This window comes from Buchnera aphidicola (Macrosiphum euphorbiae) (genome assembly GCF_005237295.1).
GTDB lineage: Bacteria > Pseudomonadota > Gammaproteobacteria > Enterobacterales > Enterobacteriaceae > Buchnera > Buchnera aphidicola_AP.
On record NZ_CP033006.1, the window covers coordinates 576,714 to 634,384 of the forward strand.

Here is a 57,671-nt window from a genome sequence, read left to right on the forward strand (position 1 = left end):
TGATATTACTTTTTTATCTCTCATCATATATGGAATATATGAAGCGGCAGACATATTTTTTGGTCCTTTGATAGGCAACCCAGCTCTTTTCAATAAAACAAGTATTCTTTTAAAATCTATTGTTTTTAAGTATCCTAGTAGTTCAGCGGTACGTGCAGCCATAACCATTCCTACTGATATAGCTTCACCATGAAGCCAATTCCCATAACCTGCATGAACTTCGATGGCATGACCGTATGTATGACCGAGATTTAATAATGCTCTAAAATTATTTTCTCTTTCATCCAAAGAAATTAATTGTGATTTTAATTCACAACATTTTTTTATACAATAAGACGTTGCTGCATGATTAAGCGATAAAATATCTTCAATATTTTCTTCCAACCAAGAAAAAAATATTTCATCAAAAATAATAGCATATTTAATTACTTCGGCCATACCAGATACCAATTCAGTATACGGCAGTGTTTTTAAACAATCAATATCAATAATTACTGAAGAGGGTTGCCAAAAAGAACCAATCATATTTTTACCAAGTAAATGATTGACAGCTGTTTTCCCACCAACAGAAGCATCAACTTGAGACAGAAGAGTAGTAGGTATTTGAATAAAACGCACACCTCTCTGATAAACAGAAGCAGCAAAACCAGCTAAATCACCTATTACGCCCCCACCCAATGCAATTAAAGTTGTATCACGGGCGTGCTTTTTTTCTAATAAAGCAGAAATAATTAATTCCATTTCATTTAATGTTTTATACTGTTCTCCATCTGATAAAATAACTTGATCTATTTTAACTCCAGATTTTCTTAAATGATAAAAAACTTTATCTTTCAAAAGATTAGCTAATGTTTTATTAGTCACTAGCATTGCTTGATCACCTGGTTTCAAAGGCCAAAAAATATTATCTTCTTGAATAATACCAGATCCTATACTAATAGGATAACTACGTTCTCCTAGAACAACTTTTAATCGTTCCACAATTTTTCATACCTCATAAATTCTTTATTATCAATCTTTATTATATTTCTTCTAATAAACGAATTATATTAAAAGCTACAGATTTAGCACTTTGCTCATCAGTTTGAACTTTTATATCTGCAATTTCTTCATATAAAGGATTTCTTTCATAAGCTAGATTTTCTAATATAATACGATTTGAAGTAGAAACTTGTAACAATGGTCTTTTTTTATCTCTTTTAGTACGTGCTAATTGTTTTTCGATTGTTGTTTCTAAATAAACAACAATACCACGAGATGATAGAAAATTACGAGTTTCTTTAAACTTAACTGAACCTCCACCTGTAGCAAGTACAATACCTTGTTTAATTGTTAACTCATCAATAATTTTTCGTTCTCTCAAACGAAAACCACTTTCACCCTCTACATCAAAAACCCAACTTATATCGGCACCAGTGCGCTTCTCAATTTCTTGATCAGAATCAAAAAATTCCATATTAAGTTGTTGAGACAATTGACGACCAATAGTACTTTTCCCAGCACCCATAGGTCCAACTAGAAAGATATTTCGTTTTTCTGCCATGTTTTTATTACTAAGATAATTCGTTAATAATACCAATGCTCAGCATATTTTGCTGGCAGGACATAAACACACGTTGAAAATAGAATAAAATTAATTATTTTAAAATAAATTATGAATAATTTTTAATTATAAAAATATTTTATAAATTTTTAAAAAGAATATTTATAAAAATATTAATGAAATTATTCTATATTAACGATTGATACACATTTGAAAGATATTTTATATTATTTTTTCATTAATCTAGTTAATCCTTTTAATTGAATACAGCTAAAGTATAATTTTTTAAAAAAATATAAAATGTATTCTATCAGAACCAGCATAATTTTTTCTATTTTTTTTATTTTAAAAAAGATATTTTTTCTGCTTATATAAAAAAACATTAAATATAATTTAATCTAAATATAATCTACAGAAGTAAAAACTTGACGTAGTTTATTTTTTTATATTAAAATATAAAAATCAATTTTTCAGTATTATTTTAAAAAATGGTGAGATGTCCGAGAGGCTTAAGGAGCACGCCTGGAAAGCGTGTATATGGAAACGTATCAAGGGTTCGAATCCCTTTCTCACCAAAATAATATATTGTGTACTTGAAAAGAACATTTTTTATAAAACAGACTCTAAAGCTAGTTCAATCATATCATTGAAACTTGATTCTCTTTCTGTTGATGAAAGAAACTCTTTTTTTACAATATGATCTGATACTGTACATATTGATAATGCTTGTGCTTTTAATTTAGAGGCAACTCCATATATTCCTGCAGTCTCCATATCAACTCCAATAATGTTGTATTTTTTTAAAATTTTAAGCATTTTATCATCATCATTGTAAAAAGAATCTGTTGTAAAAAAATTACCAATAGAAATCTTAGTTTTCATTTTTTTTGCAACGGAAACTATATTATAAATCATATCAAAATCTGCAATAGCAGAAAAATCATGGTTATTAAATCCTATTCTATTTACTTTTGAATCAGTAGAAGCGCCCATACTAATTACTATGTCACGTAACTTTATATCATCGCGTACAGCACCACAAGTGCCTATTCGAAGAATTTTTTTTACATTGAATTCAACAATCAATTCTCTTGTATAAAGAGAAGCTGATGGTATTCCAATACCATGACTCATTATGGAAATTTTTCTGTTTTTATAAAACCCAGTATAAGCTAACATTAAACGAGTATTATTAATTTGAATATAATCATTCAAATATTTTTCAGCAATATATTTTGCTCGAACTGGATCTCCCGGCATAAGAACTACATCTGAGAAATCATTTTTTTTACTATTAATATGAGGAGTAGACACTAATTTTTTCCTTTTTTTACATATAAAAACTACGATCTAAAATTTTAAAGCATATTTTGACCATATTGCATTTCAGTCAATAGAAAATATTTTGCAATAGTTTGTCCTATATCAGAAAAAGTTTTACGATGACCTAAATAATGTTTCTTTATGTTTGGTGAATAAATTAATATAGGAACATTTTCTCGAGTATGATCTGTACCCTTCCATGTCGGATCACATCCATGATCTGCTGTTAAAATTAATAAATCATTTTTTTGAACTAAATTTATTATTTCAGATAATCTATAATCAAAAAATTCTAAACCTTTAGCATATCCAGCAACATCACGACGATGACCCCAACTTGAATCAAAATCTACTAAATTAGTAAAAATTATGGTATTATTAACAGCTATTCTCATTTCATTAATTGTTGCATTACATAATTCATTAAGACCAGTAGATTTAATTTCTTTACTTATCCCTACTCCACCATAAATATCAGAAACTTTTCCAATAGCAACTACTTGTCCTTCTTTTTCGTCTATTAATTTTTTAATAACTGTTGTAGAAAAAGGCTTAATTGAAAAATCACGTCTATTACCTGTACGCTGAAAATTTAATTTATTATTACCAATAAAAGGTCTTGCAATAACTCTTGCAACTTTGTATTTATATTGATCTAAAATAGCACGAACAGTTTCACATAATTTATAAAGATTTAGTAGGCCAAAAAAATCTTCATGACACGCTATTTGAAAAACAGAATCTGATGAAGTATATACAATAGGTTTTTTTGTTTTAATATGTTCTTCGCCTAAACGATTTATAATATCAGTTCCTGATGCATGACAATTTCCAATAAAACCTGTTACTTCTGATTGATTTATAATTTTTTCTAATAAATGATTAGGGAAGCTACATTTTTTATTTTTAAAATAAAACCAATTATCTAAAACTGGTACTCCTGCGATTTCCCAATGTCCTGAAGTAGTATCTTTTCCAGAAGAAATCTCACTAGCGTAACCATAACTAGCAATAATATTTAAATTATTTTTAAATCCTAAAGGATATTTTCCTGTAGATTCTTTATATGCATTTATTAGACCCAATCTTACTAAATTAGGAATATACAAAGAACCTTTTCTTCCTATATTTGCTTTGCCTAAAAAACATTTTTCTACTATATGTCCAAATGTATCTGAACCAACATCATTAAATTTTTCCGCATCAGAACTAGAACCTATTCCAAAAGAATCTAAAACAATTAAAAAAACGCGTTTCATAATTAAACGTCCAAAAATTTATCAGAAAATAATTATTTTTTGATTTTTTAAAATATTATTGTTCTCGTATTTTATCAAAAAAAATATCAGAATTCTGAGTCATAACTACATCTAAATTAGCACTACTTGGTGCTAAGTATATTAAACTATTAGAAGTATCATATGCTAAATAAGTACTATGATTGTTTTTAAATTTATCAATACTATCACCATTTTTAGACCTAATCCAACGAGCAAGAATAATATTAACTTTTTTGTATATTGCATCTATATTATACTCTGCTCTTAAACGTTCAATAACAACATCAAATTGTAATATTCCAATAGCACCTAAAATTAAATTATTGTTAAGAATAGGGCGAAATACTTGAACAGTTCCTTCTTCAGATAATTGCACTAAACCTTTTTTTAATTGTTTTCGTTTAAGAGGATTTTTCAAGTAAATAAGACGAAAAATTTCTGGTGCAAAACTTGGTATTCCAACAAATTTAATTTCTTCACCTTCTGTAAAAGTATCTCCAATTTTAATCGTCCCATGATTATGAAGACCTATAACATCACCGGGATACGCTTTATTTACTGAAATTCTGTCGCCAGCCAAAAAAGTAAAAGCATCAGAAATAGTTATATTTTTTTTTACTCGTACATGTTTTAATTTCATTCCTTTTGTGTATTGTCCTGAAACAATCCTCATAAATGCTATTCTATCACGGTGTTTTAAATCCATATTAGCTTGAATTTTAAATATAAAACCTGTGAATTTCTTTTCTTGAGGATATACTTTACGTTTACTGCTTTGACGATATAAAGGAGTAGGAGCCCATTTTATGAGACTATCTAATAAATGATCAATTCCAAAATCTCCAAGTGCACTACCAAAAAAAATAGGAGTGATAATACCTCTTAAGAACTTTTCTTTATTAAATTTTGAATATATATTAATAATTAATTCTAATTCTTGATGAATAGATATAGCTATGTCAGTTCCAATGTATTCGCCGACTAAACCATTATAAAAATCAGAAAAACTATCTAAATTTAAAAAGTTTTTTTTAAATCGTTTATTTTTATATAAATAAACCATTTTATCATAAATCTGATAAACCCCTTTAAAATTTTTTCCACAACTTATTGGCCAATTAATAGGGATACAATTTAGTTTTAACTCTTTCTCAATTTCATCTAAAATTTCTATTGGTTCTCGACTATCACGATCTAATTTATTAATAAAAGTAATAATAGGAGTATTATGAATACGTGTAACATCTATAAGTTTTTTAGTTCGCTCTTCTATACCTTTAGCAGCATCAATTACGACCAGACAACAATCTACAGCAGTTAGAATACGATATGTATCTTCTGAAAAATCTTGATGACCAGGAGTATCTAACAAATTCATTAAAATATTTTTATATGTAAACTGCATAACTGAAGTCGTTACAGAAATCCCACGTTCTTTTTCAATATTCATCCAATCTGATTTAGCATATTTTCCATTTCCTCTGCCTTTTATTGTTCCAGAAATACGGATTGCTTTTCCAAGTAGCAACATTTTTTCAGTAATAGTAGTTTTTCCCGCATCAGGATGAGAAATAATCGCAAAAGTTCTTCTTTTGCTTAATTCCTGTTCATGATTTGAATTAAACATATATACACTCATTTAAAATATTCAATATTAAATACTTCTTATATCAAAATATAATACATAAAAAAACATTATCTATCTAATAAAATAACTATCAAAGTCTGTTTTAAAGTTCTTATACGAACTTACCTTGATTTATTTTACAAAAATAGTAAAATTACTTATTTCATTATATTAACATTTTTAATATCTTATATATTATAATTAAAAAATAAATCTAAGCTGCATATTTTTTTTAAAATATAATCTTAAATATAATCATTTTACATAAATGATAAAACGAGTTGCAGAATGAAGAAAAAATTTATATATATTGCATATACAGGTGGAACAATTGGTATGCAAAAATCAAAACGTGGATATATTCCTATCTCTGGATATCTTCAAAAACAACTACTAAAAATGCCTGAATTTTATAGTAAGGAAATACCGAATTTTATTATAAAAGAATATAACCCGTTAATCGATTCTTCTAATATGACACCAATAGAATGGCAAATAATTGCTGATGATATAGAAAAAAATTATCATAAATATGATGGTTTTATTATTCTGCATGGAACTGATACAATGGCGTACACAGCTTCTGCTTTATCGTTTATATTAGAAAACCTAGAAAAACCAGTAATTATAACAGGTTCTCAAATTCCTTTATCAGAAATACGTTCTGATGGCCGTCAAAATTTATTAAACTCACTCCTAATGGCGGCAAATTATCCTATTAATGAAGTGACTTTATTTTTTCATAATAAACTTTATAGAGGGAATAGAACAACTAAATCACAGGCTAATAGTTTTGATGCTTTTTCTTCTCCTAATTTAAAACCATTATTAGAAGTGGGAGTCAATGTTCGTTGTTTTTATAAAAAAAAAATAAAGCAAAACAAAAAAAAACTAAAAGTTTATCAAATAGCACCGCAACCAATTAGTATAATTACTATTTACCCAGGAATCTGCAAAAAAATTATTCAAAATTTCTTATTGTATCCAGTGAAAGCATTAATTTTATGTACGTACGGGGTAGGAAATGCACCTCAAAACAAAGGTTTTTTAAAAGAATTACATCTCGCATATGAAAAACATATTATTATTGTTAACTTAACACAATGTGCATCTGGAAGAGTCGATATGAACGGATATGCAACTGGTAGTTCACTGATAAAAGTTGGAGTTATTAGTGGTTATGATTTGACAATAGAATCAGCTTTAACTAAGTTGCATTTTTTACTAAGTCAAAATATATCAAAAGAAAAAATTCGATTTCAAATGCAAAATAACTTACGTGGCGAATTAACAGAACCTGTTAAATAGTTCAAAAATATTATGCAATTATATTATGAAATATTAATAAAAAGAATGTTTCCCATGTAAATGATCCGTATCATCACATACTTTTTTTATTTCAGGAAAAGAAGATAATAATCTTTTTTCAACTGTTTCTTTTAATGTCAATCCGATCATTGAACATCCATTACAACCTCCGCTAAATTGTATTGTAGCAATTCCATCTTGATTTATTTGAATTAAATTGACTTGTCCTCCATGCATTGATAATTGAGGATTGATTTCTGCATTTAAAAAATATTTTATTTTTTCTTCTAATGAAGAAGATGTTTCTTTAGAAAAATTATTCTTAGCATATGGTGCTTTTAATGTTAATTGCGAACCAAGTTTATCAATTACAAGATCAATTTCCGAGTTTTTTAAATAAGAAAGAATGTCTTTATTAATATAAACGAAAAATTTATCATATTTTAATTCAATATCTAATTCTTCTACCTCATTTTCTGGACAAAATGAAACACCACATTCTGCACTAGGTGTACCTGGATTAACAATAAAAATACGTATTTGGGTTCCATTAGGTTCATTTGATAAAAGCTTTGTAAAATGTTCTTGTGCATTTTGAGAAATATTAATCATAAGAGTTAGTCAAAATAAATTTTTATTTTATAAATAATATCATTAATTTATTAAAAAAAAAATAATATTATTAAGTATTAAAAAAATATTTTTTTAAAAAATACAAAAATAAATATAAAAATAGATAAAATAAAGAAATTTTTATTAGACTATTATAGGAACAGAAAAAATAAATATTGTGGTATTAAGTAGATGGAGAATAAATTCAAAAATATGGTTTCTGATAACTGAAAAAATTAAATTTTCCTTTAAATTCTCTTTAATTAATATTTCTGAATCCAGAAAAAATAGATAAGAAAATTCAAATATTAAAGCGTAATATATCGAAGAATTTTATTTTTCTAGTCTGATCTATGGGTGTAATGATTGCTAGTTATTTTATATTATCTTATCCCAAAAAATTTTATCTATAATTGGTGTAGATTTTTCTTCATATTTTATAGAAAAAGATAATTTTATAGGAATAAAAGAAGATGTAGAATACCGTTTTTATATTAATATATAAACACAATGTTATCAGATAATAAGTGAATTTTTAAATTTACAAAATATGAGTTTTGTAAAACACTCTCAAAATATAAATATATTAAAAAAAAATATTATTTGCTCAATCTATGCCAAGTTTAAAACTATTCGAAAATAGTTTAGAAATAATTTTTTTAATTAATTTATCTTCAGATGTCACTTTTATTAAAGTTCTTATTTTGAGAATATATGGTACACTAGATAATTTAGTTATTATAAAAAAAGCAGCTCATAATCTTTTTATTGTATATTTTGTATATTGTATATAAAAATTTGCACATAAAAATGAATTTTTTTCTATCTTATTAAATTTTTAAAAATCTCTATAAATTTAAAGAAAAAAAATTGCCCCAAAAAAACTGGGGCTTTTGTTTATTTTATGCTTAAAATATTTACACTAAAAAGGAATTTCATCATCAAAATCTATTTCTGAAGAAGAATGAATTAAATCTTTACTAGCTTTATGTGTTTCTATGTTTTTATCAAAATCTACTTTATCTATTTTTTTTGTTTGCACTGTAGCAGTGTTATTATCATGTATTGGGATTGTCTGTAAGTTAGAATTGCGATTACCTAACATTTGCATTGTACCACCAATATTTACAACAATTTCTGTAGTATAACGTTCAAGTCCATTTTGATCTTGCCATTTTCTAGTTTGTAACGATCCTTCGATATATACTTGAGAACCTTTTCGAAGATATTCGCCAGCAATTTCCGCTAATTTTCCAAATAAAACTATTCGATGCCATTCTGTTTTTTCTTTATTTTCGCCAGTATTTTTATCTTTCCAATTTTCTGAAGTGGCTAATGTCATATTTACTACTGCATTACCATTTGGCATATAACGAACTTCAGGATCTTGCCCTAAATGTCCAATAAGAATAACTTTATTTACGCCTCTACTTGCCATAATAAAAACTCCATTTTTTGAAATTTGATTTAAAAAAAATACTCAAATGTATTAATTGAAATTATATATGTTAAATATTTTATTTAGTATAATCAAATCTATAAAAATGCTATATTGTTTTTTAGAACTTTTTAAATGTGTTAAATATTGACTTCTTTTTATTTCTCATTATTAATACAAAAAAATGTTTTTATTTTCATATTATCAATTTAAAATTAGTATTTATTTTACAAAAAATAGTCATATATTCTATCTTTTACAATATGAAAAAATATTTATGAATTTTTCATAAAACTTTTATATTTTTTAAGTTTAAAAAAAACTAATATTATTTTAAATACTAAACGCCTTTCTTAATAATTTAAAAATATAAATGTAATATTTTTAATAAATAATTAATTATAATATATATATAAATATTTCTTATAAAAATATTGTATAGAACAATTTTATTATTTACACATATTAAAATCTAATAATATTAAAATTACACAATCACAATCAAACCAAAAAATATTTAATAAAAACATCAAGAATATATATCAGATATATTTTATAATTTTTTAATTCATAATGATAAATAAAAAAATACTAAAAAATGACTTAAATAGATTAGTCCTTAGATAGTATATTATTGCAATATTACGATATAATTTCATGCAGATTCACTAAATAATGGTATATGCAATAAATATGGCTAAAAATAAATTATATTTAAATCAAATCAATAGATTAAAAATTCCACCACATTCTTTAGAAGCAGAACAATCAGTATTAGGTGGATTAATGTTAGATAATGAACAATGGGACAGTGTTTCAGAACATGTAGTTGCTGATGATTTTTTTAGCAAACCTCATCGCTTAATATTTCAAGAAATGCAAAAACTTCTTGATTTAGGATATCCAATAGATTTAATTACTCTATCTGAATCTTTAGAACAAAAAGGAAAATTAGAAAGCGTTGGTAGATTTTCTTATTTAGCTGAATTATCAAAAAATACTCCTAGCACAGCAAATATCACTGCATATGCCGATATAGTCCGAGAACGTGCAATAGTAAGAGAAATGATATTAGTAGCTAATAAAATAGCTAACGCTGGATATGATACACAAGGTAGAAAAAGTGAAGAATTATTAGATTATGCAGAATCAAGTGTATTTAAAATTGCAGAAAAACGTTTTAAAAAAGATTCAGGACCTAAAAATGTTGAACAAATTCTTGATGAAACTGTCGCTAGTATTGAGAAATTATTTTTATCACCTCACGATGGTGTAACAGGAATTAATACAGGATATCAAGATTTAAATAAAAAAACATCAGGATTACAACGTTCTGAACTTATTATTATTGCAGCTAGGCCTTCAATGGGAAAAACAACGTTTGCAATGAATTTATGTGAAAATGCTGCCATGCTTTATGATAAACCTGTTTTGATATTTAGTCTAGAAATGCCTGGCGAACAAATTATGATGCGCATGTTAGCATCTTTATCTAGAGTTAACCAAGCACGAATTCGAACTGGACAATTAAATGATGAAGATTGGGCACGTATATCTGGCACCATTAACATACTTCTGAAAAAAAAGAACATCTACATTGATGATTCTTCAGCACTAACTCCTAGTGAAGTTCGTTCAAGAGCACGTCGAATTTATCGTGAAAATAATGGATTAACTTTAATTATGGTAGATTATTTGCAATTAATGAGAGTGCCTTCTTTATCGGAAAATCGCACACTTGAAATTGCAGAAATATCTAGGACATTAAAAGCATTAGCAAAAGAACTGCAAGTTCCAGTAATAGCACTATCACAACTTAATCGGTCTTTGGAACAGAGATCTGATAAAAGACCAGTAAATTCAGACTTACGTGAATCAGGATCTTTAGAACAAGATGCAGATTTAATAATGTTTATATACCGCGATGAAATTTATAATGAAAATAGTGATTTTAAAGGAATAGCAGAAATTATAATAGGAAAACAAAGAAACGGACCTATTGGGACAGTCTGTTTAACTTTTAATGGACACTGGTCTAGATTTGATAACTATTCTGGTCACAAATACGATTAAATGTTAATATTCTTTTAAAACTTCTAAATGATTTAAAAATAAAATATAAATTATAATTATCAAAAAATATTTTTTTAATTATTTAATAATAAAAAATTAATTCTTTTTTTAAAGAAATTATTTAAATATTAAAAACTATTAAATTTTATAAAATTAAAATTTTTATAAAAATAAGTTTATCAATATATTTTAAAAAAATAATTAAAATAATATTATTTTAGATGTAAATATATAAATGTTTTACTAATTTTACTTAACTAAAAAAAATATTATCTACTCATAAAAATTATTCAATTACTAAGACAAAATACATGTGCAAAAAAACAAATTTAAAAATTGGAATATTAATGGATTCTATTGAATCGATTAATGTTAAAAAAGATTCAAGTTTTGCTATTTTACTAGAGTCTCAAAAAAGAAATCATATCATTTACTATATGGAAATGAATGATATTTTTTTAAGAAAAGGCCATCCATATGCAAGAACTCGTTTAATAAAATTAAAAAAAGATACAAAACAATGGTATCAATTCATTAAAGAAGAAAATATTTCTTTAAGCGAATTAGATGTTATTTTTATGCGGAAAGATCCTCCATTTAATACTGAATTTATTTATGCAACATATATTTTAGAACGTGCAGAAGAAACAGGTGTTTTAATAATAAATAAACCTCAAAGCTTACGAGATTGTAATGAAAAAATGTTTATATCATGGTTTTCTGATTTAACTGCTGATACTTTAGTAACAAGAAATCTTTTTGAAATACATAAATTTTGGAAAAAACATCAAGACATTATAATAAAACCATTAGATGCAATGGGAGGAGCTAGTATCTTTCGAATCAAAAAAAATGATCCTAATTTTTCAGTTATTATTGAAACAATGACAAAATATGAAAAAAAATATTGCATGATTCAAAATTATTTGCCAGAAATACAGTTTGGTGATAAAAGAATTTTAATTGTTAATGGAAAACCTATTCCTTGGTGTGTAGCTAGAATTGCACCAACTGGAGAAACAAGAGCTAATTTAGCTCTAGGAGGCAAAGGAAGAATACAATCCCTAAGTAAAACAGACTGGAAAATAGCAAATTATTTATCTCCTATCTTGAAAAAAAAAGGGTTAATTTTTGTTGGATTAGATGTAATAGGTGATAAACTAACAGAAATCAATGTGACAAGTCCAACATGTATTTGTGAAATTGAATCAGAAAAAAATATTTCTATTACTGGAATGTTATTAGATTATATTGAAAAAAAAATATCACATTAGAGATCATAAAATGATAGCGCTTGCATTTGATTTTGGCATAAAAAAAATTGGAGTAGCTGTAGGAGAAAATATAACTAAAAAAGGAAGACCTTTAAACGTTTTAAATGCTCAAAATGGCTATCCAAATTGGGATATTGTAAATAATTTAATTCAATATTGGCAACCTAAATTCATAATTGTGGGTCTTCCATTAAATATAAATGGAACCAAACAAAATATGACTAATAAGTCAGAAAAATTTGCTAATTTATTAAAATACAAGTTTGATATTACTGTAAAAATGCATGACGAACGTTTAACTACTGTAGAAGCAAAATCAATAATATTTAAAAAAGATGGTTTTAAAGGATTAAAAGCAGAAAAAATTCATTCTTTTGCTGCTACAATTATACTAGAAAGTTGGTTTAGTCAATATTTTTTCAAAATATAGTCATTTAAAAAATATTAATAAGAGAATAACATGAAAAAAATTTATTTTAATTATCAATTTATAAAAAAAAAATACAAGATATTATAAAAGATAATAATCTCCCCTTAAAAAAAATTAAAATAATAGCTGTAAGCAAAAATCAAAATATTAATATTATTGAACAAGCAATATTATCAGGAATTAATAATTTCGGAGAAAATTATCTGCAAGAAAGTATTGTTAAAATAAAAAAATTACAAAAATATAAACATATTACATGGCATTTTATTGGAAAAATACAGTCGAATAAAACTAAAAAAATTGCTCAAAATTTTTCTTGGTGTCAAACAATTGATCGAGAAAAAATCGCTATTTTATTAAATAAATTTAGACCAAAAAATTTACTTCCAATAAATGTATTAATACAAATTAATAATTGTAAAGAATTAACAAAAAATAATATTGATGTAGATCAATTTCAAAAACTAGCAAAGGTAATTTCCTCAATGCCCAACTTAAGTTTAAGAGGAATTATGGCAATGCCTTTAATGAAAAAAAATATTGTTGCAAACAATATTCAATATGAAAAAATAAAAACTATATTTAATCAATTAAAAAGAAAATATTCTTCAGTCGATACTTTATCATTAGGTACTAGTCTTGATATAAAAGAATCATTACTTGCAACAAGTAATATGATAAGAATTGGACGTGATATTTTTAATAGATAAATGCTTATTTTTTAAAGTTAATCTAAAAAGATGAAATTATTATTATGTTTACATTGCCTCCTATTAGTCTATATATTCATATTCCTTGGTGCTTAAAAAAATGTGGATATTGTGATTTTTATTCATATGTTAGTAAAGAAAGTATTCCTGAAAAAAAATATGTTGAACATTTATTGAAAGATTTTGAAAAAGATTTATATTTAATTAACGATAGGGAGATAAATACTATTTTTATTGGAGGTGGAACGCCTAGTTTGTTACAGAGCGACTCTATAAAAAAATTAATACATGGCATAAAAACAAGAAACATAATTTCCAAAAATGCAGAAATCAGCATAGAAGCTAATCCCAAAACATTAGAATATCAACGTTTTATTCACTATAAAAATGCTGGCGTTAATCGTTTTTCTTTAGGTGTCCAAACGTTTAATTCAAATTTATTAAAAAAAATAGAACGCACATATACTTCAAAAGAAGTAATAAATGCAGTTATAGAATCAAAAAAAATTAATGATAATTTAAATTTAGATTTAATGTATGGTTTACCTGATCAATTACTAGAAGATGCATTATCAGATTTACAATGTGCTATTAAATATAATCCATCTCATATATCATGGTATCAACTAACTATAGAACCTAATACCTTGTTTTATGCAAAAAAAATAAAACTACCTCATGAAAATATAATATTTAATATGTTAATTGAAGGAGATAAATTATTAGAAAAATCAGGATATAAAAAATATGAAATATCTTCATATTCAAAACTTAATTATCAATGTCAACATAATCTTAATTACTGGAATTTTGGTGATTATATAGGGATAGGTTGTGGTGCTCATGGTAAAATCACTCAAAAAAATGGAACAATTATTCGAACTATTAAAAATAAAAATACAAATCATTTTTTAAGTGGAAATTACCTTAATTCTATACATACAGTATCTGAAAGAGATAAAATATTTGAATATTTTATGAACGTTTTTAGACTCTATCAACCAGTGTGTAAAAAACATTTTCGAGAAAAAACTAATGTAAATGAAAGTTTAATAGAAAAAAATATTCAAATAGCAATAAAAAAAGGGTTTTTAATTAATGAACTAGATTTTTGGTGTACAACAAAAAAAGGAAAAAATTTTTTAAATTTACTATTGGAAATATTTTTATAATAAACTTATCAGTCTATTGTTTTCAATTGAAACATTAAATCAAAAATTTTATTACCTTGTAAAAATCCTTTTTTTTCAAATTTAGTTGTAATACGAGAAATAGGACGTTTAATAAAATTATTTTCTTCAGATACATTTTTATAATTTTTAATATCTTTTATTTCGTCTAGTATGTAGAAGGCATATGATTCTGAATCAGTAGCAATATGTAATATACCGTTAATTATTAATTTTTTTGCAATTATTTTTAAAAAATTATTTTTTAAAAGCCTTCTCTTATGATGACGTTTTTTATGCCAAGGATCTGGAAAAAAAATTTGTATAGTCGATAAAGTATGGTCTAGAATCATATTATGCATAACTTCAATTGCATCATAATAAATAATCCTTAAATTTTGAACCTTATAAGCGGAAGCAAAATTTAAACAAGACCCTATTCCCGATTTATATACTTCTATTCCTAAAAAATTCTTATCAGGGAAATTTATTGCATTTTTTACTAAAGACTCTCCTGATCCAAAACCAATTTCTAATACAACTGGAGCATAACAGTTAAATATAGATGATAAATTTAATGGTCTTAATTGAAAATCAATACCAATAAAAGACCAGTATTTTTGAATTGCACTCATTTGGGCTGTAGTAATACGACCTTTTCTACATACGAAACTACGGATTTGACGCAAAAAGATACCATTAGAATTATGCTTTGGGGTCAGAATATTATTTTTCATATTTTATTTAATATCTTATTTAAAATTGATTAAAATATTTTATCTAAAAAATATTATTTTTTAAAAAATACACTTATAATTTTTTATTAAAGAATGGCTTTTATTATAATGACAAAATATATTTTTTCACAATTAGTTTTAAATTGGTATCACAAAAATGGTAGAAAAGATTTACCATGGCAAAAAAATAAAACATTGTATATAGTTTGGATATCTGAAATAATGTTACAACAAACAACAGTAAAATCCGTCATCCCTTATTTTAAAAAGTTTATATTAAATTTTCCAAATATAAAATCTTTAAGTGATAGTAAATTAGATGATGTTTTATATATATGGAGTGGTCTGGGCTATTATAAAAGAGCTCAAAATATTTATAAATCAGCACAAATCATTACAGAAAAATACGAAGGAATATTTCCTAATCAATTTTTAGATGTTATTAAATTACCTGGCATAGGAAGATCTACAGCGGGAGCTATTTTATCTTTATCGTTAAATTTTCATTATCCTATTTTAGATGGGAATGTAAAAAGAATTTTAATTCGTTATTATGGAATAATAGGATTTTTAAAAGATAAAAAAACAGAAAAAATATTATGGAATATAACCGAATCAGTTACACCAATACATAACACCGGTAAATTTAATCAGGGAATGATGGATATAGGTTCATCAATTTGTACATCTAAAAAACCAAAGTGTATAATTTGTCCATTAAATAAAGAATGTATTGCTAAAATAACACAAAAATGGGAAAAATACCCTTTAAAAAATATAAAAAAAATATATCCTGAAAAAATCGCTTGGTTTATTATTGTCAAATATAAAAATAGTATTTTACTAAAAAAAAATACAGAACAAGAAATTTGGAAAAATTTATTTTATTTTCCAAAATTTAATAACAAAAAAATAGCTTTGAACTGGTTAAAAGAAAAAGAAATAAATATAAATACATATAAGAATATGGTATCATTTTTTCATAAATTTAGTCATTTTATTTTACATATTCATCCAATTTTAATTACAATACCCTATATTCCAAAATTTTTAAAAACAAATAAAAAAAATATTTGGTACAATTTAAAAAATCCTCAACATATAGGATTACCTCAACCAATCGAGAAGATACTCGAATCCTTAAAAAAAGATATTTTTTGAAAAAGGAATATTAAAATAATGAACCGTATCATTTTTTGTACGTTTTTAAAAAAAAAATCTGCAGGTCAAGATTTTCAATCTTATCCAGGTGAACTAGGTAAAAAAATATATAATCATATCTCAAAAAAAGCATGGAAAAAATGGCTTGAAAAACAGACTGTTTTAATTAATGAAAAACATCTTAATATGTTAATATTAGAAGATCGTAAAAAACTTGAAAAGTATATGAAAATATTTTTATTTAAAAAATAAAATCATTATATCTTAAAAATTTATATAAAATTTTAAAAATTTAAAATTTTTTCTAACATCTATTACTTACTTTATAAAAAAATTTAAACAGTGCTTATATTTGATTCTGGGGTCGGTGGACTATCTGTATTAAAAAATATAAAAAAAATTCTACCAAAAATTAATTATGTTTACATGCTAGATAATGAAGCGTTTCCCTATGGGAATAAAACAGAACTGTTTATTCTTCAAAGAAGTATTAAAATAATTAACATAATAAAAAAAATTTATCCTATTACTATAGTTGTTATTGCTTGCAATACAGTAAGCACTATAGCTCTATCTATTTTAAGAAATAAATTTAACTTCCCCATTATTGGAATATTTCCTGCTATAGACACTGCTGAAAAAATTACCAAAAACAAAATTATTGGTTTAATAGCTACTAAAGCAACAATTAATTCTTTTTATACGAAAAATAAAATACATAAAAATTCTTCTAATACTATAAAAATAATAAGTACAAATAAACTAGCTTCAATAGCTGAAAAAAAAATTCGAGGTACTACAGTTTCACAAATACAATTAAAAAATATTTTTAAACCATGGACAAATCTTTCAATATATCCAGACACTGTTATCTTAGGTTGTACTCATTTCTCGCTATTAAAAAAAGAAATAAAAAAAATACTATGTGTGAAATCATCAATTCATTTTATTGATTCAATAAATATAATTACATGTCAAGTTAAAAATTATCTTGATCAATCTAAAATTAAGACAAGTATAAAAAAAAATATTTTTTTATATTCAAAAAAAAATGACAATTTTAAAAAATTATTAGTTTTTTTAAAAAAATATCGATTTGAAGTAATAAAATATATTAATCTAAATTAAAATCTTTAAAGAATAATTTTTTATATTTTTTTAAAACATAATCTAATAATTTTTTTAATAAAACTACTTTTTCTAAATTATTAGAATACTTTTTTAATAAATATTGAATTTTTTTTTGATATTCATCTAAAGATGCTGAATTGAAAAAATTCATACAATGTTTTAACCATATTTTCTTTTCATTATGATCTAGAGTATTAAAAAAATTACGAGCACGATAACGAAAAAATACATTTTTTAAACGATAATCATGGAAATCAAAATTAGTATTTTTTAAAAAAACTGGTTCAGTATTTCTTATAATTTTTATGATACTTTTATCATGATCATCAAAAAAAGAACTGTATATTTCTAAATCAACATTAAAATTTTTTTTAAAAACCTTTTCTTTAGAAAAGATAATTTGAACATTTTTAATAAAAAAATCATTTTTTTTTATTAAATCAATATTTTTATAAAAAAAAGAAGTATTAATATTCAATCGATTATAATCTTCTTTTCGCATTGTTTTAATCGGTGCCAATATAGGACAACGATTTAAGTATAAAAAAACTATTCCTAAATTAAATAAATTTTTAATAAAAATATCATCAAAATATATTTTTTTACAAATATGTATTAATTTTTCAACATCTTTAAATAAATCAACCGCAATAACTATATTACTATTGTTTTGATTCCATATTATAGGAAGTACAAAACTCATATTATGACGAATAGCACCAAAATAACTAGAAATGTAAATTATTGGTTTGAATTTTTTTAAATTAATCAATTTATGCAATTGATTTTTTTTTCTTATTTTAAAGAAAAAATCAAAAAGTCTAGGCTGTTTTTTCTTAATAAGTTTTGCTATTTCAATAGTCGCATATACATCTGAAAGAGCATCATGTGCATTTAAATGTGTAATGTTGTTTATTTCCGTTAAATCAGATAGTTTAAAACTTGCTAAACCGAATTTATTTTTAGGCCATTTTATACCACTAGGTCGTAACGCATAACATGCTCGTAGTAAATTTAATAGATCCCAACGAGAATTTCCATTTTTCCAGCTCCATTCATAAGGATCAAAAAAATTTCTATAAAATATATTCCTTGTAATTTCATCGTCAAAATTAATATTGTTATAACCAAGAATACAAGTATTAGATTCTATTAGAATATTATATATTTTTTTAGAAAAATTATATTCATTAGTTCCATTTTTTTCTGTATATTGAGGTGTAATATGAGTAATTAAAACAGATTGAGGATCGGGTAAATAATCATCTGGCGGGAAACAGTAAAAATACTGCGGATTATCTATTATATTTAAATTCATGTCCGTTCTAACACATGCAAATTGAGCTGGTTTATCTAAAGATGGATGTATACCAAAAGTTTCATAATCATAAAACAAAAAAGTAGATATGTTTTTTTTAAATTGCATCATTTTTTAATTTTAATAAAATAATTAAATAAAATATTAAACTCCTAGAAAATTAAATCAATTAATAAAAATTGAATGAAAATATAAAAAAGGCTTCTTAACATGTCAGATACAAAAAAATCATTTAAAAATGTATTAGAATTTGTACATAAATTCAGAAGAAAAAACAGAATTAAAAGAGAAATAAACGATATTGAAAAAAAAATAAGAGATAACCAAAAAAGAATATTACTGTTAGATAATCTTAGCCAGTATATTACTTCAGATATGAATTATGAAGAAATTAAAAAAATAATTTTCATGATGAAGAGTGATTATGAAGATCGAGTAGATGATTATATTGTTAAAAATGCAGAATTATCTAAAGAAAAAAGAAATTTGTCAAAAGAACTAAAATTAATTATTAATTAAAAATATTTTTCTCCTCCGACTGGATTCGAACCAGTGACATACGGATTAACAGTCCGCCGTTCTACCAACTGAACTACAGAGGAAACAAGAATATATATATCAAAATTTTTTATATCTGTCAAATATATATAAAAAAATATTTAAAAAAATATAAAAATTTTAAAAGAGTTCTAGATTATTAGAAAAAATTGATTTATAGTATGAAGGTAAGAAAAATGGCCCTTTAGCTCAGTGGTAAGAGCAGGCGACTCATAATCGCTTGGTCGCTGGTTCAAATCCAGCAAGGGCCATCAATAAAAATAAAATTAACTTTTTCTCTATATTTTATCTAATAAAAATAAAATCATGCTTAATTTTTAATATTAATTCAAGTTATTAATATGTAAAATTCTATTCTAAATTTTTACAATTAATTAGGATTTAATTTTTATGGACTGGAAAAAAGAATTTATTGATTTCTCCTTTAAAAAAAAAGCATTAAAGTTTGGAACTTTTAAACTAAAATCAGGACGAACTAGTCCTTATTTTTTTAATTCAGGCTTACTATCTACAGGCACAGACATTATTAAAATCGGTTTATTTTATGCTCATTCTATAATAGATTCAAAAATAGAGTTTGATATTTTATTTGGTCCAGCGTACAAAGGTATTCCTATAGCTGTAGCTACTTCTATCGCCTTAAAAAGTCATTATAATTTAAATGTACCATATTCTTTCAATAGAAAAGAAGAAAAAAAATATGGAGAAAAAGGAGATTTAATTGGAAAAAAAATAAATAAAAAAAGAATTATCATTTTAGATGATGTAATCACATCAGGAACTGCAATACATAATTCTATTGAAATTGTTGAAAAAAAAGGAGCAAAAATTTCTTCTGTATTTGTGCTTTTAGATCGTAAAGAAAAAGGAAAAAGAAATTTATATACTATTGATCATCTTAAAAATAAAAAAAGTTATAAAATTATTTCTATAATCACCATTGAAGATTTAATCGATTACTTACTAGAAGATAAAAAATTAAAAAAACACATACCCGAATTGATAAAATATCGTGAAAAATATGGAATTTAAAAGTATTTTTTTATTAGATGACACCAGAATGACCAAAACCTTTTTCTGACCGGAAAGTTTTATTAAATTCTTTTACTAAAGAAAAACATGGTCTAATAATTGGAATAAATATTATTTGTGCCACTCTATCATTTGGATTCACATAAAAATCTTTATTACTACGATTCCAGAGAGATATCATTAATTGACCTTGATAATCAGAATCAATTAAACCAACCAAATTACCTAAAACAATACCTTTTTTATGGCCTAGTCCAGATCTAGGTAAAATTAATGCTGTAATATTAGGATCTGCAATATATATTGCTAATCCAGTTGGTACTAAAATAGTTTGCTGAGACTGCAATTTAATTTTTTTTTCTAAACAAGCTCTAAGATCTAGACCAGATGATCCTGATGTTGCATATGAAGGCAAAGAAAAATTTTTTTTTATGCGTGAATCTAAAATTTTTATTTCAATATTATTCATAATAAAATTATATATTTTTTAAAAGATGAATGGAATGTTAAATACAACATTATAATGCAGATGCATAAAAACCGGAATTAACAAAAGAACAACGAGAAGATAATGAATAATTTATATTCTCACCAGTCCATGTTTTGACTTTTCCACCAGCAGCAGTAACAATAGCATGACCAGCAGCAGTATCCCATATATGAGTATTACCAAATCGCGGATAAATTTGAGCAGTTCCCTCTGCTATTAAGCAGAATTTTAATGAAGAACCTAACTTTTTTAACTTATAGTTTTTCATCTCTGTTAAGTAGTTTTTTAATTCTTTATCAGAATGCGAACGACTAGCAATTAATAATGGTATTTTTGATTGAGAAACATTAATTTTTTCTTTTAAACCTAACCGTTTTTCTTTCCAAGCATGATTATAAAATGAAGAATATAAAACATCAAAAAAAGGAGCGTATATCACTCCTAAAACAGGAGATCCATTGTTAATTAAACTAATATTTACTGTAAATTCACCATTTTTTTTTAAAAATTCTTTAGTTCCATCTAACGGATCAATTAACCAGTAATTCGTCCAATGACGACAAATTTTAAAATCATATGATTCTTCTTCAGAAATGATTGGAACTTCAGGAGAAATAGATAGGAGACCTTTTTTAATTATATTATTCGCTGTATAATCAACATTAGTTATAGGGGTGTTATCTAATTTATAAGAAACATTTATAAATTGTTCGGAATTGTAAAAATTCATAATACAACTACCGGCACGACGCGCTAATTCACAAATTTTATCTAACATTTTACGCCATATTTTAATAGTATTAGAAAAAAATTTTAATAAAATTAATTTTTTGAAATTATATTAACTATAAAATTAATAGAGACTTTGATATGTGGCTGAAAAATAACTACGTGCTCACCAACTTGACGAAGCAGACCGTTGGGTAATCGAATTTCTTTTTTATTGATTTTTATACCCAACAACGTAATTTCTTTAATAATATTTCTAACACCTACGGAACCAAATATCTTGCCTTCTTTTCCAACTTTAGATGAAATTGTTATGGAGCCTATTTTTTTTAATTTTTCAGCTCTTGATTGAGCTATAAGAAATTTACTAATATTTTCTTCTTCTAAAGCAATGCGTTGAGCTTCAAAAGATTCGATATTTTTTTTATTAGCTAAAATAGCTTTTCCTTTTGGAATTAAAAAATTTCTCGCATAACCAGATTTTACATTTATAACTGAACCTGAATCACCTAATTTATGAATTTTAGATAAAAGTATAACTTCCATAATTTATTATTCTCTTTTTTGTAATATAATAATTAAATTATCTTAACGATGTTGATCAGTATATGGCAATAAAGCAAGATAACGTGCTCGTTTAATAGCTCTAGACAATTGTCTTTGATATTTTGCTCTAGTACCAGTAATTCGACTTGGAACGATTTTACCACTTTCTGTGATGTAATTTTTTAAAATAGCGATATCTTTATAATCTATTTCTTGAATTCCTTCTGCAGTAAATCGACAAAATTTTCTACGACGAAAGTAACGTGCCATTTATTTTTTCTCCAAAAATTATTACAAATAATAAAATTTTTTGTATAATTTTTTATAACATATACTACGAGGTTTAAATTTTATTAAGAATTGTGTTTTTTAAAGATAGTCGAATGTATTAATCTATTTTTTTTCTTTTTTATCATCTTTTAATTTTAAAATAGGTGATAATTCAACTATTGCTTTTTTCATAGACATAATCATATTGCGAAGGATTATATTATCAAAACGGAATTCCGTTTCTAGAAGAGTTATAGTTTTAGGAAGGACTTCTATGTTCATTAAAATATAATGTGCTTTTTGCAATTTATTTATTGAATAAGATAATTGACGTCTACCCCAATCTTCCAAGCGATGTATAATGCCATTTTCATTACTAATAATTTTTTTATATTTTTCAAGTAGTAATGATATTTTTTCGCTGTGATCAGGATGGACCATAAATATTATTTCATAATGACGCATTACGATGCTCCTTTTGGTTTATTTAGCTTCCTCACAAGATAATTTTATAAATATTTTTCAAGGAAGCAAGGAACTTTTCTAAATATTAAAAATAATTACTTTATATAGTAATTCAATTTTTCAAAAAAATCAATACTATTTCATAGTTTTAAAAACAAAAACTAATAGGATTTACACAAAGATAATTCTATTTTCCTTTCGTTTAAATTAACAGAAATTACTTTAACTTGCAAAGTATCGCCTAGACAATAAGTATTTTTACTAGATTTACCAATTAATTTAAATCCTAAAGAATCAAAATAATAATAATCATCATCTAAAGAATCTATATGAACTAAACCATCAATAAAAAATTGATTTAAACGAACAAAAAAACCAAATGAAGTTACATTAGAAATAACACCATTTAATATATAACCAATTTTTTTATGCATAAAATCACATTTCAACCAATCAATTACATCTCTATTTGCTTCATCTGCACGTCTTTCAGTTATAGAACAATGTACCCCTATTTTTTTCATTTCACTTGTACTATATAAATAAGAAGCACTAAAATCATAATTACCGATAGACATATTCTCGTTTTTTAATAACAAATATTTAATAACTCTATGCAATATTAAATCAGGATAACGTCTAATAGGTGAAGTAAAGTGAACATAACTAGATAAAGATAAACCAAAATGACCACGATTATCTGGAGAATATACAGCTTGTTTCATAGAACGTAATAATATTGTTTGAATCATTTCATATTCAGGACGATTAGAAACATGTTTTAATAAATTTGAATAATGAGTAGATTCTGGAATATCTCCTCCTGATAATTTCAGTCCTAATTCATTTAAAAACAAACGAAAACTAATAACATTATCTTTTTTTGGACGATCATGGTTCCGAAATAAAACAGGATGTTTGTGTTTTTCAACAAAATAAGCTGAAGCTATATTTGCTAAAATCATACATGATTCAATAAATTTATGTGCGTCATTACGAACATTTTGATAAATATTTTCAATTCGAGAATTAGAATTTAAAATAAATTTAGGTTCTATATTTTCAAAATAAATACCTTTTTTAGAAATATTATCTTTATTTAATATTTTTTGTAAACATGATAAATTTTCTATATCTGTTAAGAATTTTTTATATTTAGCACGCAATAAAATATCACCATTCCAGATTTTAAAAATTTCATCATACGTAAATCGTCCATGAGAACATATAATTCCTTCATAATGTTTATAACTAATTAATTCTCCTGTATTTGATAAACTCATTTCACATATTAAACACAAACGTTCTACATGAGGATTTAAAGAACATAAATCAGTAGAAATTTTTTCTGGTAACATAGGAATAACTGATGAAGGAAAATATATAGATGTGCCTCTTTCTAATGCTTCTTTATCTAAAGGAGTATTAGGTTTAATATAAAAGCTTACATCTGCAATAGCTACCCATAAGTTCCATCCCTCTTCTAAATTTTCTTTTCTTTTACAAAAAATAGCATCATCAAAATCACGAGCATCTTCGTCATCAATTGTAAAAAAAGGAAGATGTCTTAAATCTACACGATCTTTAAGATCACGTTGATTTATTTTATTGCTAATTTTATATAGTTGTGTTTTAATTTCTTCTGACCATGAAGAGGGAATAGAATGTGTACGTAAAGCTATGTCTACAGCTAAATCAGTACCCATTTCTTTACCAAGAATTTCTACTATCCATCCTTCTATTTTCTTATTTCTTATAGGATGTTGTTTTAACTTTACTACTACGATAGATCCTACAGAAATATCTTCTTTAATATCTGAAAAAATAAAAATCTTAAAACTAAAACGAGTATCATCTGGAATTACAAATCTAATTTTATTATTAATGTAATACCTACCAACAATTAACATATTATTAGGCTGTAATAATGTTAAAAATCTTGCTGAACTCCTTCTTTTTCTATGATCATTAACAATGTAAGCAAGAATAACATCACCATGAATACAAGATTTCATTTGTTCTGATGAAAGCCAAAGATCATCTTTTAATGTTTCTGTTCTAAGAAAACCATAACCATCTCTATGTCCTATAACTTTTCCTTTAACTACTTTGAGACTTTCAGGAGCAATATAACAACGATTTCTAGTATATATAACTTGACCGTCTCGCTCCATTGCTCTCAATCTTCGGCGTAATGCTTTTTTTTCTTCTTGATTATTAATACCAAATTTCTTTTCTAAATTTTTTTGACTTATTAGATCTTCACACTTTCTCAGACATAACAAAATATATTCTCGACTGGGAATGGGGTTTTTATATTTATTAGCTTCTCTTTTTTGGTAGGGATCTACTACCATATTTACTTCTCCATGTATATTATTTTATAATATAATTATATATTAATAATTTTTAATCTATTTTATTTTTTATTTGATTCATTAAAAATTTAACTAAAACAGAAATTACTTTTTAATTTTTAATATTAAAAAAGTTTATCTTCTAATAAAAAATATCTCTAACTAAAATAATATCAGAACGATCAGGACCAGTAGAAATAATATCAATAGGAATTTTTATTATTTCTTCTATACGACTTATATAATTACGTGCTTCATAAGGTAAATCTTTTAATTTTTTCATCCCTAAAGTTTTTTTTCTCCATCCAGGACAAATTTCATATATTGGAATTATATTTTCCCATTCGTCTACATCAGGAAATGATATAATTTCTGAAGTATGAATATTTTTATAACCGATACAAATTTTTATTTCATTTAATCCATCTAATATATCTAATTTTGTTATACATAAACCAGATAAAGAATTAATATTTACTGATCTAGATAAAGATACTGCATCTAACCAGCCAGTACGTCTTTTCCTACCAGTTGTTGAACCAAATTCATGACCTTTATTTGAAAAATGTTTATCTATATCATCAAATAATTCAGTAGGAAAGGGGCCATATCCAACTCGTGTAGAATATGCTTTTGTTACACCAAGTATATAATCTAAATTTTTAGGACCTACTCCTGTACCTGTAATAACACCACCAATAGTACTATTAGAAGAAGTTACATAAGGATATGTGCCATGATCAATATCTAAAAAACTACCTTGAGCTCCTTCAAAAACTATTTTTTTCTTATCTTTAATAGCTTCATGAAGGATACTAGTAGTATCCTTTATCATATCATAAATCACATCTATTGTTGGTAATAAATCTCTTAAAATGATTTTATAATCAATAGGTTTATGTTTATAAAAAGACACTAATTGGTGGTTATAATAACTAACTATTTTTTCCAAACGCATTGATAAAGTTTTTTCATTTTTTAAATCTCCAATACGTAAAGCCCTTCTTGCAATTTTGTCTTCATACGCTGGTCCAATACCTCTTCCTGTTGTACCTAGTGCACTGATTCCTAATTTCTTTTCACGAGCTATATCCATTGCAATATGATATTCTAAAATTAAAGGAGAAGCGCTAGAAATAAATAAACGTTTATTAACAAAAACATTGTGTTGTTCTAACATTTTTATTTCTTTTATTAATTCCAAAGGAGAAACGACTACACCATTAGCAATTATTCCAATCACGTTTTCATGTAACATTCCAGATGGAATTAAATGAAGAACAATCTTTTTTCCATTAACAACTAAGGTGTGGCCTGCATTATGTCCTCCTTGATATCGGACCACATACGAACCATCTGAAGTCAAACAATCTACTATCTTTCCTTTTCCCTCATCACCCCATTGTGTTCCTAATATTACAATATTTTTATTCATTTCTTTATAATGCCTATTTTGATTGAATTTTTTACTATGATATTTAAAATTATCAATTTTTAATATTGAGCATTTTATTCATATATTGAAAAAATTCACTATCTGAATTAATTAATATAATATTTCCATCATTTTTAAAACTATTTTCATATGCACGCAAACTACGAATAAAAAAATAAAAATCTGGTTCTTTACTAAAATTTTCTGCAAATAGCTTTGTTACTTCAGCTTCTCCTTGACCTTTAATTATCAAAGCTGATTTTTGTGCCTCTGATAATATCATAGATACTTTATAATCCGCTGTTGCACGTAATTTTTCAGCCTTTTCTTGCCCCTGAGAACGTTGGCTTCTAGCTACAGCTTCTCTTTCAGCTCTCATGCGATTATATATAGCATCAGAGACTTCGATTGGTAAATTAATTTGTTTAATGCGAACATCTACTACATGAATTCCTAATGCATTCATACTATTAACATTAATTAAAGAATTTTTTTCTAAATTAACACTTCCTTTATTTAATGAATTTAAAACATCAGTTGTTAATCTTCCTCTTGAATCAGTAACAATTTCTCTGACATTAAGACGACCTATTTCAGAACGTAATCGATCACTAAATTTTCTTTTTAATAATACTTCAGCCTGAAAGATATCTCCTCCTCCAGTTGCAAGATAATAACGACTAAAATCATTAATACGCCATTTGATATAAGAGTCAACAATAAGGTCTTTTTTTTCTTTCGTAACAAAACGATCTGCTTGATTATCCATAGTATGAATTCGTCCATCTAACATTTTAACAGTTTCTAAAAATGGCAATTTAAAATGTAATCCAGGATTATATACTACTGTTTTTTGTTCATTGTTACGTAAAACTTTACCAAATTGTAAAACGATTCCACATTCCCCTTCTTTGACAATAAAAAAAGAGGAAGATAATAAAAGAAAAAAAATGCTTGATAGAAAAATAAAAACTTTGTTCATATTCATTCTCTCTCTATATTTTTAAGATCACTTCGAATCGAATCAATACGACGTTGTTCTAAAATGTTATTAGGAGATAATGAAGGAAAATAATTAATATTTTTTTCTTTCTTGTTAAGCGAAGAATTATTTTTATTAAACTTAATATTGTTTTTAATATTTTTATTAAGTGATTCTATATTAGAAAAAAAATGGTCTAAAGATAAAAAAAATACTGAATTATCTTTTTTATCAATAAATATTTTTTTATTTTTACTTAATAATCTTTCCATGGATTCTATGTAAAGACGTTTTAAAGTTATTTTTTTAGCTATTTTATATTGAGGTAAAATTTTAGAAAAACGAGCGACTTCTCCCTGAGCTTCTAAAATTATTCGTGAAGAATATGCTCTAGCTTCTTCTATAATTCTTTCCGCTTTACCGTTAGCTTTAGGTTGTACTTCATTTGAATAAGCTTCAGCTTCACGTACATATTGTTCACGGTTTTCACGTGCAGCAATTGCATCATCAAAAGCAGCTTTTACTTCTTCAGGAGGCCTGGCTGTTTGAAAATTAACATCTAATATTGTAATACCCATTTTATATGGTTTTATTGTTTCTTCAATTTCTTTTTGAGTATCGCTTCGAACTAAAGTTCGACCTTCTGTTAGCACTCGATCCATAGTCGAATGTCCAATAACACCTCTTAGTGCGCTATCTGTTGCTTGACGTAAGCTATCATCTGGATAACATACAGAAAAAAGATAATCAGCAGGATTAGTTATTTTATATTGTACATTCATTTCAACACGTACTACATTTTCATCTGAAGTCAACATTACACCTGAAGTGGCTAATTCACGTACTGTCTCAACATTAACAGCTTTAACCTCATTAATAAAAATAGGCCTCCAATTTAATCCTGGTTGGACTAAATGACTAAATTTGCCAAAACTGGTAACCACGCCACGTTCAGCTTCTTTAATAGTATAAAACCCACTAACACCCCAAATAAAAAAACTTATAAATATTATTATTGAAAAAGGATGAATTACTTTTTTCGATGAACCTGAAGAATTAGTTTTTTTAGTAATAATATTTCTCAGACCATATAAAAAATTTTTTACATCGGATACAGTAGTTTTTTTTTCATGTGTATTATCTGAACCATTTTGATTATTACTGTTATTATTCCCCCATGGATCAAATTCAGGTTTATTATCATTTGGTTTGTTCCAAACCATATTATGCCTCATTTATTGTTTTTTTTGCTAAAATAAATTTTAAAAAAAATAATTCAAGTGATTATGTTTTTTAATAATAAAATTTAAAGAAAATTTTATTGAAAAGAGCGAATCTTTTATCTTCTAATAATAAAATATAACTTTTATCAAAGTTGTTAAATTTATATAGATAATTCATTTTTTTTAAGAACATTTAATATATTTTGAATTAAAATATCAGGAATGGGATTATATAATATTTTATTGAGATTTTTCCATTTTTTTAGCCATGTTAATTGATGTTTAGCAAGTTTTCTCGTAGCATATATTATTTTATTAAACATTTCTTGATAACTATTTTTATATTCAAGATATTCCCACATTTGACGATATCCGATACATCGAATAGATGGTAAATTTATATGCAAATCTCCCCTTAAAAAAAGAATTTCTACTTCTTTTTGAAAACCTAAAATTAACATTTTTTTTACACGAAGTTCAATTTTATTATTTAACCATTCTTTATCTGGAGGCATAATTGCGAATTGAAAAATATTATATGGTAATTGATAGTTATTATATTTTTTTAGTTCTGTTAAATTTTTCCCAGAAAGATAAAAAATTTCTAAAGCTCTTAGCAATCTTTGAAAATCATTTTTATGAATTCGACTAGCAGAAACAGGATCTATCAATTCTAGTTTCTTATGTAAAAAATTTTTTTCATGACTGTTTTGTAATAAAAATTCACGAATTTTGATATTAGATGGTGGCAAAACAGATAATCCATGTAGTAATATATTATAATAAAACATCGTCCCACCAACAAGACAAGGTATTTTTCCTAATTTAATAACATCATCAATTTCTTTTAAAACGTCTTGTTGAAATTCTGCAGCTGAATACTTTTCAATTGGATCTTTAATATTTAATAAACGATGAGGATGACTAGATAAATCAGAAAAAGTTGGCTTATCCGTTCCAATGTCCATTCCACGATAAATTAATGCAGAATCTACACTGATTAATTCTATTGGCAAGTACTTTCTAAGACAAATAGCAAGCTGACTTTTTCCACATGCTGTGGGTCCCATTAAAAAAATAACAATAGGTTTTTTTTTATAAATATTTATATTTTTAACATACATAATGCTTTGTTAATATTTATTTTTTGCAATAATTTTGGTGGAGGATTTATTAGCAATAAAGGACAAAAATATTCTATTTCTAAAAGCACTGCAATTCCGTTAGAACAAGTCCAATTTTTTGATTCTATAAAAACATTAGTATAAAACCAATTTACTATTTCTGAAATTGAGACTTGTCTTTTAAGAAATAAAAATGCAAAAAAATCCGATATTATTAGATGAATATTCCGTTTTTTTAAAAAAATAGGAATAGAAGATAAAATAACATATTTTTTTTTAAAAATTAAATGAAATCCGATTTTTAATAAAATTTCTTTATTGTGAATCAAAATTAAATATTCTTGAGATGTAATATTGATTTTAATATTGCTTAAAAAACATTTAAGCATAGCTTTTTTTTTAATATCATTTTGCAATTTTTCTTTTCTAACTATTGCTTCAGCTAAAGGAAAAGAAATTAATGAAAAATTATTGCGATTATAAATTAAACCATAATATTTACGTACAATTATTAATAGTTTTCCAATAGAACACTTATATTCTTCTAACGAATTATTTAAAATAAAATGATTATAGTTTTTTTCTGAATTGAAATTTTTAGAAAAATTTTTTCTTAAAAAAAATAAAGGCATTAATGTAAAAAAAATAAAACGTAAGGAATCTAAATGAGATTCTTTCTGTTGAGAAGTATTATTTTTTTTTTCGCAAGAATAATTGTTTAATGAATATTGTTTTTTAATTTTTTTTAAATGATATAAAATAGTTTGATAAATAAATATATAAACCATATTAGGTTTATGAAATTTTATTTCACTTTTAGCAGGATGAATATTAACATCAATATCATTAGGTGGAATATTTAAATACAAAATAAATGATATATTTATTTTTCCTGATATTTTATAATAAGCAGAACGAACAGCATTTATAAAAATATTATTATGAATATATCGATTATTAATATAACAATACTGAATTTTTTTTAATTCTTTAAAATCGTATGGATTTGATATCCATCCAAAAAAACGCATATTATGTTTTTTTTCTGCAATTTCTAGAAATTGATTTATATCAACTGTATTGATTATATCTTTTAATCTATTAATTTTATTCTTTTCATAATTTATTGAATTATATTGTATAATTAATTTATTATTATGTTTAAGAGAAAAATTTATATAAAAATAAGATAAAGCTATTTTTTTTACTATTTCCAAAATTTTTAGAAATTCTAATTTTTTATTTCTTAAGAATTTAAGACGCACTGGCATATTATAAAATAAATTTTCTACTAAAACAGTAGTTCCCTGAGGATGAGCTATTGGTTGTACAGCAATGTGATTACTAGGAAATCCTTCTAAGTATATTTTCCAAGCAATATCATTAAATTGATCAGAAGAAATTAAAGTCAGTCTTGAAACCGCTCGAATACTAGCTAGAGCTTCTCCTCGAAATCCAAAAGTAACAAGTTTGTCTAAATCTGATAATGAATTAATTTTACTAGTAGCATGATGACATACTGCAAGTAATAATTCTTTTTTATGAATACCACAACCATCATCGTTTAACATAATAGATTGAAATCCACTTTTTTCTATTACAATATTGATATTTTTTGCACCAGCATCTATGCTGTTTTCTATGATTTCTTTAACGACTGAAGCTGGACGTTCAATGATTTCTCCAGAAGAAATTTGACTTGATAAATCAGATGGTAATATACGAATAGGCATTACCTTAATCTCTAGATTTATTTACAATACTATTAATAAAAAATAGAACAATAGTATTTTAAATTAAAAAAAATAAAATCTTCTTGTAATTTATTACAATCTATTTAATTGTCTTCATAATTGTATTATATTCTGAAATAATAAAATGCAATGCATCACTATTTTCATGTAAATTACAAATCTCAATTAAAGTATTCTTTAAACCTTGTTTTTTTATTAAAGACGCAATCTGTGTTGATTCTAGATCATTTGGGTTATTATAATGAAATGCTGCCGCAATACCTTTAATTAAATTAGAGCAAGGTAATTGATATTTAATAGTGCCTAAAAGAGGTTTTATTAAACGTTCTTCTTTTCTTAGTTTCTGTAGTGGATTCCTTGCTATACGTTCAAGTCTGTCTGACAAAAAAGGATTTTCAAAACGTAAAAAAATTTTATCAATATAAGCTAAATGATCATTTTTTTTAAAATTATAATTTTTTATTAATACTGATCCACTTTCTTCCATGGCACATCTTACAATAACACGTATTTTTTTATCTACGATAGCTTCCTGCATAGTTTTATATTTTTTCATCAAACCTAAATAAGCTGCTATAGCATGTCCGGTGTTTAATGTAAATAATTTTCTTTCTATAAAAGCATCTAAATTATTACTCAGCTTCATATCAACTATTTTGGGTAATATGCCTTTAAATTGAGTAATATTAACAATCCACTCTTTAAAATCTTCAACAATCAAAAACAAACAATCTTTCTTGTTAACTAAGGGTATAATTGTATCAATACTACAATCTACAAAACCAATATATTTATTTAAATAATCGTGATATTTTATAGGTAATTTTTTAAGAACTGCTTTTTTTAAAAAAGAGCTAGCTTTAATTTTATTTTCACAAGCAATGATATTAAGTGCTTTTTCAGATTTATTTTTAATCTTTAATATTATTCCACAAGTAATAATCAAAGCGATTTTATCTAATGCACTCGGACCAACCGCAGTTGTAATTAAATCAACTGAAGCAATTATTTTGATAATATCTGGATTGTTAGAATTTATAGCACTTATTTCTGTAACATTAAAAATTTTATCTTGATTTGCTCCTATTATTTTAACAGAATATTCTTTTTTGTAATTAATAGCGTCAACTATATCTTGATTAACATCAGAAAAAATAACATTAAAACCAGATTCTGATAGTGTTTTTCCAATAAAACCACGACCAATATTTCCAGCTCCAAAATGTAGTGCTTTCATACGCAAGTCCAATGAAATTATATATTTAAAATTAATAGTACATTAAATTTTTTCAATAGTTAAAAGTGATAATGCTTCTTTTACACTGGTAGTATTAGATAATCTTTTAATCGTATCTTTATCATCTAATGCATTAGTGATATTACTTACTACCATAATATGTTCATTATTTTTAGCTGCAATTCCAATTACAAGATAAGCGATATCGTCTACATCTTCTCCAAAATGAACACCTTGTGGAAATTGACAAAAAATTATCCCAGTTTTTAATACAGAATCTTTTGATTCAATAGTTCCATGCGGTAATGCTATTGATTCCCCTAGCCAAGTAGAAGCGATTTTTTCTCTTGCCAACATTGAATTAATATAATCGGGCTTAACATAACCTTGTTTGACTAGATTTTTCCCAACAATATTAATTGCTTCTTCTTTATTATTTGCATGTTGATTAAGAATAATATTTCTTTCACTTAACTGAAATAAATTATGTGATTTTTGTTTATTATGTGTATTTATAGAATTAATATAATTATCATCTGAACTGATCATGCTTTCTATTAATTTTTTCACTAAATTATCATAAAAACTATTATTAAGAAAGTTTTTTAAAGATATATGCTGAGCATATGGAGCGTATTTTTTAGCCCGTTGGGTTAAATTTTGATGTGTAATGATTAAATCTGTATTTTTAGTAGGTAATACATTAATTGCCATATTTAAAACAGAAATATGATTTAAATTAGCATTTTTTATTTTTTTGCGAAGAATACTTGCACCCATTGCACTGGATCCCATTCCCGCATCACAGGCAACGATAATTGTATTAACATCACTAAACCTAAAAGTTTTATGACTATCTTTTAATATTCTTGAATTTAAATTATCTTCACATGTATTTTCAACATTTTGATCATCTTTTTGGGTTGTATAAAAATGATATTTTAAAAACACAGAAGCACTTATAAATGAAATTATAAAAGAACAAAAAATAGAAATGATATTAGCAAAATAAAGGCCTTTAGGTGTCATAGCTAAAATAGATAAAATAGAACCTGGTGATGCTGCTGAAATTAAACCTCCATGTAATGATACAAGCATGAAAATACCACTCATACCACCCAAAATAAGAGAAATAATTAATTTTGGTTTAATTAGAATGTAAGGAAAGTAAATCTCATGAACACCTCCTAAAAACTCAATGACTGCTGCTCCTCCAGAAGATTTAGATAACTCCCCTTTTCCAAAAAAAAACCATGCTATTAACACACCCAGTCCTGGACCTGGATTAGACTCAATTAAAAAAAATATAGAACTATTTTTATCTAATGCGTCTTGAATTCCTAAAGGAGAAAAAACACCATGATTAATAACATTGTTTAAAAAAAATATTTTAGCTGGTTCTATAATTATAGAAGTAAGAGGTAATAAATTATACGATACAATAATTTTTATTAATTCACCTAAAAAAAGAGAAATCCACTCAATAAATGGACCGATTGTAAAAAACGAAATTATTGCCAACAACATTCCAAATATGGCAAGAGAAAAATTATTTACTAACATTTCAAAACCATTTTTTACTTTATTTTCTATCTTTTTATCAAAATATTTTATAGTCCAGCCACCTAAAGGTCCTGCAATCATTCCACCTAATAACATTGGTATATTAGTACTAGTAATAACTCCTATAGTAGTTATACTTCCAACTAAACCTCCTCTAGATTTGGCAACTAAACTACCTCCGGTATATCCAATTAGAATAGGTACAAGATAAAAAATAATTGGTGATATTAATTGTTCTAAAGTTTTATTAGGTTGCCATCCTAACGGCATAAATAAAGCATTCATCATTCCCCATGCGATAAAAATACTTATATTAGGCATTATCATATTACTTAAAAATCGACCAAAATTCTGTATTTTTAATTTAATTAATATCAACATAATAATCACTCATATTCTTACAAAAACTAATATTTTTAAAATCATTTAAAATTAAAGCGTCAATAATTAAATTGCTAATTTAATTATCTAAAAATAAATATTTAACTGATATATATACAATACTTAAAAAAATTTTTAATCTCTACTTTGTAATTTATATATTTTTTTTAATAATAACATTTTTACATCAGAAAAGATTGATAAAAATCAATAAGACCTTCAGTTGAAGAATCGTAATATCCATTTTTAATATTATTCTTTAAATAATTATAAATATTTTGAGACAATTTTTTTCCTATTTCAACACCCCATTGATCAAAACTAAAAATATTTAATATATAACCTTGAACAAAGATTTTATGTTCATATAAAGAAATCAATGCTCCTAAATTGTAAGGAGTAATTTTCCGGATTAAAATTGAATTAGTAGGTTGATTTCCATTACATATTTTAAAAGGTAAAATTTTTTCTATATCATCCTTATTTTTTTTAGATGATATCAATTCATGTAAAATGTTATCTCTAGATCTACCAAAAGCTAGTGCTTGTGTCTGAGCAAAAAAATTAGATATTAATTTTATATGATGATCACCTAAATCATTATGTGAAAAAATTGGAGCAATAAAATCGCAAGGAATCAATTTAGTACCTTGATGTATCAGTTGATAAAACGCATGTTGACCATTAGTACCAGGTTCACCCCAAATAATAGGACCAGTTTGATACTGTACCTTTTCTCCATTTCTATTAATTGATTTACCATTAGATTCCATATTAGCTTGTTGAAAATACGCAGAAAAACGATGCATATATTGATCATATGGAAATATCGCTTCTGTTTCAGACTTAAAGAAATTAGTATACCAAATACTAATCAAGGCCAATATTATTGGAATATTTTCATTGTAATCGGCATTATAAAAATGATTATCCATAGCATGAGCACCATCTAAAAATTTCTCAAAATTATGAAATCCAATGGATAATATTATAGATAATCCTGCTGAAGACCATAATGAAAAACGCCCTCCTACCCAGTCCCAAAATTTAAAAATATTATCAATGTGAATACCAAAATTTAAAGCATTTTTTATATTAGCTGATAAAGCAAAAAAGTGCTTATCTAAATCATTTTTATCTTTTAAATAATCTAAAAACCATTTTTTTGCACTATATGCATTAGTTATAGTTTCATCTGTTGTAAATGTTTTAGATGCAACTAAAAAAATAGTGGTTTCAGGATTTATTTTCTTTAACACTTCATTTAAATGAGTACCATCGATATTTGAAACATAATGCATATTTAAATGATTTTTATATGGACGCAATGCTTCGCTAACCATATAAGGTCCTAAATCAGAACCTCCGATACCAATATTTACAACATCAGAAATAGACTTTCCTGTGTAACCTTTCCATTGTCCATTAATAACAATTTTTGAAAAATTTTTCATTTTTTCTAGTAAATTATTAATTTCCAACATAATATTACAATTATTTACTATAATAGGATGATTACTTCTATTCCGTAATGCTATATGTAACACAGAACGATCTTCTGTTTGATTTATTTTAGAACCGGAAAACATTGAATATATTCCAGATTTCACATCAGTTTCTTTAGCTAAGTTTAATAGATACATTAAAGTGTCATCATTAATACGATTTTTTGAAAAGTCAATTAACATTTCATTTTGAAATAAAATGGAAAACTTTTTAAATCGATTTAAATCAGATGAGAAAAGATCTTTTAAATGAATATTTTTTATTTTTTTAAAATGGTTTTTTAAATCTTGATAAGATTTGGTATGATTAAAATTCATATTTTTCATTAAAGAATTTATCCCTCTTAAAAAGTATAAAAGATTTTTATGCCGAAGATCCTAAAAACCTAAAATTATTTCAATTTTTTTATAAAAAATTTTAAATTATTCTAAAGAATATATTTCCAATTAAAAATTTTTATATATAATTAACATATATAATACAAAAATTAAATAAAAAAAATATAATAAAAAATCATAAATCAATAATTAAACCATTCTGTCCTTCTCTTTTAAAAATTGAATTTAATAGTCAATATAAAAAATTTAATTTGATAATCATAAAAAATGAACATTAATAAAAAAAATCTAATTTGGATAGATTTAGAAATGACTGGATTGAACCCTAAAATACATCGTATTATTGAAATTGCCACATTAATTACAGACATTAACTTGAATATAATTTCCGAAGGTCCAGTAATTCCTATACATCAAGAAAAAAAACAAATTTTACTAATGGATAATTGGAATAAAATAATTCATAAAAAAAATGGACTAATAAAACGTGTTAAAAAGAGTTTATATGATGAAAAAAAAGCAGAATTTGAAACTATACTATTTTTAAAAAAATGGGTGCCCATTCAATCATCCCCAATTTGTGGCAATAGTATTGCGCAAGATCGGAGATTTTTATTTCAATATATGCCAAAATTAGAGAATTATTTTCATTATAGATATATAGATGTTAGCACTATTAAAGAATTAGCTTACCGTTGGAATCCATCGACATTCAATACATTTAAAAAAAAAAACAATCATAGAGCATTAGAGGATATTCGCGAATCGGTAAGAGAGTTAGATTTTTATAAAAAAAATTTTTTTAAATTTAAATAAAAAAAAACAATTTTTTACAAAAGAAAGCTTGAAAAATATATTTTATATATATAAAATACATATTTAAAACTATTTAATCTTTATATATTTATATTATTGCGGGAATAGCTCAGTTGGTAGAGCACAACCTTGCCAAGGTTGGGGTCACGAGTTCAAGTCTCGTTTCCCGCTCCAATAAGATTATTTGTAATAACTGCATGATTACTCTATAATTTCAGTACAACTGTATTATTAACATGATAAAAATTGTTAATACGATAAAAAATATTTATTCTAAAATTCAAAATATTGTTTTTCAATTCAATAAAAAAACAATAATTATATATAAAAATAACAATTTAAGGAAATTTATGTTTTTTTCTTATAAATGGATGATATTTTTTATTTTTTTACTCACATTCCAAATCGAAGCCAGCAATAAAACAAATGTTTTATCTATAAAAGATAGTCCAAAAAAACAAAAAATTTTTTTTTAACAAAATGTATTTAGTAAAAAACAAGAAAAATAAAAATTTTAAAAAAATTAATTATTACGCTATAAATAAATTCTACAAAAATTATAAAAAAAATAATTTAAATGCTTTAAAAACAGTTACTATAGTAATAGATGCAGGACACGGTGGATACGATCCTGGAGCAATTGGAATTCAAGGATTACAAGAAAAAAAAGTAAACATTGAAATAGCACTTCGACTTAAAAATTTACTAAATCACGATAGCATGTTCTACGCAATCCTAACTCGTAATAATGATTCTTATCTTTCATTAACAAAAAGAAAACAGTTTCTCAAAAACAATCACGTAAATTTATTAATATCTATTCACGCTGACTCTTCTAAAAAACAATATGTATCAGGAGCATCCGTTTGGATGCTATCAAAAACTAGAATGAATCGTGAAATCGATAATTATTTAAAAAAAACACCGGCAATACTTTTTTCTAAAAAAATTGAAAATATATTTAACGAAAATAAATATGATTTTTTTTTAAAAAAAACTATTCTAGATTTGCAATTTAATAATTTTCAAAAAATAGAATTAGATATATCTAAAAAAATATTAGAACAACTTAAAAAAAATACAAAGTTAAATAAAACATATCCAAATTATGCTAGTTTAAGCATATTAAGTTCTATTAACACACCTTCAATATTAATAGAAACTGGTTTTATTACAAATTTTTTAGAAGAAAAAAAATTGAGAACTGCTGATCACCAAAATAAAATTGCTAATTCTATTTATTTAGGTCTTAAGAATTATTTCAATCATTCATCTAATTTTTAAGAAAATAAATATATTTTAAAATAGTAATTTTGTTATCGTTAAGCATCTAAATATGCAATTTTCAGATGCTTAAATTTTAAAAATATTAATTATAAAAAGAAAAAATAATTTTAATTTAATTCTTTCTTAATAAATTTAAAACGCTTTTTAAATCTTTCAACACGGCCTCCAGTATCAATAACTCTTTGTTTTCCCGTATAGAATGGATGACATTTTGCACATATATCTAAATTTAGATTATGATTAATAGTAGAATAAACTTCAATTATGTTTCCACAAGAACAGGTAGCTGTTATTTTAGAATAACAAGGATGGATTTTTTTTTTCATCTAAAACATTCCTGAATTAATTTTGAATATCTATATTTATTATACGAGTATTAATATATTAATACTAAAAAATTATCAATTTTTATTTATAAAAGATAACATTAAAAAAATATATGTATGATAATAAAAGAAAAATCAATTCTGTGTATTTTAATAAAAAAAAAAATAAAAACAAAAAATTAAATTCATATATTTATTTAACTCTAATATCTATATTCATTTTTTTTATTTGTTTAAATGTAAATTTAAAAAAATTTTCCGAAACCAAAAGTAAAAATATCATAAAAAATATTGAAAATAATAATATATTACCACCTAAACCAAAAGAAAAATGGGAATATATTCACAAACTAGAAAATTTGTAAAATACATATCTTTTAAAAATTAATTAAATTGAACTATTATAGTTTTACATAATTAAATAAAATTTAGTTTTACATAATTAAATAAAATTATTTCAAAAAGTATTTTAGAAGAATATTTTAAAAAAATAATATAACTGAAAATCATATGCTATTTAAAAAAAGTAGCTAATTACATCTTATATATAAAATATTTTTATATTAATAAACAAGTATAAGAAATAAAAATATTATTTTGAAGAGGTTTTTCTTGTGACCACAATATTAAGCGTAAGATTAAAAAATAAAGTAGTAATTGGAGGTGATGGACAAGCAACTTTAGGCAATACAATCATGAAAAGCAATGTAAAAAAAATTAGATCGTTATATCATGAAAAAGTAATTGCTGGTTTTGCAGGGGGAACTGCAGATGCATTTACACTATTTGAAATGTTTGAAAAAAAACTAGCTATGTACCAAGGTCAATTACAACGTTCTGCTATTGAATTAGCAAAAGATTGGCGATCAGATAGAATGTTACGAAAACTTGAAGCTTTATTAGCAGTTGCTGATAAAGAAACTTCATTAATAATTACAGGAAATGGAGATGTAATACAACCTGAAGATGATTTAATAGCTATAGGATCTGGTGGTTCTTATGCTCAATCTTCTGCTAGAGCATTAATAGATAATACTGATTTAGACGCGAATCAAATTGTAAAAAAATCATTAAATATTGCTGCTAATATTTGTATATATACAAATCACACTTTTACTATAAAAGAACTGTTTTCAGAAAAATAAGGATTATCTCTATGTCTGAAATGACTCCTCCTCAAATTGTTTCTGAACTTGATAAATTTATTATTGGTCAAGAAAAAGCAAAAAGAGCTGTGTCTATTGCATTAAGAAATCGTTGGCGCCGTATGCAGTTGAATAGTGAATTACGTCATGAAATAACACCTAAAAATATTTTAATGATTGGGCCTACAGGAGTAGGAAAAACAGAAATTGCAAGACGTTTAGCTAAATTAGCAAATTCTCCTTTTATTAAAGTAGAAGCAACTAAATTTACCGAAGTAGGATATGTTGGAAAAGAAGTAGATTCAATTATTCGCGATTTAACTGATGCTGCAATAAAAATGATTAGAATTAAAAACATCGAAAAAAACAAAATTCGAGTAGAAGAAATAGTAGAAGAGAAAATTTTAGATGTCCTCGTTCCTAGACCTAAAAAAAATTGGACAGAAAACGAAAAAAATGAAAGTCTTTCAAAAACAATTCAAATATTTCGAAAAAAATTACGAGAAGGTGTTTTAGATGATAAAGAAATAGAAATCAATGTATTAGCAACTACTATGGGTGTTGAAATAATGGCGCCTCCAGGAATGGAAGAGTTAACTAGTCAATTGCAATCTTTATTCCAAAATTTAGGAGGACACAAAAAAAACAGCAGACGTCTTAAAATTAAAGATGCCATTGTACTTTTAACAGAAGAAGAAGCAGCTAAACTAATTAATCAAGAAGAAATTAAAAAAGAAGCTATTAATGCAGTTGAACAACATGGAATAGTTTTTATTGATGAAATTGATAAAATATGTAAACGAGGTGATTCCTCCGGACCAGATATTTCTCGAGAAGGTGTGCAAAGAGATTTACTTCCATTAGTTGAAGGATGTACTGTATCTACTAAACATGGGATGGTTAAGACAGATCATATTTTATTTATTGCATCTGGAGCATTTCAAACATCTACACCTTCTGATTTAATTCCTGAACTCCAAGGTCGTCTGCCAATTAAAGTTGAATTACAAGCACTTACTATTGATGATTTTGAAAAAATTTTAACTGAACCTAAAGCATCTATTACTGCACAATACAAAGCACTTATGGAAACAGAAGGTGTCTGTATCAATTTTACAAAAGAAGGAATACGTAATATTGCAGAAGCTGCTTGGAAGGTGAATGAATCTATGGAAAATATTGGAGCTCGTCGATTACATACTGTATTAGAAAAATTAATGGAAGATATATCTTTTAATGCTAGCGATAATAAAGGTAATACAATTGAAATCAATTCAAATTACGTAGGCGAAAATTTAGATCAATTAATATCTAATGAAGATCTTAGCCGTTTTATTTTATAGTTTTTGTTTAAAATATATATTGTTAAAATATGTATTAATTATTTTTTTTTATAAAATAAATAAATATTTTTTACATTATTAAAAATAAATTTAAATTAATTTAACAATTACTATTGAAAAAAAAAAATAAAACCTTACTATAAAATAAAACATTTATTGATTTTTTAATCAGAAAATATTTAAGAGGAGTTTGCTATGTCTTATCGTTCTCTTTCATTTATTCCAAATTTCAATGATCATAATATTTTTTCAAACAGATTTAATCAAATCGATAAAATGTTTAGCACTTTAACAGGAGAGAAACCAATATCTGATACGCCAACATATAATTTATGTCAAATAAATGACATTCAATATCAATTGACACTAAGTATTCCTGGATATAAAGAAGAAGAATTAGATATCTCTGTACACAACAATCAATTATCTATTCAAGGTAAAAAAGAAGATAACAAAAATCATAATAACCAGGAATGTAGTAAATGGTTACATAAAGGTATAATATTTAATAATTTTTCTTTAAATTTTAATTTAGATCATAAAATCAAAGTAAAAAAAGCAGAATTGTCTTTAGGTTTATTAAAATTAGACTTTGAATGTAATATTCCAGAAGAAGAAAAACCTAAAAAAATTTCAATTAATCTTCCTGAAGATACTAAAAAAATTGATAAAAAATAAAACTATAAAAAAGATAAAAATCACTGTACTTATTTTTATAAGTACAGCGATTTAATTATAAATTATTGAGAATAAATAATGAATCCATGGATTAATGCAGATATTTTAACAGTAAAAAGATGGACTAAAAATTTATTCAGTCTTGTGTTAAATGCTTCTGTAGAACCTTTTTATGCAGGACAATTTACTAAATTAGCTTTACCTGATAGTGATTCTTTAAATCAAAATAAAATTCAAAGAGCATATTCATATGTTAATGCTCCTAGTGAAAAAAATTTAGAAATTTATATTGTTCGTGTAATAAATGGAAAACTAAGCAATCTATTATATAATCTTGAAAGCGGTGATCAAGTCTTTATTAAAAAAAAAGCGTGTGGTTTCTTTATTATAGATGAAGTACCAGATTGTGAAATATTATGGATGTTTGCTACTGGCACGGGCATAGGTCCCTATTGTTCAATTTTAAAAGAAGCTAAAAATATTGACAGATTTAATCGTATTGTCTTGATACATGCAGTTCGGTATCAAAATGAATTAACTTACTTGCCTCTTATGAAAGAACTATGTAAAAAATATAATGGAAAATTAAAGATTCAGACTATTACTAGTAGGGAAAAAAATCCAAATTCTTTAACAGGCAGAATACCTTTTTTATTAAAAAATAAAATACTAGAAAAACATATCGGTCTTTCAATCAACCCTGAAACTTCACATGTTATGTTGTGCGGAAACCCTTTAATGGTAAAAGATACCTTTTTATTCTTAAAAAATAATAGAAATATGGAAAAACATTTACGTCGAAAAAAAGGCAACATTACAGTAGAAAATTACTGGTAAAATATTTTTTATAATCTTAACAACGATCTAGTGGAAAAGAGATAACTTCTTGAATGTTTTTTTTATTTAAAACCAACATAATTAATCGATCTAAACCTATTGCAACTCCTGAACAAGGAGGTAAACCATGATATAAAGCATCTAAAAAACAATCATCTATTTTTTGTGTTGGAAGGTTCATAGAAAAACGTTCTTTATTATCTTTGATAAAACGTTTTTTTTGTTCATTAGCATCTGTAAGTTCATAAAAACCATTTCCTAATTCTATTCCTTTAAAAAAAATCTCAAATCTATCTGATATACGAGAATCTTGTGAATTAATAGCCGCAAGAGATGCTTGTTTTGCAGGAAAATGATAAACAAAAATAGGTCTGTCTTTTCCTATATTAGGTTCTATTTTTAATGTAAATAATAATTGTATAAATTTATTTAAATCGTTTTCAAAACGAGTTAAATAATCTAATTTCAATTTTTTAGATATTTGATGTAACTCTAATAAATTTGTAGATAATGGATCTATTTTAAAAAAATCTATAAATAGATTTTGATAAGAAATTTTATCTGATTGATTGTAATTTAATATCTGTTGAAGGAATTTATCTATTTCTTCAATAAATTTCTGCATAGAATAAAACGGTTGATACCATTCTAATATAGTAAATTCCGGATTATGATATCGACCTGATTCTTCATTTCGAAAACTATGACAAATCTGATATATAGGTCCACTTTCTGATGCTAATAAACGTTTCATATGATATTCTGGACTAGTTGTCAACCATAGTTTTAATTTATCATTAACATTATTTAATGAAAAATAATTAGTTTCAAATGATGATAAATGTATATCAGTAACTGTTGAACGTGATAAAATTGGTGTTTCTACTTCAAGAATATTTTTTTGGTAAAAAAATAAACGAATATCAGAAATAATTTTCGATCTTTTGATTAAACTTTTAATAGAAGCACTAGGTTTCCAGACTATTTTTTTCATCTTAATTTTCTTTAAAAATTTATTAAGGTCAAGAAAAGTTGTTTAAAAATAAAAAAAAATAAAAATATGAATAAAACTGCAATATATCCAGGTACTTTTGATCCAATTACATATGGACATTTAGATATTATAACACGTGCAACAAAAATATTTGATAGTATAACTATTGCAATTTCTAATAATGTTGAAAAAAAACCGATTTTTAATTTAAAAGAACGAATAGAATTAACTAGAATAGTCACAATTCATTTAAAAAATGTAAAAAAAATACTTGGATTTAATGATTTGCTTGCTAATTTAGCAAAAAAAGAAAAGGCTAATATTTTAATTAGAGGAGTTAGAACAATATTTGATTTTGACTATGAAATAAAATTAGCTGCTATAAATAAACAGATTTATCCAGATTTAGATAGTATTTTTTTACTTTCTTCTAAAGAAGTTTCTTTTATATCTTCATCTTTCGTTAAAGAAATTGCAAAATATAAAGGTAATATAAAACCTTATCTTCCTAAAGAAGTCCATTCTGCATTATTAAGAAAACTCAATAATAATTCTATAAAATGAAAGTATTTTTTTTAATTAGTAGGGTATATAGTCTACCCTACTAATAAATTAAAAGTTTAAAAATATTTATTTTACAAAATGCGAATATTTCATTATCGGTGAATTATTTGGAGGAAAAATTATAGTTGCACGTATTCCAAAAGATCTATATTTTTGAACATAATTATTATCATTATTTGCATCTAAATCAGATAAATTAGTAGCAACTAGTTTAATTGAACCGTCATTTAGAAAGTCTACTTTATAAATGTTTCTTGAATTTTTCACTTGATATTGATCAATCTCTGGATGTTCAGAAATTAACTGAAGATAAGATTGATATAAAAATTTTTGATTTGCATATGTGGAAATTAATTTTTGAGATTCAACGTTTGGTATTATTTTCTTAAAATTTTCTAGCATTTTTTGTCGATTGTTAATAGGAATAAAATCGTTGTTTATAATAAAAAAAAATGGATTGGAATCAGCCATAAATTTTCGATCTAAATTATTAGATAATTTTAAAGATTCATAGTTTTTTTGAAAATTTTTAATTGTAAATCGAATATTGTGAAATGAGTTTAATTGATCTGAAACTATCCATTGATTATTACTAATAAAATCACTATAATAAGCTTCCTGAATGCTTTTATTCATTCTTGTTTTAAAACTTTGATCTGTTTTTAATATATCTTTTCTTCCTTCTAAATCAAAATTTTCATCTAATCTTTTAAAAGGATAAAAATCATTTTCATTCTTAGGTTTGGGTGTTGGAGTCAAAAGATCAGGAAATGAACTTTGATATTCAGGATGAAGTGGATTACCATTCAATTTGTTAACAATTTTTATTTTTCCTTGATATCTAATTTTTTCAATGATAGCTCTAATATAAACTTTTGAAGATTCAATAATTCTTTGAAGCTGTTCAATACGTTCAGATAAAGAAGTAACGGATTCTGATTTTGAATTTGATTTTAAATTTTTATCGTCTGGTAAAAAAAACATTTTTTTAAATGTTGTACCATTAAATAAATTTATAGTTTCTGTTTTAACAGTTTCATAAGTTTTTACGACTGTATTTTTTATTGTTTCAAGAACATTTTCCGCTATTTCTAAAATATCAAAATCTAGGAATTTTTTATTAGATGATTCTGTTTTGTTTTTGAAAAAATTTGCGGGAGATTCTTCAAGAATTTTTTTTTATGAGTATATTTTGATTTTTTTCATCATCACTTTTTTTAATAATTATGTTATTGTCTTTTTCTTTATTCTCTTCTATATCATAATTCTCTTCTATATCATAATTCTCTTCTATATCATATTTTTCAAGAATAGTTTTTTCGATTTTTTTTTGCATTATATCCAATAAAATTAAGGAATTTTTATATGAATTTTCTAAATTTGTTAAGTGTGTTTTATTTTCAAGATTATTTAATTTTTCAGAATTTTTATCATCAAAATTAGTTTTTTGAAATTTATCAATATTTTTTTTGTTATTTAATGTTTTTTTTATAGTGTCTTCATAAATACCTATTTTATTTGAATATCTTTTGTTTACTATATCTATATTAAATAAAAAATTAGATGACATAATGTTTTTGCCTTTTTAAAGAATTATTTTTAATATACTTTAAATGTGTTCCTTAAAATTTAAAATATATGAAAAAATTATTAATCTATATTCTAATTATTTTTCTTTAAAAGTCAATTATTAATTTTAGAAAATAAAAAAGATAGAAAACATGAAAATATACTTAAAACTCAACCATTATAATAAAAGAATATACAGTTTAATTAATTCACTTAAATTAAAACATGATGAAAATTGTTCTATGGGTTTAATAATAAATCATGACTCATTAGAGTTGTATAACCGTGAAAATTTTAATCAAAAATCTATAAAAGTTGATTTTACTTCAAAAAAAAATAATTATCGATGTTTTCATTTTAGAAAAAAAAATGAAGTTTTATTTAAAGTTGCAGGGATAAAAAATTCTTATTTTCCTTCTATATTAGATGCAACTGCAGGTTTAGGTAATGATTCCTTCATATTTTCTTTTTTAGGATGTCAAGTTCTTATGATAGAACGTCATCCAATAGTTGCTGCTTTATTAAAAGATGGTTTACAAAGAGGATATCAAGATAAAAAAATAGGTCATTGGCTAAAAAAAAGATTACATTTGGTAGTAAACGATAGTTCTAATATGTTAGAAATGCCTATTTCAAGACCAGATATAATTTATTTAGATCCTATGTATCCATCTCATAATAAAAAATCCTTACCTAAAAAAAAAATGCAACTTATTAGAAAATTAATAGGATATAATTATGATTCTGAAATATTGTTAAATATTTCTAGAAAATTAGCAAAAAATAGAATTATTGTAAAACGTCCTTATTATGCAAAGCCTTTATCTAAAGACAAGGTAAATTTTACTATTACTACAAAAAAACATCGTTTTGATATATATCAACCTTTTTAAATATAACAGGAGTACATATATTTCGCACGTACTCCTATTAAATTAATAAATATTATGAATATATTAAAAATCAATTTTTTATATTATAAATAATGTAATCCAATATAAAAATCCAGACAATAAAATTGAAACAGGAAGAGTTAACACCCATGCTAAAGCGATGTTTTTTATGGTTTTTATTTGAATTCCATCACCATCAATTAACATTGTACCTGCTACAGAAGATGAAAGAATGTGCGTAGTAGAAACAGGTATACCTGTATAACTTGCTATTCCAATAGAAAAAGAAGCTGTTATTTGTGCTGACATAGCTTGTGCATATGTCATTCTTTTTTTTCCTATTTTTTCACCAATAGTAATAACTATACGTTTCCAACCTATCATTGTTCCTATTGATAAAGATAAAGCAACAATTAATATAATCCACATCGGTGCATATTCGATTGTTTTAAGTATCATTTTTTTACTTGTTATTAAAAAATATTTATCTTTTGCATTAATATTAGAAGAATTGACTGTTTTATCAATGAAATCAGAAATAGATAGTAAAAAATGCCGTAATTGAAATCTTTTCTTAATATTTAACACATTATAGTCAGATATGTTTTCTAATAATAATTTAGTATTTTGAATATTTTTTATAACATCATAAAATTGATAATTTACAACTGAATTATTTATTACATTTTTATTTTTTATAATATTTGATTTGTGAATGGTTTTTTCTAAATAATATTCTTCTAAATTATTTAATGTGTCTTTTGTATATTTTATTTCATATTTATTAGCATTTAAATTTACTAAAAAAGAACCAGGTAAAATACCTATAAGTACAAGCATTATTAATCCAATACCTTTTTGTCCATCATTTGCACCATGAGCATAACTAACTCCAATAGATGATAAAATTAAAGCTATTCTAATTAAAAATGGCGGTGTTTTTTTACCATCTATTTTTTCACGTTCTAATGGTGTCATGTGAATACGATAAAAATTTTTATTATTATTTAAATAATAGCGTAGTAAAAAAATCAAACTTCCAGCTACTATCAATCCAATAATAGGAGAAAAAATAAGAGATAAAAAAACACTAGTCATTTTAGGAATATTAAGTGCATTTACTAAAGATGAACCTGTAACTATTGCATTTGTTAAACCTATTCCAATAATTGCACCAATCAAAGAATGCGAACTTGATGCAGGTAAACAAAAATACCATGTAGATAAATTCCAAAGTATAGCTGCTAGTAACATTGAAAAAACCATAGCAAGAGCGTTTTTTGAGGTAGTATTTAATAATAAATCGTTTGGTAATAAATGAACAATTGCATAAGCAACAGTTAAACCTCCTAGTAAAACACCTAAAAAATTAAATATACCAGACATTATAACTGCAATATTTGCAGACATTGCTCGAGTATATATTAAAGTTGATACTGCATTTGCTGTATCATGAAAGCCATTGATAGCTTCATAAAATAAAACAAAGAATAAAGCTAAAAAAACCAATAAACTATGATTCAAATCAGAATAAGAAAATAAATCTAGCATAATCTTTAAGCCATTTTGATGAATTGAACTAAGTTTATTATCTGTGAGAAACTATGTCTGAGGAAAGTAAAATATATTTTTTATTTTATAAAATATTTTATATAACATAAAAAAATATTAAATTTTTTTTAAAAATTTTTTTTCTTTAATTTAAAAGATAAAAAAACACCAAAAAATAATGTTATTATTATAAAAATAGAAATTCCAGGCCATTTCATATGAAACCAAAAAAACCCACCAAATGTACCAAATACACTAGAACCTAGATAATAAAAAAATAGATATAAAGATGTAGCTTGAATTTTAGCAACATGGGTATATGAACCAACCCAGCTACTAGCAGTAGAATGAGATGCAAAAAAACCGCCAGAAAATATTATCAAACCTAAAATTACTATTAATAATTGATTATATTGTGTAATAAAAACACCTATTATCATTAAAAGTAATGATGCGATAAGAATATTATTACGATGATACTTGTTAATTAAGATGCCAGCTTTAGGAGAACTGTATACTCCAGTTAAATAAATAATAGATATTAATCCTATGCTTGATTGACAAAGAAAAAATGGTGCTAACATCAAACGATAACCAATATAATTAAAAATAGTAACAAAACTGCCCATCAGTATAAAACCTATAATGAAAAGAATAAATAATGCTGGGTTTTTTATTTGCAAATAAAAACGATTTAAAAATTTATAAAAATTAATAGAAATGGATAAAAAATTTTTAGAAGGAGGTAAAAAATACAAAAAAAAACAAGATGCTATGAAAGCAAATAAACCGATTATCATCAGTGAAACATTCCAAGAAAATTTTTCCGCTAAAATACTACTTAAAAACCTTCCTGAAAAGCCACCTATAGTATTTCCACTAATATATAATCCCATACAAAAAGACAAAGAATCAGGATGTATTTCTTCACTAATATATGTCATAGCAACAGCAACAACACCGCTTAAGGCTAATCCAGTTAATGATCGTAATAGCACAATACTAGTCCAGCTAGTCATCATTGAACATATTATAGTTAATATTGCAGCTATAAATAAACAAGCAGACATAATTGATTTTCTACCAATAATATCAGATAACGGTCCAGTAAAAAGCATGCCTAAAGCCATTGTTACAGTTGCAGCAGAAAGAGATAAACTACTTTCTGCAGGAGTTAAATAAAATTGTTTAGAAAATATTGGTAAAATTGATTGCACACAATATAGAATAGAAAAAGTAGCAAAACCACCGGAAAAAAGAGCTAAAATAACTTGATTAAATTTTTTTGTATTTTTTTTTATATATTGTTTCTCTAATAATTTTTTTTTATTATTTAATGAAATCAAAATATCTAGCCTCTTTTTTAAGTAAAAAATAGTTTTTATATATATATATAACCGTCATACACATGTTTAGCAGGTCCTATCATATAAAGCGGGGTTCCAAAACCCTTCCACATTATAATTAGTTTCCCACCTAATAGTTCAACTTCAACAACATTAGAAAGTAATTTTTGTGCTATGCCTATTGCAACTGCAGCACAAGCAGCACTTCCACAAGCTTGTGTTTCACCTACATCACGTTCGTACACTCTTAATTTAATATTTTTTTTATTTATAATTTCCATAAAACTTACGTTTATTCCTTTAGGAAATATTGAATTTTTTCCTATACGTTTACCAATGATATTTACAGGTGCATGTTTGATACATTGTACTTTAATAATACAATGAGGATTGCCAATAGACACTAAACTACAAATTAAATTTTCATTAAAAAGTTTTATTGAGAAATTTTTATATAAAATATTTTTTGATAAAAACAAATTATGAAATTTAAAATCAGGTTCATTCATATTTACTTTAATCATATTTTTAGGTAGAAATTCGATAATTAAATGTCTTTTTTTGGTGCTAACTGAGATTTTATTTTTATTAGTTAAGCCGTTTAACAATAAAAAAAGACCAAAACATCGAGCGCCATTTCCACATTGTTCAACTTCATTCCCATTAGCATTAAAAATTCTATAGTTGAAATCAACTAAAGAACTTTTTGATTTTTCTACAAGTAATAATTGATCAAAACCAATTCCAGTATATCGATTAGATAATTTTTTTATTGTAAATGATGATAAAATAAAATTTTCTTTAATACAATTAATAACCATAAAATCATTGCCTAATCCATGCATTTTAGAAAAGTTTATTTTTTTTTTATTTTTATAGTATAAATCCATTTTTTCCTCTAATAATTATTTTTATATTTTTAATATCTTTATTTATTTATCATAAATAATATTTTAATACTGTTATATGATATTTTAATTTTATTAAAAAAGTAAGATGGCGTTTATTTATATAAATTTGATTATTTTTATTTTTTATAATTTGTTATAATTAAAATTAAATTAAGGATTATTTTATGAAAAAAAAAATAAGTTCTAAAAAAGAGAATAACAATTTTTATGTATTAGTAAATAATTTGTTTTCAAAAATAGAAGACAGTTTAGATTTACATGATCAAATTGATTTTGATTATGAAATTCAAGATTATGTCATAACTATTACTTTTGAAAATAAAAGTTTAATTATAATTAATAAACAAGAACCATTAAAACAAATTTGGCTAGCTACAAAGGTAAATGGACATCATTTTAATTATAAAAATAATGAATGGATCTGTAATCGTAGTAATAAAAATTTTTGGGAAATATTTGAAAATGCATGTTCTATTCAATCAAATAATGATTTCATTTTTTGTAAAAAATAATATATGTTGAATATAAAAAAATGATAATATTTTTTAAATAAAAAAAATATTTTTATTGTACAAAATTATAAAAAATGTATCTATATTAATATGAATCCTGATATGCACAATAAAACATTAAGAATTGCTACTAGAAGAAGTCCTTTAGCCTTAGAGCAAACTAAATATGTTCAAAAAAAAATACTATCTTTATATCCTGATTTAAATATCAAATTAATTCCTATTGTTACTCATGGAGATAATATCTTGAATAAATCTCTTTCAAAAATTGGCGGAAAGGGATTATTTATTAAAGAATTAGAACGTGCTTTACTTGAAAATAAAGCAGACATTGCAATTCATTCTATGAAAGATCTTCCGGTAAACATTACAAAAGAATTATGTTTAGTTAGTATATGTAAAAGAGGAAATGCTTTAGACTCATTAATATCTAATAATTATCAATCCATAAATCACTTGCCTAAGGGTGCTATAATTGGCACATCTAGCTTAAGAAGACAGTGTCAATTAATTACTTATCGTCCAGATTTAATTATTTCTCCTTTAAGAGGTAATATAGAAACTAGAATAGCTAAATTAGATCAAGGTAAATATGATGCAATTATTCTTGCTACTGAAGGATTGAATAGATTAAGTTTAAAAAATAGAATCACTCAAATTATACCTGCAGAATTATCTCTACCATCATGTGGACAAGGTGCTATTGGCATTCAATCTAGAATACATGATAAAAAAGTTTTATTCTTTTTATCTCGTCTTAATCACAAAAATACTTTCATTGAAATAAATGCAGAAAGAGCTTTTTGCAGAAAATTAGAATCGGGATGTCAGATTCCAATTGGAAGTTATGCTATTTTAAAAAAAAATAAGATTTGGTTAAGAGGATTAGTAGGTTCGCCTAATGGTAAAATAATATTAAAAGGAGAAAGAATAGGTTGCTATAATACAGGAGAAAAAATGGGATACTCACTTGCTGATGAATTACTTAGTAATGGAGCTAAAAATATTTTAAATAATCTTCATATTAAACAATCTTATTATATATGAAAATATTAGTTGTGCGCCCTTCTCCTTCAGGAGAAGAATTAGCAAAGCACTTAAATAAAATTGGTATACCTTCTTGGCATTTTTCTTTATTTGATTTTTATCCAAGTACTAGCCCAATAAGTTTATCAAAAAAAATTAATGAATTATATGAATCAAAAATTATTGTTATTTTTTCTAAAAAATCTATTTTTTATACTAATTTATATTTAAAAAATAATAATTTAAAATGGCCTTTTCATGTAAAATATTATGCTATTGGAAAAAGTACTGCTTTTTTTCTTAAAAAATATATTAAAAAAAAATTACTTTTCCTCCAAAAAAAGAAAACAGTGAAGGTTTACTAAAGATATTATATAGAGATAAAATAAAAAATAATAAAATTGTTTTATTACAAGGAGAAAATGGTCGAAAATTAATAGAAAAAAAATTAAAAAAAGAAGGTTTTAAAATTTGTTTAATTGAATGTTATAAAAGAGTTTTTAAAGTTTTAGATAGTAATATAGAAGTAAAAAAATGGCGTTTTTATAAAATAAACACTTTATTAATAACGAGTAGTGAAGCTTTATATCAAATAAAAAATATTATTTCTAATACTAATCAGAATCAATGGTTATTTAAATGTAAAGTTTTTGTTGTAGGCAGACGATTATTACAGATAGCAAAAAAATTAGGATGGAAGGATATCATAGTTTTAAACTATGCTAATAATGAATATTTTCTTGAAAAAATTAAAAAAATAAATGTTACAACATAGTCTTTTGGTCGGCGAAAGAGGATTTGAACCTCTGACCTACTGGTCCCAAACCAGTTGCGCTACCAAGCTGCGCTATTCGCCGTTTTTAAAATAATAATAAGCAGTTTTAATAATATCTATTGTACATCATATTATTTGGGGTGGCTAATGGGATTTGAACCCATGACCACTGGAATCACAATCCAGCACTCTACCAACTGAGCTATAGCCACCAATCTAAAAAACTTTCTCTATAAAAAGGAAAAGTGCGCTCGACAGGATTTGAACCTGATACCTCTACCTTCGGAGGGTAGCGCTCTATCCAAATGAGCTACGAGCGCATTAATATAAAAACAAGTTAGATTTTAAAAGTAATAATCTTGATTGTCCAGCTTTTTTTAAAAAAATTTACATTTAATAAATATTAAAAATATTTTTAAGTTTATGAACGTTTCATCATGTCAAAAAATTCATCATTTGTTTTAGTCATAGAGAGTTTGTTAAGTAAGAACTCCATTGCATCTATTTCACTCATAGGATGAATAATTTTTCTTAGAATCCACATTTTTTGGAGTTCATCTGGCAAAGTTAATAACTCTTCTTTTCTAGTTCCTGATCGATTGTAATCAATAGCTGGAAAAACACGTTTTTCTGCAATTTTTCTAGATAACGGAAGTTCCATATTACCTGTTCCTTTAAACTCTTCGTAAATTACTTCATCCATTTTAGAACCAGTATCTACTAGTGCAGTCGCAATAATTGTTAAACTTCCTCCTTCTTCTACATTGCGTGCAGCACCAAAAAATCTTTTAGGTCTATGTAAAGCATTAGCATCAACTCCTCCTGTTAGGACTTTTCCAGATGCCGGCACTACTGTATTATAAGCTCTTGCCAAACGAGTAATAGAATCAAGTAAAATAATTACGTCTTTTTTATGTTCAACTAGTCTTTTAGCTTTTTCAATAACCATTTCGGCAACTTGAACATGTCTTGATGCAGGTTCATCAAAAGTAGAAGCAACTACTTCTCCTTTGACTAGTCTTTGCATTTCAGTTACTTCTTCTGGTCTTTCATCAATCAACAATACCATTAAAACGCAATCTGGATGATTATAAGCAATGCTTTGTGCTATATTTTGAAGTAATATTGTTTTTCCGGCTTTTGGAGGTGCTACAATTAATCCTCTTTGTCCCCGTCCGATAGGTGATGCTAAATCTAATACCCTTGCTGTTAAATCTTCAGTGGATCCATTCCCACGTTCCATTCGTAATCTAGAGTTAGCATGCAATGGTGTTAGATTTTCAAATAATATTTTACTTCTTGCGTTTTCAGGTTTATCATAATTGACTTCATTTACTTTAAGTAGAGCAAAATATCTTTCACCTTCTTTAGGTGGTCTAATTTTTCCAGCGATAGTATCACCTGTACGTAAATTAAATCTACGAATTTGACTTGGTGAAACATAAATATCATCAGGACCAGCTAAATAAGAGCTATCTGCAGAACGTAGAAAACCAAATCCATCTTGTAATATTTCTAAAACACCGTCTCCAAATATATCTTCTCCACTTTTTGCATGTTGTTTAAGGATGGCAAAAATAATATCTTGTTTACGCATACGCGCTAAATTTTCCAACCCCATTTTTTCACCAAGAGTAATTAGTTCAGAAACTGGCATATTTTTAAGTGCGGTAAGGTTCATAATGGTGGGTTCTTAGTAAAATCGGGGTATATCTCGAAATAAAAATTATGACATAATTTTAAAATTTACTAATAAATTTTAAATAGAATTAAATTTTTAATGTGTTTAATTAACTATTTTAATAATTTTAGCTAATGTGTTCATCTAAAAATTCTTTCAGTTGTAGTTTAGATATTGCTCCAACTTTAGTAGCAAGAACTTCACTATTATGAAACAATAATAACGTAGGAATACTTCTGATAGAATATACTGGTGCAGTATTGGGATTTTCTTCAATATTTAATTTTCCAATAATAATTTTATTAGAATATTCTTTTGATATTTCTTCTAAAATAGGTGCTAAAATTTTACAAGGATTACACCATTGAGCCCAAAAATCAACTAAAACAAAACTTTTTGAGTTTAAAACTTCTTCTTTAAAATTTTGATCGGTTAGTTTAACTATTTTATTCATTTTGATATGTTTACTCAGTCGTAAGAAATTTTAAATAAATAAAATTTAAATTTTTATAATTTAAAAGTATATAATATGATAATATCATTTTTAATAATTTTTTAAAACTAAATTTAAAAAATTTTATTTAAAATTGTTCTATTTTTTTTTTAATATTTTTTTTAAATTAGATATTTTTAATTTAATTTGTTCTATTTTTTTGATGGATTGATTTGAAAAAATATTTTTATCCCATTGCAAATCTTCTTGAGGTAATTCAAATAAAAACCTACTAGGTAGCATATCTAATATTTGTCCATATTGATTCCGTTTACCACAATAAGTAAAAAATAACTGTTTTTTTGCTCGAGTTATTCCTACATAAGTTAATCTTCTTTCTTCTTCTATATTATTGTTATCAATGCTTTTTTGAGTAGGCAAGATTCCCTCGCACATACCAATTATAAATACTGAAGAAAATTCTAATCCTTTAGAAGCATGTAAAGTCATTAATTGTACTCGATCCTGTTGTTCTTCTCTTATATTTTTTTCTGGAATGTCACGAATTGTCATTCGTGTGACAATTTGTGACAAAGTCATTGGTTGTTCAAAATTATCTCCTTTAAGCATATTTTTAAACCATTTTGATAAAGTATAAATGTTATTTATACTGTTTTTAATTTTATTGGATTCTTTCAAAATTTTAGATAACCATATTTCGTATTTAATATCATCGATAATATAATCTAAAATATTATGCGGTTGTGAATAAGATAGTTTGGAAAACTCTTCTATTTTAAAAATAAATTTTTTTATTCTATTGACAGTTTTTTCTTTTAAAAAATTTTTTATTAATATATCATTACTTGCTTGAAAAAGACTTTTATTTGTTTTTTTTGCCCATTCTTCTAATTTTTTTAATGTAATTTTTCCTATTTGACGAGAAGGAATATTAATAATTCTCAGGAATGCATGATTATCATCTGGATTAATAACAATACGAAGATAACTTAACAAATCTTTAATTTCAGGGTGAGAAAAAAATGATGATTTTTCCGAAATGTTATACGGTATATTTTCTTTTATTAAAGCTTTCTCAAGAATTCGAGATTGATAATTACCACGGTATAAAATAGCATAATCTTGATATTTTATTTTTTTTTTAGAATGTTGAGAAATAATTTTTTTAACTATTTTTTCAGCTTCATTTTCTTCATTTTTACCTATTAGAACTTTTATAATTTTTCCATATTTAAGTTTGGAGAATAACTTTTTTTCTAAAAAATGCATATTATTAGCAATAAGAATATTAGCAGCTTTTAATATTCTACCTGAAGATCGATAATTATGTTCCATTGTTATAACCTTTAAACTAGGAAAATCTTTTTTTAATAAAAAGATATTTTGAGGATTCGCTCCTCTCCATGAATAAATCGATTGATCATCATCTCCAACTAATGTAAAACTAGAATTAGTATTAGTAAGCATTTTAATAAATTCATATTGACTATTATTTGTGTCTTGATATTCATCTACTAACAAATAAGAAATTTTTTTTTGCCAACGTACTTTTATTTTTTTGTTATTTTTTAATAACAATGTTGGTATACAAATTAAATCATCAAAATCTAATATATTAGCTCGATAAAGATAACTATTATATTGTTCATAAATATATGCAAAATCCTTTTCTTCACTAGATTTTGCCAACAATTGAACTTGTAAAGGAGTAAGAAATTTATTCTTCCAATAAGAAATCATAAAATTTAATTTTTTTAATGATTGAATATTATTGTATATTTCTTTTTTACATATTTTTTTTAATAAGCTCACTTGATCTTTTTCATCTAATAGAGTGAA

Annotated in this window: 56 protein-coding genes and 7 tRNA genes (2 of these 63 cut by a window edge); 26 read left to right on the top strand and 37 right to left on the bottom strand. The window is 24.8% G+C overall.

The window, feature by feature from the left end; all coding sequences use genetic code 11:
* Nucleotides 1–981 carry the 5' portion of a 3-dehydroquinate synthase gene (gene aroB / locus D9V71_RS02740; protein WP_167553842.1) on the bottom strand. 102 nt of this gene lie to the left of the window's left edge, so the window shows 981 of its 1,083 coding nt (coding positions 1–981); its start codon is at nt 979–981; the stop codon falls past the left edge of the window.
* A gap of 40 nt (nt 982–1,021) precedes the next feature.
* Nucleotides 1,022–1,543 carry a shikimate kinase AroK gene (gene aroK / locus D9V71_RS02745; protein WP_158340839.1) on the bottom strand — a complete coding sequence of 174 codons (522 nt, stop codon included), beginning with the start codon at nt 1,541–1,543 and terminating at the stop codon, nt 1,022–1,024.
* A 490-nt stretch (nt 1,544–2,033) separates the two neighbouring features.
* Between aroK and D9V71_RS02750 the strand changes: the two genes are divergently transcribed.
* A tRNA-Ser gene (locus tag D9V71_RS02750) sits at nt 2,034–2,118 on the top strand.
* Between the two features lie 34 nt (nt 2,119–2,152).
* Here the strand turns inward: D9V71_RS02750 and deoD are convergent.
* The 3 genes from deoD to D9V71_RS02765 are packed head-to-tail and all read right to left on the bottom strand — an operon-like array spanning nt 2,153 to nt 5,773.
* Nucleotides 2,153–2,857, bottom strand: a complete 705-nt coding sequence (deoD, locus tag D9V71_RS02755) for a purine-nucleoside phosphorylase (RefSeq protein WP_158340840.1) — start codon at nt 2,855–2,857, stop codon at nt 2,153–2,155.
* A gap of 44 nt (nt 2,858–2,901) precedes the next feature.
* A complete protein-coding gene (locus D9V71_RS02760; protein WP_158340841.1) occupies nt 2,902–4,125 on the bottom strand; it encodes a phosphopentomutase in 1,224 nt (407 codons plus the stop codon).
* Between the two features lie 55 nt (nt 4,126–4,180).
* On the bottom strand, nt 4,181–5,773 hold the full coding sequence (locus tag D9V71_RS02765; protein ID WP_158340842.1) for a peptide chain release factor 3: 1,593 nt from the start codon (nt 5,771–5,773) through the stop codon (nt 4,181–4,183).
* Nucleotides 5,774–6,061: 288 nt separating this feature from the next.
* Here D9V71_RS02765 and ansA point away from each other — a divergent pair, with 288 nt between their 5' ends.
* Nucleotides 6,062–7,081, top strand: a complete 1,020-nt coding sequence (gene ansA, locus D9V71_RS02770; protein ID WP_158340843.1) for an asparaginase — start codon at nt 6,062–6,064, stop codon at nt 7,079–7,081.
* Nucleotides 7,082–7,114: 33 nt separating this feature from the next.
* Here the strand turns inward: ansA and D9V71_RS02775 are convergent, their stop codons facing one another.
* Both D9V71_RS02775 and D9V71_RS02780 read right to left on the bottom strand, forming a co-directional pair.
* Nucleotides 7,115–7,693 (bottom strand): NfuA family Fe-S biogenesis protein, encoded by a 579-nt coding sequence (locus D9V71_RS02775; protein WP_158340844.1) that lies wholly within the window; start codon nt 7,691–7,693, stop codon nt 7,115–7,117.
* A 922-nt stretch (nt 7,694–8,615) separates the two neighbouring features.
* Nucleotides 8,616–9,131 carry a single-stranded DNA-binding protein gene (locus D9V71_RS02780; protein ID WP_158340845.1) on the bottom strand — a complete coding sequence of 172 codons (516 nt, stop codon included), beginning with the start codon at nt 9,129–9,131 and terminating at the stop codon, nt 8,616–8,618.
* Nucleotides 9,132–9,806: 675 nt separating this feature from the next.
* Here D9V71_RS02780 and dnaB point away from each other — a divergent pair.
* The 5 genes from dnaB (at nt 9,807) to hemW (ending at nt 14,790) form a co-directional block, all read left to right on the top strand.
* The gene (dnaB, locus tag D9V71_RS02785; protein WP_158340846.1) at nt 9,807–11,204 is read left to right on the top strand and encodes a replicative DNA helicase; all 1,398 of its coding nucleotides are present in this window, start codon (nt 9,807–9,809) and stop codon (nt 11,202–11,204) included.
* Between the two features lie 311 nt (nt 11,205–11,515).
* On the top strand, nt 11,516–12,478 hold the full coding sequence (gene gshB, locus D9V71_RS02790; protein ID WP_158340847.1) for a glutathione synthase: 963 nt from the start codon (nt 11,516–11,518) through the stop codon (nt 12,476–12,478).
* A gap of 10 nt (nt 12,479–12,488) precedes the next feature.
* Nucleotides 12,489–12,908 (top strand): Holliday junction resolvase RuvX, encoded by a 420-nt coding sequence (gene ruvX / locus D9V71_RS02795; protein WP_158340848.1) that lies wholly within the window; start codon nt 12,489–12,491, stop codon nt 12,906–12,908.
* A gap of 71 nt (nt 12,909–12,979) precedes the next feature.
* Nucleotides 12,980–13,618 (top strand): YggS family pyridoxal phosphate-dependent enzyme, encoded by a 639-nt coding sequence (locus D9V71_RS02800; RefSeq protein ID WP_280094074.1) that lies wholly within the window; start codon nt 12,980–12,982, stop codon nt 13,616–13,618.
* Between the two features lie 44 nt (nt 13,619–13,662).
* Nucleotides 13,663–14,790: a radical SAM family heme chaperone HemW gene (gene hemW / locus D9V71_RS02805; RefSeq protein WP_158340850.1), complete on the top strand. Its 1,128-nt coding sequence runs from the start codon at nt 13,663–13,665 to the stop codon at nt 14,788–14,790.
* An 8-nt stretch (nt 14,791–14,798) separates the two neighbouring features.
* On the opposite strand, the gene trmB is transcribed toward hemW, so the two are convergent.
* The gene (gene trmB, locus D9V71_RS02810; protein ID WP_158340851.1) at nt 14,799–15,524 is read right to left on the bottom strand and encodes a tRNA (guanosine(46)-N7)-methyltransferase TrmB; all 726 of its coding nucleotides are present in this window, start codon (nt 15,522–15,524) and stop codon (nt 14,799–14,801) included.
* Between the two features lie 108 nt (nt 15,525–15,632).
* Here trmB and mutY point away from each other — a divergent pair, with 108 nt between their 5' ends.
* From mutY to murI, 3 genes are all read left to right on the top strand, one after another.
* A complete protein-coding gene (mutY, locus tag D9V71_RS02815) occupies nt 15,633–16,685 on the top strand; it encodes an A/G-specific adenine glycosylase (RefSeq protein ID WP_158340852.1) in 1,053 nt (350 codons plus the stop codon).
* An 18-nt stretch (nt 16,686–16,703) separates the two neighbouring features.
* Nucleotides 16,704–16,937, top strand: a complete 234-nt coding sequence (locus D9V71_RS02820; protein WP_158340853.1) for an oxidative damage protection protein — start codon at nt 16,704–16,706, stop codon at nt 16,935–16,937.
* A gap of 90 nt (nt 16,938–17,027) precedes the next feature.
* Nucleotides 17,028–17,813 carry a glutamate racemase gene (gene murI, locus D9V71_RS02825; protein WP_158340854.1) on the top strand — a complete coding sequence of 262 codons (786 nt, stop codon included), beginning with the start codon at nt 17,028–17,030 and terminating at the stop codon, nt 17,811–17,813.
* On the opposite strand, the gene sbcB is transcribed toward murI, so the two are convergent.
* The gene (gene sbcB, locus D9V71_RS02830) at nt 17,800–19,245 is read right to left on the bottom strand and encodes an exodeoxyribonuclease I (protein WP_158340855.1); all 1,446 of its coding nucleotides are present in this window, start codon (nt 19,243–19,245) and stop codon (nt 17,800–17,802) included. The genes murI and sbcB overlap by 14 nt on opposite strands.
* A gap of 99 nt (nt 19,246–19,344) precedes the next feature.
* On the opposite strand from sbcB, the gene D9V71_RS02835 reads away from it, so the two are divergent.
* Complete coding sequence (locus D9V71_RS02835) at nt 19,345–19,653, top strand: DUF496 family protein (protein WP_158340856.1); 309 nt, start codon at nt 19,345–19,347, stop codon at nt 19,651–19,653.
* 10 nt (nt 19,654–19,663) lie between these two features.
* Here the strand turns inward: D9V71_RS02835 and D9V71_RS02840 are convergent.
* Nucleotides 19,664–19,736 (bottom strand) — tRNA-Asn (locus D9V71_RS02840).
* Between the two features lie 134 nt (nt 19,737–19,870).
* On the opposite strand from D9V71_RS02840, the gene D9V71_RS02845 reads away from it, so the two are divergent.
* Together D9V71_RS02845 and pyrE are read left to right on the top strand one after the other, a co-directional pair.
* Nucleotides 19,871–19,943, top strand: a tRNA-Ile gene (locus tag D9V71_RS02845).
* 139 nt (nt 19,944–20,082) lie between these two features.
* On the top strand, nt 20,083–20,724 hold the full coding sequence (gene pyrE, locus D9V71_RS02850) for an orotate phosphoribosyltransferase (protein WP_158340857.1): 642 nt from the start codon (nt 20,083–20,085) through the stop codon (nt 20,722–20,724).
* Between the two features lie 13 nt (nt 20,725–20,737).
* On the opposite strand, the gene dut is transcribed toward pyrE, so the two are convergent.
* The 14 genes from dut to pgi all read right to left on the bottom strand — a co-directional run bounded on the left by dut (nt 20,738) and on the right by pgi (nt 37,112).
* Entirely contained in the window at nt 20,738–21,196 is a 459-nt protein-coding gene (gene dut, locus D9V71_RS02855) for a dUTP diphosphatase (protein ID WP_244278927.1), read from the bottom strand.
* A 46-nt stretch (nt 21,197–21,242) separates the two neighbouring features.
* On the bottom strand, nt 21,243–21,992 hold the full coding sequence (gene cysQ / locus D9V71_RS02860) for a 3'(2'),5'-bisphosphate nucleotidase CysQ (protein ID WP_158340859.1): 750 nt from the start codon (nt 21,990–21,992) through the stop codon (nt 21,243–21,245).
* 44 nt (nt 21,993–22,036) lie between these two features.
* Nucleotides 22,037–22,489, bottom strand: a complete 453-nt coding sequence (gene rplI, locus D9V71_RS02865) for a 50S ribosomal protein L9 (RefSeq protein ID WP_158340860.1) — start codon at nt 22,487–22,489, stop codon at nt 22,037–22,039.
* Nucleotides 22,490–22,531: 42 nt separating this feature from the next.
* Complete coding sequence (gene rpsR / locus D9V71_RS02870; protein ID WP_158340861.1) at nt 22,532–22,759, bottom strand: 30S ribosomal protein S18; 228 nt, start codon at nt 22,757–22,759, stop codon at nt 22,532–22,534.
* A gap of 123 nt (nt 22,760–22,882) precedes the next feature.
* The gene (rpsF, locus tag D9V71_RS02875; RefSeq protein WP_158340862.1) at nt 22,883–23,224 is read right to left on the bottom strand and encodes a 30S ribosomal protein S6; all 342 of its coding nucleotides are present in this window, start codon (nt 23,222–23,224) and stop codon (nt 22,883–22,885) included.
* 161 nt (nt 23,225–23,385) lie between these two features.
* Nucleotides 23,386–25,581 carry a ribonuclease R gene (rnr, locus tag D9V71_RS02880; RefSeq protein ID WP_158340863.1) on the bottom strand — a complete coding sequence of 732 codons (2,196 nt, stop codon included), beginning with the start codon at nt 25,579–25,581 and terminating at the stop codon, nt 23,386–23,388.
* A 142-nt stretch (nt 25,582–25,723) separates the two neighbouring features.
* Nucleotides 25,724–27,016, bottom strand: a complete 1,293-nt coding sequence (locus tag D9V71_RS02885; protein WP_158340864.1) for an adenylosuccinate synthase — start codon at nt 27,014–27,016, stop codon at nt 25,724–25,726.
* A gap of 52 nt (nt 27,017–27,068) precedes the next feature.
* Nucleotides 27,069–27,998, bottom strand: a complete 930-nt coding sequence (hflC, locus tag D9V71_RS02890) for a protease modulator HflC (RefSeq protein ID WP_158340865.1) — start codon at nt 27,996–27,998, stop codon at nt 27,069–27,071.
* A 2-nt stretch (nt 27,999–28,000) separates the two neighbouring features.
* Entirely contained in the window at nt 28,001–29,221 is a 1,221-nt protein-coding gene (hflK, locus tag D9V71_RS02895) for an FtsH protease activity modulator HflK (RefSeq protein ID WP_158340866.1), read from the bottom strand.
* 161 nt (nt 29,222–29,382) lie between these two features.
* Nucleotides 29,383–30,291 (bottom strand): tRNA (adenosine(37)-N6)-dimethylallyltransferase MiaA, encoded by a 909-nt coding sequence (miaA, locus tag D9V71_RS02900; RefSeq protein WP_244278929.1) that lies wholly within the window; start codon nt 30,289–30,291, stop codon nt 29,383–29,385.
* Between the two features lie 35 nt (nt 30,292–30,326).
* Nucleotides 30,327–32,078 carry a DNA mismatch repair endonuclease MutL gene (gene mutL, locus D9V71_RS02905; RefSeq protein ID WP_158340868.1) on the bottom strand — a complete coding sequence of 584 codons (1,752 nt, stop codon included), beginning with the start codon at nt 32,076–32,078 and terminating at the stop codon, nt 30,327–30,329.
* A 100-nt stretch (nt 32,079–32,178) separates the two neighbouring features.
* On the bottom strand, nt 32,179–33,336 hold the full coding sequence (locus tag D9V71_RS02910) for a mannitol-1-phosphate 5-dehydrogenase (RefSeq protein ID WP_158340869.1): 1,158 nt from the start codon (nt 33,334–33,336) through the stop codon (nt 32,179–32,181).
* A gap of 42 nt (nt 33,337–33,378) precedes the next feature.
* A complete protein-coding gene (locus D9V71_RS02915; RefSeq protein WP_158340870.1) occupies nt 33,379–35,280 on the bottom strand; it encodes a PTS mannitol transporter subunit IICBA in 1,902 nt (633 codons plus the stop codon).
* A 182-nt stretch (nt 35,281–35,462) separates the two neighbouring features.
* Nucleotides 35,463–37,112, bottom strand: a complete 1,650-nt coding sequence (pgi, locus tag D9V71_RS02920) for a glucose-6-phosphate isomerase (RefSeq protein ID WP_158340871.1) — start codon at nt 37,110–37,112, stop codon at nt 35,463–35,465.
* A gap of 279 nt (nt 37,113–37,391) precedes the next feature.
* Between pgi and orn the strand changes: the two genes are divergently transcribed.
* From orn to D9V71_RS02935, 3 genes are all read left to right on the top strand, one after another.
* Nucleotides 37,392–37,940 carry an oligoribonuclease gene (orn, locus tag D9V71_RS02925; protein ID WP_158340872.1) on the top strand — a complete coding sequence of 183 codons (549 nt, stop codon included), beginning with the start codon at nt 37,392–37,394 and terminating at the stop codon, nt 37,938–37,940.
* Nucleotides 37,941–38,038: 98 nt separating this feature from the next.
* A tRNA-Gly gene (locus D9V71_RS02930) sits at nt 38,039–38,114 on the top strand.
* Nucleotides 38,115–38,420: 306 nt separating this feature from the next.
* Nucleotides 38,421–39,224 (top strand): N-acetylmuramoyl-L-alanine amidase, encoded by an 804-nt coding sequence (locus tag D9V71_RS02935; RefSeq protein WP_158340873.1) that lies wholly within the window; start codon nt 38,421–38,423, stop codon nt 39,222–39,224.
* A 110-nt stretch (nt 39,225–39,334) separates the two neighbouring features.
* Here the strand turns inward: D9V71_RS02935 and rpmE are convergent, their stop codons facing one another.
* Nucleotides 39,335–39,553 carry a 50S ribosomal protein L31 gene (gene rpmE / locus D9V71_RS02940; RefSeq protein WP_158340874.1) on the bottom strand — a complete coding sequence of 73 codons (219 nt, stop codon included), beginning with the start codon at nt 39,551–39,553 and terminating at the stop codon, nt 39,335–39,337.
* Between the two features lie 614 nt (nt 39,554–40,167).
* Here rpmE and hslV point away from each other — a divergent pair.
* The 4 genes from hslV to D9V71_RS02965 all read left to right on the top strand — a co-directional run bounded on the left by hslV (nt 40,168) and on the right by D9V71_RS02965 (nt 43,556).
* Nucleotides 40,168–40,698: an ATP-dependent protease subunit HslV gene (gene hslV, locus D9V71_RS02950; protein WP_158340876.1), complete on the top strand. Its 531-nt coding sequence runs from the start codon at nt 40,168–40,170 to the stop codon at nt 40,696–40,698.
* 11 nt (nt 40,699–40,709) lie between these two features.
* Nucleotides 40,710–42,041, top strand: a complete 1,332-nt coding sequence (gene hslU, locus D9V71_RS02955) for an HslU--HslV peptidase ATPase subunit (RefSeq protein ID WP_158340877.1) — start codon at nt 40,710–40,712, stop codon at nt 42,039–42,041.
* Between the two features lie 195 nt (nt 42,042–42,236).
* Nucleotides 42,237–42,719, top strand: coding sequence for an Hsp20 family protein (locus D9V71_RS02960; protein ID WP_158340878.1), 483 nt, complete (start codon nt 42,237–42,239; stop codon nt 42,717–42,719).
* A gap of 78 nt (nt 42,720–42,797) precedes the next feature.
* Nucleotides 42,798–43,556 carry an FAD-binding oxidoreductase gene (locus D9V71_RS02965; protein WP_158340879.1) on the top strand — a complete coding sequence of 253 codons (759 nt, stop codon included), beginning with the start codon at nt 42,798–42,800 and terminating at the stop codon, nt 43,554–43,556.
* A gap of 16 nt (nt 43,557–43,572) precedes the next feature.
* On the opposite strand, the gene epmA is transcribed toward D9V71_RS02965, so the two are convergent.
* On the bottom strand, nt 43,573–44,550 hold the full coding sequence (gene epmA, locus D9V71_RS02970) for an elongation factor P--(R)-beta-lysine ligase (RefSeq protein ID WP_158340880.1): 978 nt from the start codon (nt 44,548–44,550) through the stop codon (nt 43,573–43,575).
* Between the two features lie 66 nt (nt 44,551–44,616).
* Here epmA and coaD point away from each other — a divergent pair, with 66 nt between their 5' ends.
* The gene (coaD, locus tag D9V71_RS02975; protein ID WP_158340881.1) at nt 44,617–45,114 is read left to right on the top strand and encodes a pantetheine-phosphate adenylyltransferase; all 498 of its coding nucleotides are present in this window, start codon (nt 44,617–44,619) and stop codon (nt 45,112–45,114) included.
* Nucleotides 45,115–45,180: 66 nt separating this feature from the next.
* On the opposite strand, the gene D9V71_RS03110 is transcribed toward coaD, so the two are convergent.
* Both D9V71_RS03110 and D9V71_RS03205 read right to left on the bottom strand, forming a co-directional pair.
* A complete protein-coding gene (locus D9V71_RS03110; RefSeq protein ID WP_167553847.1) occupies nt 45,181–46,287 on the bottom strand; it encodes a hypothetical protein in 1,107 nt (368 codons plus the stop codon).
* Nucleotides 46,280–46,684, bottom strand: a complete 405-nt coding sequence (locus D9V71_RS03205; protein WP_158340882.1) for a hypothetical protein — start codon at nt 46,682–46,684, stop codon at nt 46,280–46,282. Before D9V71_RS03205 ends, D9V71_RS03110 begins: the two co-directional genes overlap by 8 nt.
* Nucleotides 46,685–46,835: 151 nt before the next feature.
* On the opposite strand from D9V71_RS03205, the gene D9V71_RS02990 reads away from it, so the two are divergent.
* Nucleotides 46,836–47,576: a class I SAM-dependent methyltransferase gene (locus D9V71_RS02990; protein ID WP_158340883.1), complete on the top strand. Its 741-nt coding sequence runs from the start codon at nt 46,836–46,838 to the stop codon at nt 47,574–47,576.
* 78 nt (nt 47,577–47,654) lie between these two features.
* Here D9V71_RS02990 and D9V71_RS02995 read toward each other — a convergent pair whose 3' ends face one another.
* From D9V71_RS02995 to dapF, 3 genes are all read right to left on the bottom strand, one after another.
* Nucleotides 47,655–49,127, bottom strand: a complete 1,473-nt coding sequence (locus D9V71_RS02995; protein WP_158340884.1) for an inorganic phosphate transporter — start codon at nt 49,125–49,127, stop codon at nt 47,655–47,657.
* 128 nt (nt 49,128–49,255) lie between these two features.
* Nucleotides 49,256–50,473: an MFS transporter gene (locus D9V71_RS03000; protein ID WP_158340885.1), complete on the bottom strand. Its 1,218-nt coding sequence runs from the start codon at nt 50,471–50,473 to the stop codon at nt 49,256–49,258.
* Between the two features lie 35 nt (nt 50,474–50,508).
* Nucleotides 50,509–51,363: a diaminopimelate epimerase gene (dapF, locus tag D9V71_RS03005; RefSeq protein WP_158340886.1), complete on the bottom strand. Its 855-nt coding sequence runs from the start codon at nt 51,361–51,363 to the stop codon at nt 50,509–50,511.
* Between the two features lie 185 nt (nt 51,364–51,548).
* Here dapF and cyaY point away from each other — a divergent pair, with 185 nt between their 5' ends.
* The 4 genes from cyaY (at nt 51,549) to D9V71_RS03190 (ending at nt 53,697) form a co-directional block, all read left to right on the top strand.
* Nucleotides 51,549–51,896 (top strand): iron donor protein CyaY, encoded by a 348-nt coding sequence (gene cyaY, locus D9V71_RS03010; RefSeq protein ID WP_158340887.1) that lies wholly within the window; start codon nt 51,549–51,551, stop codon nt 51,894–51,896.
* Between the two features lie 102 nt (nt 51,897–51,998).
* Nucleotides 51,999–52,943, top strand: a complete 945-nt coding sequence (gene hemC / locus D9V71_RS03015; RefSeq protein WP_158340889.1) for a hydroxymethylbilane synthase — start codon at nt 51,999–52,001, stop codon at nt 52,941–52,943.
* The gene (locus D9V71_RS03185) at nt 52,940–53,287 is read left to right on the top strand and encodes a uroporphyrinogen-III synthase (RefSeq protein ID WP_158340891.1); all 348 of its coding nucleotides are present in this window, start codon (nt 52,940–52,942) and stop codon (nt 53,285–53,287) included. Before hemC ends, D9V71_RS03185 begins: the two co-directional genes overlap by 4 nt.
* 20 nt (nt 53,288–53,307) lie before the next feature.
* Complete coding sequence (locus D9V71_RS03190; protein WP_280094075.1) at nt 53,308–53,697, top strand: uroporphyrinogen-III synthase; 390 nt, start codon at nt 53,308–53,310, stop codon at nt 53,695–53,697.
* Between the two features lie 5 nt (nt 53,698–53,702).
* On the opposite strand, the gene D9V71_RS03030 is transcribed toward D9V71_RS03190, so the two are convergent.
* From D9V71_RS03030 to rep, 6 genes are all read right to left on the bottom strand, one after another.
* Nucleotides 53,703–53,779, bottom strand: a tRNA-Pro gene (locus tag D9V71_RS03030).
* 54 nt (nt 53,780–53,833) lie between these two features.
* Nucleotides 53,834–53,909 (bottom strand) — tRNA-His (locus D9V71_RS03035).
* A 34-nt stretch (nt 53,910–53,943) separates the two neighbouring features.
* Nucleotides 53,944–54,017 (bottom strand) — tRNA-Arg (locus D9V71_RS03040).
* A 101-nt stretch (nt 54,018–54,118) separates the two neighbouring features.
* Complete coding sequence (gene rho / locus D9V71_RS03045; RefSeq protein ID WP_158338928.1) at nt 54,119–55,378, bottom strand: transcription termination factor Rho; 1,260 nt, start codon at nt 55,376–55,378, stop codon at nt 54,119–54,121.
* A 127-nt stretch (nt 55,379–55,505) separates the two neighbouring features.
* Nucleotides 55,506–55,832, bottom strand: coding sequence for a thioredoxin TrxA (gene trxA / locus D9V71_RS03050; RefSeq protein WP_158340893.1), 327 nt, complete (start codon nt 55,830–55,832; stop codon nt 55,506–55,508).
* Between the two features lie 138 nt (nt 55,833–55,970).
* On the bottom strand, nt 55,971–57,671 hold the 3' portion of the coding sequence (gene rep, locus D9V71_RS03055) for a DNA helicase Rep (protein WP_158340895.1). The gene runs 312 nt beyond the window's last position; the window shows 1,701 of its 2,013 coding nt (coding positions 313–2,013); its start codon lies beyond the right edge, outside the window; its stop codon occupies nt 55,971–55,973.

Bases quoted from the DNA above. Each gene is read 5' to 3' on its own strand.
- aroK (WP_158340839.1), bottom strand. From the start codon at position 1,543: ATGGCAGAAAAACGAAATATCTTTCTAGTTGGACCTATGGGTGCTGGG.
- D9V71_RS02760 (WP_158340841.1), bottom strand. From the start codon at position 4,125: ATGAAACGCGTTTTTTTAATTGTTTTAGATTCTTTTGGAATAGGTTCT.
- D9V71_RS02765 (WP_158340842.1), bottom strand. From the start codon at position 5,773: ATGTTTAATTCAAATCATGAACAGGAATTAAGCAAAAGAAGAACTTTT.
- ansA (WP_158340843.1), top strand. From the start codon at position 6,062: ATGAAGAAAAAATTTATATATATTGCATATACAGGTGGAACAATTGGT.
- D9V71_RS02775 (WP_158340844.1), bottom strand. From the start codon at position 7,693: ATGATTAATATTTCTCAAAATGCACAAGAACATTTTACAAAGCTTTTA.
- D9V71_RS02780 (WP_158340845.1), bottom strand. From the start codon at position 9,131: ATGGCAAGTAGAGGCGTAAATAAAGTTATTCTTATTGGACATTTAGGG.
- dnaB (WP_158340846.1), top strand. From the start codon at position 9,807: ATGGTATATGCAATAAATATGGCTAAAAATAAATTATATTTAAATCAA.
- gshB (WP_158340847.1), top strand. From the start codon at position 11,516: ATGTGCAAAAAAACAAATTTAAAAATTGGAATATTAATGGATTCTATT.
- ruvX (WP_158340848.1), top strand. From the start codon at position 12,489: ATGATAGCGCTTGCATTTGATTTTGGCATAAAAAAAATTGGAGTAGCT.
- hemW (WP_158340850.1), top strand. From the start codon at position 13,663: ATGTTTACATTGCCTCCTATTAGTCTATATATTCATATTCCTTGGTGC.
- trmB (WP_158340851.1), bottom strand. From the start codon at position 15,524: ATGAAAAATAATATTCTGACCCCAAAGCATAATTCTAATGGTATCTTT.
- mutY (WP_158340852.1), top strand. From the start codon at position 15,633: ATGACAAAATATATTTTTTCACAATTAGTTTTAAATTGGTATCACAAA.
- D9V71_RS02820 (WP_158340853.1), top strand. From the start codon at position 16,704: ATGAACCGTATCATTTTTTGTACGTTTTTAAAAAAAAAATCTGCAGGT.
- sbcB (WP_158340855.1), bottom strand. From the start codon at position 19,245: ATGATGCAATTTAAAAAAAACATATCTACTTTTTTGTTTTATGATTAT.
- D9V71_RS02835 (WP_158340856.1), top strand. From the start codon at position 19,345: ATGTCAGATACAAAAAAATCATTTAAAAATGTATTAGAATTTGTACAT.
- pyrE (WP_158340857.1), top strand. From the start codon at position 20,083: ATGGACTGGAAAAAAGAATTTATTGATTTCTCCTTTAAAAAAAAAGCA.
- cysQ (WP_158340859.1), bottom strand. From the start codon at position 21,992: ATGTTAGATAAAATTTGTGAATTAGCGCGTCGTGCCGGTAGTTGTATT.
- rplI (WP_158340860.1), bottom strand. From the start codon at position 22,489: ATGGAAGTTATACTTTTATCTAAAATTCATAAATTAGGTGATTCAGGT.
- rpsR (WP_158340861.1), bottom strand. From the start codon at position 22,759: ATGGCACGTTACTTTCGTCGTAGAAAATTTTGTCGATTTACTGCAGAA.
- rpsF (WP_158340862.1), bottom strand. From the start codon at position 23,224: ATGCGTCATTATGAAATAATATTTATGGTCCATCCTGATCACAGCGAA.
- rnr (WP_158340863.1), bottom strand. From the start codon at position 25,581: ATGGTAGTAGATCCCTACCAAAAAAGAGAAGCTAATAAATATAAAAAC.
- D9V71_RS02885 (WP_158340864.1), bottom strand. From the start codon at position 27,016: ATGAATAAAAATATTGTAATATTAGGAACACAATGGGGTGATGAGGGA.
- hflC (WP_158340865.1), bottom strand. From the start codon at position 27,998: ATGAACAAAGTTTTTATTTTTCTATCAAGCATTTTTTTTCTTTTATTA.
- hflK (WP_158340866.1), bottom strand. From the start codon at position 29,221: ATGGTTTGGAACAAACCAAATGATAATAAACCTGAATTTGATCCATGG.
- miaA (WP_244278929.1), bottom strand. From the start codon at position 30,291: ATGGGACCCACAGCATGTGGAAAAAGTCAGCTTGCTATTTGTCTTAGA.
- mutL (WP_158340868.1), bottom strand. From the start codon at position 32,078: ATGCCTATTCGTATATTACCATCTGATTTATCAAGTCAAATTTCTTCT.
- D9V71_RS02910 (WP_158340869.1), bottom strand. From the start codon at position 33,336: ATGAAAGCACTACATTTTGGAGCTGGAAATATTGGTCGTGGTTTTATT.
- D9V71_RS02915 (WP_158340870.1), bottom strand. From the start codon at position 35,280: ATGTTGATATTAATTAAATTAAAAATACAGAATTTTGGTCGATTTTTA.
- pgi (WP_158340871.1), bottom strand. From the start codon at position 37,112: ATGAAAAATATGAATTTTAATCATACCAAATCTTATCAAGATTTAAAA.
- orn (WP_158340872.1), top strand. From the start codon at position 37,392: ATGAACATTAATAAAAAAAATCTAATTTGGATAGATTTAGAAATGACT.
- D9V71_RS02935 (WP_158340873.1), top strand. From the start codon at position 38,421: ATGTATTTAGTAAAAAACAAGAAAAATAAAAATTTTAAAAAAATTAAT.
- rpmE (WP_158340874.1), bottom strand. From the start codon at position 39,553: ATGAAAAAAAAAATCCATCCTTGTTATTCTAAAATAACAGCTACCTGT.
- hslU (WP_158340877.1), top strand. From the start codon at position 40,710: ATGTCTGAAATGACTCCTCCTCAAATTGTTTCTGAACTTGATAAATTT.
- D9V71_RS02960 (WP_158340878.1), top strand. From the start codon at position 42,237: ATGTCTTATCGTTCTCTTTCATTTATTCCAAATTTCAATGATCATAAT.
- D9V71_RS02965 (WP_158340879.1), top strand. From the start codon at position 42,798: ATGAATCCATGGATTAATGCAGATATTTTAACAGTAAAAAGATGGACT.
- epmA (WP_158340880.1), bottom strand. From the start codon at position 44,550: ATGAAAAAAATAGTCTGGAAACCTAGTGCTTCTATTAAAAGTTTAATC.
- coaD (WP_158340881.1), top strand. From the start codon at position 44,617: ATGAATAAAACTGCAATATATCCAGGTACTTTTGATCCAATTACATAT.
- D9V71_RS03205 (WP_158340882.1), bottom strand. From the start codon at position 46,684: ATGTCATCTAATTTTTTATTTAATATAGATATAGTAAACAAAAGATAT.
- D9V71_RS02990 (WP_158340883.1), top strand. From the start codon at position 46,836: ATGAAAATATACTTAAAACTCAACCATTATAATAAAAGAATATACAGT.
- D9V71_RS02995 (WP_158340884.1), bottom strand. From the start codon at position 49,127: ATGCTAGATTTATTTTCTTATTCTGATTTGAATCATAGTTTATTGGTT.
- dapF (WP_158340886.1), bottom strand. From the start codon at position 51,363: ATGGATTTATACTATAAAAATAAAAAAAAAATAAACTTTTCTAAAATG.
- cyaY (WP_158340887.1), top strand. From the start codon at position 51,549: ATGAAAAAAAAAATAAGTTCTAAAAAAGAGAATAACAATTTTTATGTA.
- hemC (WP_158340889.1), top strand. From the start codon at position 51,999: ATGCACAATAAAACATTAAGAATTGCTACTAGAAGAAGTCCTTTAGCC.
- D9V71_RS03185 (WP_158340891.1), top strand. From the start codon at position 52,940: ATGAAAATATTAGTTGTGCGCCCTTCTCCTTCAGGAGAAGAATTAGCA.
- rho (WP_158338928.1), bottom strand. From the start codon at position 55,378: ATGAACCTTACCGCACTTAAAAATATGCCAGTTTCTGAACTAATTACT.
- trxA (WP_158340893.1), bottom strand. From the start codon at position 55,832: ATGAATAAAATAGTTAAACTAACCGATCAAAATTTTAAAGAAGAAGTT.